Annotated in this window: 46 protein-coding genes and 5 pseudogenes (2 of these 51 cut by a window edge); 31 read left to right on the top strand and 20 right to left on the bottom strand. The window is 63.2% G+C overall.

What is annotated here, in order from left to right; all coding sequences use genetic code 11:
* From B2D37_RS08065 to B2D37_RS08050, 4 genes are all read left to right on the top strand, one after another.
* Window positions 1-155 carry the final stretch of a sigma-54-dependent Fis family transcriptional regulator gene (locus B2D37_RS08065; protein WP_079202215.1) on the top strand. 1,753 nt of this gene lie to the left of the window's left edge, so only the last 155 of its 1,908 coding nucleotides appear in the window; its start codon lies off the left edge, out of view; its stop codon occupies window positions 153-155.
* Between the two features lie 123 nt (window positions 156-278).
* Complete coding sequence (locus B2D37_RS08060; RefSeq protein WP_079204932.1) at window positions 279-1,952, top strand: ABC transporter ATP-binding protein; 1,674 nt, start codon at window positions 279-281, stop codon at window positions 1,950-1,952.
* Complete coding sequence (locus B2D37_RS08055; RefSeq protein WP_079202214.1) at window positions 1,942-2,619, top strand: S8 family serine peptidase; 678 nt, start codon at window positions 1,942-1,944, stop codon at window positions 2,617-2,619. The genes B2D37_RS08060 and B2D37_RS08055 overlap by 11 nt, the downstream gene beginning before the upstream one ends.
* A complete protein-coding gene (locus B2D37_RS08050; RefSeq protein WP_079202213.1) occupies window positions 2,616-3,920 on the top strand; it encodes an NAD(P)/FAD-dependent oxidoreductase in 1,305 nt (434 codons plus the stop codon). The genes B2D37_RS08055 and B2D37_RS08050 overlap by 4 nt, the downstream gene beginning before the upstream one ends.
* Window positions 3,921-3,932: 12 nt before the next feature.
* Here B2D37_RS08050 and B2D37_RS08045 read toward each other — a convergent pair whose 3' ends face one another.
* From B2D37_RS08045 to B2D37_RS08030, 5 genes and pseudogenes are all read right to left on the bottom strand, one after another.
* The gene (locus B2D37_RS08045) at window positions 3,933-5,003 is read right to left on the bottom strand and encodes an extracellular solute-binding protein (RefSeq protein ID WP_079202212.1); all 1,071 of its coding nucleotides are present in this window, start codon (window positions 5,001-5,003) and stop codon (window positions 3,933-3,935) included.
* A gap of 45 nt (window positions 5,004-5,048) precedes the next feature.
* Window positions 5,049-5,804, bottom strand: coding sequence for a methyl-accepting chemotaxis protein (locus B2D37_RS24130; RefSeq protein WP_371915446.1), 756 nt, complete (start codon window positions 5,802-5,804; stop codon window positions 5,049-5,051).
* 102 nt (window positions 5,805-5,906) lie between these two features.
* Window positions 5,907-7,073: pseudogene (locus B2D37_RS24125) on the bottom strand (HAMP domain-containing protein); the annotation flags it as partial.
* A 209-nt stretch (window positions 7,074-7,282) separates the two neighbouring features.
* Complete coding sequence (locus tag B2D37_RS08035) at window positions 7,283-8,626, bottom strand: hypothetical protein (protein ID WP_079202210.1); 1,344 nt, start codon at window positions 8,624-8,626, stop codon at window positions 7,283-7,285.
* A gap of 59 nt (window positions 8,627-8,685) precedes the next feature.
* Window positions 8,686-10,179 carry an aldehyde dehydrogenase gene (locus tag B2D37_RS08030; protein WP_079202209.1) on the bottom strand — a complete coding sequence of 498 codons (1,494 nt, stop codon included), beginning with the start codon at window positions 10,177-10,179 and terminating at the stop codon, window positions 8,686-8,688.
* Between the two features lie 417 nt (window positions 10,180-10,596).
* Here B2D37_RS08030 and peaA point away from each other — a divergent pair, with 417 nt between their 5' ends.
* The 13 genes and pseudogenes from peaA (at window position 10,597) to B2D37_RS07960 (ending at window position 25,284) form a co-directional block, all read left to right on the top strand.
* On the top strand, window positions 10,597-12,174 hold the full coding sequence (peaA, locus tag B2D37_RS08025; protein ID WP_079204931.1) for a quinohemoprotein amine dehydrogenase subunit alpha: 1,578 nt from the start codon (window positions 10,597-10,599) through the stop codon (window positions 12,172-12,174).
* Between the two features lie 73 nt (window positions 12,175-12,247).
* On the top strand, window positions 12,248-13,678 hold the full coding sequence (gene peaB / locus B2D37_RS08020; RefSeq protein WP_079202208.1) for a quinohemoprotein amine dehydrogenase maturation protein: 1,431 nt from the start codon (window positions 12,248-12,250) through the stop codon (window positions 13,676-13,678).
* Window position 13,679: 1 nt separating this feature from the next.
* On the top strand, window positions 13,680-14,003 hold the full coding sequence (qhpC, locus tag B2D37_RS08015) for a quinohemoprotein amine dehydrogenase subunit gamma (protein ID WP_025166165.1): 324 nt from the start codon (window positions 13,680-13,682) through the stop codon (window positions 14,001-14,003).
* A gap of 29 nt (window positions 14,004-14,032) precedes the next feature.
* The gene (gene peaD, locus B2D37_RS08010) at window positions 14,033-15,148 is read left to right on the top strand and encodes a quinohemoprotein amine dehydrogenase subunit beta (RefSeq protein WP_079202207.1); all 1,116 of its coding nucleotides are present in this window, start codon (window positions 14,033-14,035) and stop codon (window positions 15,146-15,148) included.
* Between the two features lie 273 nt (window positions 15,149-15,421).
* Entirely contained in the window at window positions 15,422-17,104 is a 1,683-nt protein-coding gene (locus B2D37_RS08005; RefSeq protein ID WP_079202206.1) for an AMP-binding protein, read from the top strand.
* Between the two features lie 57 nt (window positions 17,105-17,161).
* Window positions 17,162-17,752, top strand: coding sequence for a peroxidase-related enzyme (locus B2D37_RS08000; RefSeq protein WP_371915433.1), 591 nt, complete (start codon window positions 17,162-17,164; stop codon window positions 17,750-17,752).
* A 421-nt stretch (window positions 17,753-18,173) separates the two neighbouring features.
* The gene (locus B2D37_RS07995; RefSeq protein ID WP_079202204.1) at window positions 18,174-18,950 is read left to right on the top strand and encodes an ABC transporter ATP-binding protein; all 777 of its coding nucleotides are present in this window, start codon (window positions 18,174-18,176) and stop codon (window positions 18,948-18,950) included.
* A complete protein-coding gene (locus B2D37_RS07990) occupies window positions 18,947-19,669 on the top strand; it encodes an ABC transporter ATP-binding protein (protein WP_079202203.1) in 723 nt (240 codons plus the stop codon). Before B2D37_RS07995 ends, B2D37_RS07990 begins: the two co-directional genes overlap by 4 nt.
* 104 nt (window positions 19,670-19,773) lie before the next feature.
* Entirely contained in the window at window positions 19,774-20,988 is a 1,215-nt protein-coding gene (locus B2D37_RS07985; protein WP_079202202.1) for an ABC transporter substrate-binding protein, read from the top strand.
* Between the two features lie 61 nt (window positions 20,989-21,049).
* Entirely contained in the window at window positions 21,050-21,937 is an 888-nt protein-coding gene (locus B2D37_RS07980) for a branched-chain amino acid ABC transporter permease (protein WP_079202201.1), read from the top strand.
* Between the two features lie 2 nt (window positions 21,938-21,939).
* A complete protein-coding gene (locus B2D37_RS07975; RefSeq protein WP_079202200.1) occupies window positions 21,940-22,944 on the top strand; it encodes a branched-chain amino acid ABC transporter permease in 1,005 nt (334 codons plus the stop codon).
* Between the two features lie 202 nt (window positions 22,945-23,146).
* Window positions 23,147-24,486 (top strand): annotated as a pseudogene (locus B2D37_RS24120) (DcaP family trimeric outer membrane transporter).
* Between the two features lie 408 nt (window positions 24,487-24,894).
* Window positions 24,895-25,284: a MerR family DNA-binding transcriptional regulator gene (locus B2D37_RS07960; protein WP_079202197.1), complete on the top strand. Its 390-nt coding sequence runs from the start codon at window positions 24,895-24,897 to the stop codon at window positions 25,282-25,284.
* A gap of 68 nt (window positions 25,285-25,352) precedes the next feature.
* Here B2D37_RS07960 and B2D37_RS07955 read toward each other — a convergent pair whose 3' ends face one another.
* From B2D37_RS07955 to B2D37_RS07925, 7 genes and pseudogenes are all read right to left on the bottom strand, one after another.
* Window positions 25,353-25,955, bottom strand: coding sequence for a TetR/AcrR family transcriptional regulator (locus B2D37_RS07955; protein ID WP_079202196.1), 603 nt, complete (start codon window positions 25,953-25,955; stop codon window positions 25,353-25,355).
* 106 nt (window positions 25,956-26,061) lie between these two features.
* Window positions 26,062-27,213 (bottom strand): acyl-CoA dehydrogenase family protein, encoded by a 1,152-nt coding sequence (locus tag B2D37_RS07950; RefSeq protein ID WP_079202195.1) that lies wholly within the window; start codon window positions 27,211-27,213, stop codon window positions 26,062-26,064.
* A gap of 32 nt (window positions 27,214-27,245) precedes the next feature.
* The gene (locus B2D37_RS07945) at window positions 27,246-28,334 is read right to left on the bottom strand and encodes an enoyl-CoA hydratase/isomerase family protein (protein WP_079202194.1); all 1,089 of its coding nucleotides are present in this window, start codon (window positions 28,332-28,334) and stop codon (window positions 27,246-27,248) included.
* Window positions 28,331-29,227 carry a 3-hydroxyisobutyrate dehydrogenase gene (mmsB, locus tag B2D37_RS07940; protein ID WP_079202193.1) on the bottom strand — a complete coding sequence of 299 codons (897 nt, stop codon included), beginning with the start codon at window positions 29,225-29,227 and terminating at the stop codon, window positions 28,331-28,333. Before mmsB ends, B2D37_RS07945 begins: the two co-directional genes overlap by 4 nt.
* Window positions 29,228-29,254: 27 nt before the next feature.
* Window positions 29,255-30,028 (bottom strand): enoyl-CoA hydratase, encoded by a 774-nt coding sequence (locus tag B2D37_RS07935; RefSeq protein ID WP_079202192.1) that lies wholly within the window; start codon window positions 30,026-30,028, stop codon window positions 29,255-29,257.
* Between the two features lie 201 nt (window positions 30,029-30,229).
* Window positions 30,230-31,738: a CoA-acylating methylmalonate-semialdehyde dehydrogenase gene (locus B2D37_RS07930; protein ID WP_079202191.1), complete on the bottom strand. Its 1,509-nt coding sequence runs from the start codon at window positions 31,736-31,738 to the stop codon at window positions 30,230-30,232.
* 99 nt (window positions 31,739-31,837) lie between these two features.
* Window positions 31,838-33,540: pseudogene (locus B2D37_RS07925) on the bottom strand (AMP-binding protein).
* Between the two features lie 248 nt (window positions 33,541-33,788).
* On the opposite strand from B2D37_RS07925, the gene B2D37_RS07920 reads away from it, so the two are divergent.
* From B2D37_RS07920 to B2D37_RS07890, 7 genes are all read left to right on the top strand, one after another.
* Complete coding sequence (locus tag B2D37_RS07920; protein WP_079202190.1) at window positions 33,789-34,739, top strand: LysR family transcriptional regulator; 951 nt, start codon at window positions 33,789-33,791, stop codon at window positions 34,737-34,739.
* A 242-nt stretch (window positions 34,740-34,981) separates the two neighbouring features.
* Entirely contained in the window at window positions 34,982-36,661 is a 1,680-nt protein-coding gene (locus B2D37_RS07915) for an AMP-binding protein (protein WP_079202189.1), read from the top strand.
* Between the two features lie 22 nt (window positions 36,662-36,683).
* Window positions 36,684-37,721: an AraC family transcriptional regulator gene (locus tag B2D37_RS07910; RefSeq protein WP_079202188.1), complete on the top strand. Its 1,038-nt coding sequence runs from the start codon at window positions 36,684-36,686 to the stop codon at window positions 37,719-37,721.
* 163 nt (window positions 37,722-37,884) lie between these two features.
* Window positions 37,885-39,534, top strand: coding sequence for an acyl-CoA synthetase (locus B2D37_RS07905; RefSeq protein ID WP_079202187.1), 1,650 nt, complete (start codon window positions 37,885-37,887; stop codon window positions 39,532-39,534).
* A gap of 16 nt (window positions 39,535-39,550) precedes the next feature.
* Window positions 39,551-40,318 carry a 3-hydroxyacyl-CoA dehydrogenase gene (locus B2D37_RS07900; protein WP_079202186.1) on the top strand — a complete coding sequence of 256 codons (768 nt, stop codon included), beginning with the start codon at window positions 39,551-39,553 and terminating at the stop codon, window positions 40,316-40,318.
* Between the two features lie 240 nt (window positions 40,319-40,558).
* Window positions 40,559-41,752, top strand: a complete 1,194-nt coding sequence (locus tag B2D37_RS07895) for an acetyl-CoA C-acyltransferase (RefSeq protein WP_079202185.1) — start codon at window positions 40,559-40,561, stop codon at window positions 41,750-41,752.
* Window positions 41,753-41,766: 14 nt separating this feature from the next.
* Window positions 41,767-42,894 (top strand): acyl-CoA dehydrogenase family protein, encoded by a 1,128-nt coding sequence (locus tag B2D37_RS07890; RefSeq protein WP_079202184.1) that lies wholly within the window; start codon window positions 41,767-41,769, stop codon window positions 42,892-42,894.
* Window positions 42,895-42,952: 58 nt separating this feature from the next.
* Here B2D37_RS07890 and B2D37_RS07885 read toward each other — a convergent pair whose 3' ends face one another.
* The 3 genes from B2D37_RS07885 to B2D37_RS07875 all read right to left on the bottom strand — a co-directional run bounded on the left by B2D37_RS07885 (window position 42,953) and on the right by B2D37_RS07875 (window position 44,744).
* On the bottom strand, window positions 42,953-43,600 hold the full coding sequence (locus B2D37_RS07885; RefSeq protein WP_079202183.1) for a DUF502 domain-containing protein: 648 nt from the start codon (window positions 43,598-43,600) through the stop codon (window positions 42,953-42,955).
* Window positions 43,601-43,668: 68 nt separating this feature from the next.
* Complete coding sequence (locus B2D37_RS07880; RefSeq protein WP_079202182.1) at window positions 43,669-44,343, bottom strand: RES family NAD+ phosphorylase; 675 nt, start codon at window positions 44,341-44,343, stop codon at window positions 43,669-43,671.
* Window positions 44,340-44,744, bottom strand: a complete 405-nt coding sequence (locus tag B2D37_RS07875) for an MbcA/ParS/Xre antitoxin family protein (RefSeq protein WP_079202181.1) — start codon at window positions 44,742-44,744, stop codon at window positions 44,340-44,342. The genes B2D37_RS07880 and B2D37_RS07875 overlap by 4 nt, the downstream gene beginning before the upstream one ends.
* Window positions 44,745-45,018: 274 nt before the next feature.
* Between B2D37_RS07875 and B2D37_RS07870 the strand changes: the two genes are divergently transcribed.
* The 4 genes from B2D37_RS07870 to B2D37_RS07855 all read left to right on the top strand — a co-directional run bounded on the left by B2D37_RS07870 (window position 45,019) and on the right by B2D37_RS07855 (window position 49,747).
* Window positions 45,019-46,155 (top strand): gluconokinase, GntK/IdnK-type, encoded by a 1,137-nt coding sequence (locus tag B2D37_RS07870; protein WP_079202180.1) that lies wholly within the window; start codon window positions 45,019-45,021, stop codon window positions 46,153-46,155.
* Between the two features lie 63 nt (window positions 46,156-46,218).
* Complete coding sequence (locus tag B2D37_RS07865) at window positions 46,219-47,496, top strand: TRAP transporter large permease (RefSeq protein WP_079202179.1); 1,278 nt, start codon at window positions 46,219-46,221, stop codon at window positions 47,494-47,496.
* A 102-nt stretch (window positions 47,497-47,598) separates the two neighbouring features.
* On the top strand, window positions 47,599-48,612 hold the full coding sequence (locus B2D37_RS07860; protein WP_079202178.1) for a TRAP transporter substrate-binding protein: 1,014 nt from the start codon (window positions 47,599-47,601) through the stop codon (window positions 48,610-48,612).
* 115 nt (window positions 48,613-48,727) lie between these two features.
* A complete protein-coding gene (locus B2D37_RS07855) occupies window positions 48,728-49,747 on the top strand; it encodes a LacI family DNA-binding transcriptional regulator (protein WP_079202177.1) in 1,020 nt (339 codons plus the stop codon).
* A 62-nt stretch (window positions 49,748-49,809) separates the two neighbouring features.
* Here B2D37_RS07855 and B2D37_RS07850 read toward each other — a convergent pair whose 3' ends face one another.
* On the bottom strand, window positions 49,810-50,742 hold the full coding sequence (locus B2D37_RS07850; protein WP_079202176.1) for a LysR family transcriptional regulator: 933 nt from the start codon (window positions 50,740-50,742) through the stop codon (window positions 49,810-49,812).
* 153 nt (window positions 50,743-50,895) lie between these two features.
* Here B2D37_RS07850 and B2D37_RS07845 point away from each other — a divergent pair.
* Window positions 50,896-52,103: pseudogene (locus B2D37_RS07845) on the top strand (acyl-CoA dehydrogenase).
* 123 nt (window positions 52,104-52,226) lie between these two features.
* On the opposite strand, the gene B2D37_RS07840 reads toward B2D37_RS07845, so the two are convergent.
* The 4 genes from B2D37_RS07840 to xthA all read right to left on the bottom strand — a co-directional run bounded on the left by B2D37_RS07840 (window position 52,227) and on the right by xthA (window position 56,292).
* On the bottom strand, window positions 52,227-52,412 hold the full coding sequence (locus B2D37_RS07840; RefSeq protein ID WP_079202175.1) for a hypothetical protein: 186 nt from the start codon (window positions 52,410-52,412) through the stop codon (window positions 52,227-52,229).
* Window positions 52,409-53,407 carry a TerC family protein gene (locus B2D37_RS07835; RefSeq protein ID WP_079202174.1) on the bottom strand — a complete coding sequence of 333 codons (999 nt, stop codon included), beginning with the start codon at window positions 53,405-53,407 and terminating at the stop codon, window positions 52,409-52,411. Before B2D37_RS07835 ends, B2D37_RS07840 begins: the two co-directional genes overlap by 4 nt.
* 253 nt (window positions 53,408-53,660) lie before the next feature.
* Window positions 53,661-55,043, bottom strand: a complete 1,383-nt coding sequence (locus B2D37_RS07830; RefSeq protein ID WP_079202173.1) for a substrate-binding domain-containing protein — start codon at window positions 55,041-55,043, stop codon at window positions 53,661-53,663.
* A 436-nt stretch (window positions 55,044-55,479) separates the two neighbouring features.
* Window positions 55,480-56,292 (bottom strand): exodeoxyribonuclease III, encoded by an 813-nt coding sequence (xthA, locus tag B2D37_RS07825; protein ID WP_079202172.1) that lies wholly within the window; start codon window positions 56,290-56,292, stop codon window positions 55,480-55,482.
* Between the two features lie 144 nt (window positions 56,293-56,436).
* On the opposite strand from xthA, the gene B2D37_RS07820 reads away from it, so the two are divergent.
* Window positions 56,437-57,078 (top strand): GNAT family N-acetyltransferase, encoded by a 642-nt coding sequence (locus tag B2D37_RS07820; RefSeq protein ID WP_079202171.1) that lies wholly within the window; start codon window positions 56,437-56,439, stop codon window positions 57,076-57,078.
* Window positions 57,079-57,247: 169 nt separating this feature from the next.
* Window positions 57,248-57,671 (top strand): annotated as a pseudogene (locus B2D37_RS07815) (autotransporter assembly complex family protein) (it continues 1,303 nt past the right edge of the window).

Raw genomic sequence — 57,671 nt, 5'->3', positions numbered from 1 at the left:
CCAGTTGCCGGCAACCCGGCAGCATTCGTGAGTCGGAGCTGGAGTTGATCCGCAGTTCATTGGAGCGCCATCAGGGCAACGTATCGGCTGCCGCCGACTCGCTGGGTATCAGCCGAGCCACCCTGTACCGCAAGCTCAAACAGTTGCGAGGCTGAGCCCATGCTCTGTGCCCTTCAACCCCAGGTATCGAGCCAGTCCGTGCGGGCTTTGGAGTTTCTTTGATTGCATTTCTGAGCCGCCTGATTGAAACCAGTGATCCGCTGTTGTTCCGCCAGGCCATGGCCTGGCTGTACGGCTTCGTGCGGCCCCATCTGCATGCCATCCTGGCACTGCTTGGGTTGTCGTTCTGCGCCTCCATGCTGGTGCTGGCGCAGCCCTGGCTGACTAAGACGCTCATTGATGACGGCCTGCTGGCCAAGGATTTCGACACGCTTGTGCAGGTGGCGGTGACCATGATCGTGGTCGGTATCTTCAGTACCCTGCTCGGTGGGCTAAACCGCTACCTGCACACGCGTCTCTCCGGGCGCATCCTATTTGCCCTGCGTGACGCGCTATACCGCCATCTGCAAGGCCTGTCGCCGGCCTTCTTCGGCCGGCGGCGGATCGGTGACCTGTTATCCCGGCTGGATGGCGATGTAGCCGAGATCCAGCGCTTTGCCGTCGATGCATTGTTCTCCGCGGTTTCCAGTGTGATCGGTCTGATTGGCGCTATCACCCTGATGTTGGTGCTGTCCTGGCAGCTGTCGCTGCTTATAGCGCTGCTGATCCCGCTGGAGGTGGTCTGGTTGCGCTGGATGCGCCGAAAGGTCGAGCGCGATGTCCGTGGCCTGCGCGAGCGTTCGGCAGACGTGTCTTCTTTTCTGGTGGAAACCCTGCCGGCGATGAAGTTCATCCAGGCCGCTGGTCAGCAGCGGCGCGAGTCGCAGCGCCTGGAACAGCTCGGGCAGGGCTACATGAGCCAGCTGCTGAAACTGCAAGTCACCGAATTTTTTACCCATGCCGTACCCGGCACCTTGACCTCGCTGTCACGCGCCTGTGCCTTCATCATTGGCGGCTATTGGGTGGTCCAAGGCAGCTGGCAGCTGGGCTCGTTGATTGCCTTTTCCACCTACCTGGGCATGGCCGTGGGGCCGGTGCAGAGTCTGCTTGGCCTGTATGTGGCCCTGCAGCGCATGACCGTCAGTCTCGGCCGGGTCATGGAGCTGCAGCGCGAACCGGCCCAGGTGAGCCAGCCCGAGCAGCCGGTTGAGCTTCCGGCAGGCAGTGGTGAGTTGCGTTTTGAGGGCGTCTGGTTCGCCCACGAGCAAGGCAGCAATGCCGTGCTGCGGGGGGTCGATACATTCATTCCGGGTGGGCTCAAGGTTGCCATCAGCGGCGCCTCCGGTGTTGGTAAATCCACGCTGATCGACCTGTTGCAGCGCTTCTACGATCCCGATCGCGGCTGTATCCGTCTGCACGGCTGCGACCTGCGCGAGTTGGACCTGTTCGAACTGCGTAAGCGTATCGTCGTGGTCAGTCAGGACATCGTGCTCTTTCGCGGCACCCTGGCCGAAAATATTGCCTACAGCACACCTGGGGCCAGCCGAGCGGCCATCGCCGCAGTGGCCCGCCAGGCCCGCCTCGACAGTTTGATCGAGGGGCTGCCGCTGGGGCTCGACAGCCCGATCGGCGAGCGCGGTCAGCAGCTATCCGGCGGCCAGAAACAGCGCATCGCGATTGCCCGAGCGCTGCTGCAGGACCCGCTGATTCTGGTGCTGGATGAAGCCACCTCGGCAGTCGATGAGAGCACCGAACGTGAAGTCATTGCGGCCATCGATCAGCTATTCGCCACACGTACGCGCATCGTGATCAGCCATCGTGCGTCCACCCTGGCTCATGCCGATTTGCACCTGCATATGGCGGCCGGGCAGTTGGCGCAGCTGGACAGCGCACCGGTGAATCATGTCGACTGAGCCACGCGTCGGAGTGATCGACAGTGGCCATGGGCCGCAGCAGGCAACGCTGGTCCGCGTCGCGCAGCGCTTCTGGCTGGATGCCGAGCAGCTGCGCCAGGGTACCGTCGAGCCGGATCTGCTTGGCCACGGCACGGCGGTTATCGCCACCCTGACGGAGCAGGCGGGCTCGCTGGAGCTTTGCGTGGCCCAGGTGTTTGCCGGACGCGGGTCCACCAGTGCGCTGCAGATCGCCGCTGCCATCCATTGGCTGATCGAGCAGCGGGTGGTCCTGATCAATCTCAGCCTCGGCCTACGCCAAGATCGCCCGCTGCTGCGCGAGGCCTGCGCCGCCGCAAGCGAGGCCGGCATCCTGCTCTGCGCCTCCAGCCCGGCTCAGGGTGCGCCGGTATTTCCCGCCGGCTATCCCGGCGTGCTGCGAGTCACTGGCGATGCGCGCTGCGCAACCGGACAATGGTCCTGGCTCGACAGCGCCCAAGCCGATTTCGGCGCGCCAGTGCGCGGCGCGAGTGGCTTGGCCGGTGCCAGCGTTGCCTGCGCCGCGCTAAGCGGGCAGATCGCCGCATTCTTGCGGCGCGAGCCTGTGGCAGGTCGCCAGGCGGTGCTCGAACATCTACGCCAGGGGGCTGCCTTTATCGGCCCGGAGCGTCGCGGGGCGCAGTCATGAGCGCACCTCGAATCGTCGTATTGGGGGCTGGACCGGCCGGTGCCGCCGTGGCGCTGGGCCTCAAACGTCTCGGCTATGGTGTGCAGGTGGTTAGTGAGTGGCGGCGTTTCGCTGCAGTCGAGGGTATCTCGCAGCGGGTGCTCGATGGCCTGCGGCAGGCCGGCTTGCTAAAGGCTAAGGCTTGCGTCAATGCCGCCTCACCACGCCGGGTGAACTGGAATGGCATCACCCAGGGGTTCAATCAGGAGTTTCTCGTCGATCGGCCAACTTTCGATGCGGCGATCCGCGAGGATCTGCATGCCGCCGGTATCGAGCTGATCGAGGCACGAGTGCGTTCAACGGAGTCCAGTGCCTACGGGCATCAGCTACAGATCGAGCCGGGCACGCTGCTGCATGCCGACTTTCTGGTTGAAGCCCGCGGCCGCCAGGCTCCGCTGGGCGGTAGGCGCCGGCGCGGACCGGAAACCCTCAGCCTGCTCAACCAGTGGCAGGCTGAAGAGGGCAGTCCGGCCTCGGCAGTGGAAAGCTTGAGCGACGGCTGGGCCTGGATGGCGCGCCTGACCGATGGCCGTTGTTATTGGCAGATCACCCTGGATGCCGGCGCCAACGACTTGCCGAGCAAGGAGCAGCTCGCAGACTGGTGCGCGGTGCGCCGTGGCCAGTCGTCTCTGGTGCGTGAACTGTTTGACGTGCAGGCGCTACACCCGGCCACTGTGCATGCGCGCAGCAGCACCGCCACTCTGTTCCATGAAGTCGCTGGGGTTAATTGGTTGCGCGTGGGCGACGCTGCCATGGCCGTGGACCCGCTTTCCGGCAACGGTATCTTCCAGTCGTTATCCTCGGCCCTGCAGGCCCCAGCGGTGATCAACACCCTTCTGCAACGACCCGAGCGCGCCGAATTAGCCCGGCGCTTCCACCAACAGCGGGTTGAACAGCTGTTTCTGCGTTTTGCCCGCACCGGGCGGGATTTCTATGCCATGGAACAGAGCTGGCCGGAGCAGGCCTTTTGGCAGTCCCGGTGCAGCTGGCCGGATGCCGAACCGATGCACGCAGTGGCCGATTTCAGCCAGATGCGGGTACAGCGTGCTCCGGTGATACGTGGCGACTTGATCGAGGAAGTCGAGGTGGTGGTCACTCCTGATCAGCCCCTGGGCATCTGGCATTTGCAGGGAATCGAGCTAGCGCCGCTGCTGCGCGCCCTGCGGGCCGGCGCGGGAGTGAAGGAGGTGCTGGACAGGGTGGCGCCGGAGCGCCGCGCCATGCTCCGCGCCTGGCTGGGCGCCCAGGGTTGTGCAATCTAAACCTCGCTTAGGTCAAGGATCAATTACGGGCGCATCAGGCTTTCGCTGGTGCGGCGGCCAAGCAGCCTGGAGGGCTTGGCGCTGTCGTTCGTTGAATGAATCGAGCAGATACAGACGTTTGCGCATCTTGTTATCGATGTTCAGTCGGGACGCTGTGCCATCGCCGGCCAGCAGGGATTCGCGGATGCCCGGGATGGCATGGCTGACCCGCACGTTGCGCGCCACATTGACGGGATCGAGCAGGAAGTCGATGAAGGCGTGGGCCAGTTCCGGTTGCTGCGCCTTCGTGGGGATAGCCATGCTGTCAATGAAGATCAGGCCTCCTTCTTTAGGAATGCTGAAGCGCAGGCCGCGTTGTTCCAGATCTGCTCCACGGAGCAACGCATCCCAGGTCATTGCTACGCAAAGCTCGCCATTGGCCATCTGCTCAATGAAGCGGGTGTAGTTGATCGGACTTAGGTGAACTCCTGGATTAAGCAGGCCGGCGATTTCGTGGCCTATCCGTCGCGCACTGCTGTTGCCCAATCGCAGGCCCTTGTAGGTCATCTTCAACGAAACGGCCTCCTGCCCGGCATTGAGGATGGCAACCCCGCAGGCAGACAGTCTGTCGGTGGCCTGGCGGTCGAACAGCAGGCTCCAGCTGTTGGGCAGTGGCCCCCCGTAATATCGCTCGGCCAGCGGCTGGTTGACCATTAGCCCCACCGTACCCCACATGTAGGGCGCGACGTGGTTTTGCGCACCACTCCCCGCCAGTAGTTTGAGCAGATAGGGGTCGAGATTGCTCCGGTTATGCAGGAGGGCAGCGTCCAGTGGCACGATCAAGCCATTCTTCACCAGGTCGTGCAGTTGATGGTTGGTGGGGAACACTAGGTCGAAGGTCTCCCCGCGGCTCAGGGCGTCCGCCAGCTCAGTAGCATCAGTAAAGGTGCGGTAGTCAACCTTAACCCCTCGGGCGCGCTGGAAGTCCTCTATCACCGTAGGATCGATGTAGTCTGCCCAGTTGTAGACCCGTAGAACGTCTTCTGCCCGTGCGAGTGACAGGCCTGCCAGCAGGCACGCGGCGACTCCTAGCCAGCGCTTCATTTACCTATCTCCTTCCTGGCCCGCCGTGGCGGGACCCTCTATTGACTAGGCGCGAAACTGTTCGGCCAGTTGTTGTTGCTGACTCGCCTGGTGATTCAGGTTCTGGCTGACCTGCTGGGCCTCCCTGGCCTGCTCCGAAAGCGATTCGGTGACGTCGCGGATGACCATGACGTTGTAGCTGATCTCAGCGGCCACCGTGCTTTGCTGTTCGGCGGCGCTGGCGATCTGCAGGTTCATGTCGCCGATCACTGTAACCGCAGCGCCGATCCGGGCCAGGCTGGCGGCGGCTTGGCCGACTTGCTGTACGCCTTCTCTGGCCTGCACAGTGCCGCTCTGCATGGCGTCCACCACCTCGCGGGTGCTGTCCTGCAGCTGCTCAATGACCTGGCGGATCTCCTCGATCGAGTCGCGGGTGCTGCGGGCCAGGTTGCGCACCTCGTCGGCGACCACTGCGAAACCGCGCCCGGCGTCCCCGGCCCGGGCGGCCTCGATTGCCGCATTCAAGGCCAGCAGATTGGTCTGTTCGGCGATCGAGCGGATCACCTCCAGCACCGAGCCGATCCTTTCGCTGCTGGCAGCGAGGCCCTCGACCTGCGTCATGGCGGCCGCGATCGCGCGCGCCAGACCATCGATAGTACGGGAGGTATGGTCGATCACTTCAAGCCCTTCGCGGGCGGCTTGATCGGCGCCCTGGGTGGCTTCGGCGGCCTGGGCGGCACTGCGGGCGACGTCCTGGGCTGTCGCGCTCATCTCGTGCGAAGCGGTCGCGACCTGATCAATCTCCCGGTACTGCTGTTGCATGGCAGTGCTGATCCGCTCGGCGATAACCGCCGAGTGGTCGGCACTGCCATGGGCGTCTCGAACCAGGCGCTGGAGATCTGCGATCAGGGGTTGCAGGCGGTCGAGAAAGCGATTGAACCAGCTGCTCAACTCGCCCAGTTCGTCCTTGCGCGCATAGGTCAGACGTCCGGTCAGGTCGCCTCCGCCGCTGGCAATGTCCTTGAGCGTGGCCGCCACGCCGAGTATCGGTCGGGTGACGCCGCGGGCTGTCAACCAGACCAGCAGCAGGCCGGCGAGCGCCGCCAGCAGGCCGAACAGCAGTTCCTGTCGGGTGTCCTGGGTGTTGCGCGCATCGAGATCCCGCTGCAGTGCCAGAACAGGCTGCAGCACCGTTGCCATGGGGATGCTGAGCAGTACACCCCAGGGCTCGGCGTCGGGTATCGGTCGCAACGGGCTGAGAACGCGCAGATGGCCGTCGCTTGCCTCGACCTGCGCCTTACCCTGGCGCAGCCATTGCTGCGATTCGCCGCCATCGTCCAGCCGCTGGCCCAGTATTCCAGGGTCGGCGCTGTGGCCGGCGAGCAGGCCAGAAGGGCTGAGGATGCTGATGCCGCCCGCGCCATCGTAGAGGTTCCGGTTGCCGTCCTGCACCAGACGCTGCAGGTTCTGCAGGCTGATGTCCATACCCGCGACGCCGATGACCTTGCCGTCTTCGAGCAGGGGGAAGGACAGGGTGGTGATCAGGCTGCGTTGTCCCGACGCATCGTCGAAATAGGGCGACAACAGGCAGGGCTTGGCTGTGCTCTTCGGGCAGTCGAACCAGGTGCTGAAGGGGCTGCCGTCGGGCCCCGGGGTGTGGTCGCTGATGAGTGCCTCGCTGACGGCCATCGAGCTCGATTGCCCGTCCCGCTGCGCCCAGTAGGCGGCGAAACGGCCGTTCTCGTTGCTGCCCAGGATGCTCTGCCCGGCGAACTCGGCATCGACGCCATCCAACGCGTCGGGTTCGAAGATCAGGTAGAGGCTGAGCAGTTGCGAATTGGCCTGGAGCCCTTCCTTGACCTGCTCATTGAGGGTGTTCCGGAGTTGCTGCGGTTGCCACTGCTGCTGGTGCGCCAGGTCGCGCAGTTGCAGGGCATGGCGGGTAAAAGCCAGCCCCTCCTGGTAGGCGGCCAGCAGGTAGTGCTGGAAGGTCAGGCCCTGTATCCGGCCCTCGGCCAGCAGGCGCTGGTGCGCCTCGGCTTCGAGTATGCGCGCGTTACTGTCGCGGATCTGGGCACTGTTGTCGCTCATGCGCTGGAGGGACAGGCCAACCAGCCCGACGACTATGGTCAGCAGGCAGAAGCCGACCAACCAGGTGATCCGCCACTGTATCGAAAGGCGATCGAGGATCATTGCGAGGATTCCTTGAGCAGAGGAGATATCGAGGGGCTCCGTCCTGCGCCGAATGGGCAGGGCAGTGGCGGCTCGCGTCGGCTGACGCGGGCCGCACTGTCGCCAACCTAGAAGAACGTCCCAACCACCAGCTGCAGATAGGTGTTGGTGCCGTCGCCGCCTAGTTGCAGGCCGCCCTGGTCGCTGCCGCTATCCGGTTGGTAGAAGCCGAGCAACGGGCTGATCAGCAGGTGGTCGTTGACCATCCACTCCAGGTAGAGGTCCAGCTCGCGGCCGCCGAGGTTGCTTTGTGCCCGGTTCAGCGGGTCGAAATCGAAGTACAGCGCACCCAGCGTCAGGTTCTCCCGCGGCGCGGCCTTGAGGCCGACGTGGTGAACCCGGGAGTTGCTATTGAAGGGGCCAGCGTAGTTGCCCGCCACTTCGCCCTGGTACCAGGTGCCGTAGCCGCGGCTAAGCCCGTAGAACAACGGATCGAAGGCTTCCGAGAAGCGGCTGTAGCGGTAGCTGACGGTGGGCGCCCAGGCCGTGTCGGCGAAGGTCCAGGAGCCTTCCAGGTACCAGGCGCTCTCGCGCCCACTGTCCTTGTCCTGGGTGACGTATTCGCCAGCCAGTTCGAGGTTGTCCACGCCCAGGCCGCTGCGGCCGCGCAGGCTGACGGTGTCCATGCCGTCGCGTTGCTCCAGGCCCAGGATCTGGGCGAAGCGCTGGTTGACGTCCAGGCCCCGGATCCAGGTCAACCCTAGGGTGCCAAACTCGGCCACGTGCTCCAGATTGCCGATGGCCAGTTCGGTTTCCGCCTGGGCTGGGTTGTCGGATTTCAACCAGATCAGATCGCCGCGCCAGCCCTGGTCGCCGCCCAAGCGCAGTACCGCGGTTTGGTCGAAGGCTTTGCGACCGGCCAGGTAGTAGGCGCCTCCACGGTCGAAATCGGCGCCCAGATCGACATCACCGAAACTCACCGCGTCGCCCTGAATGAGGAAGCCATCGCCGAGGTTGATCGCCTGATGACCGCCGGAGATGTCCACGCCATCCTTGCCCATCCAGGGCACAAGATCTGCCGAGCGCCAGCCAAGGTAGGCGTCCTCCACGGCGGTGCGTCGCTCGCTGCCTTGTGTCAGGCCCGCGGCGTCGCCGTCACCCCAGGTGCCGGAACTGACCAGGTTGAGGGCGCCGTACAGAGTGCCGCTGCCAGTCAGGCCCTGGCTGCCGCTCAAACCGTACTTGACGTAGCCCTCTCGCCAACTGGAACTACCTTCGTTGCGGTTGCCGACCAAGTCATAGCTTTCGCTGCTGTGGAGCGCCGCAAAGAGGGCTTCGAGGTCGGCATTGAGGACGCTGTCGCCTTGGTTGTACAGCTCATGGGCCGAGACAGGGCTGCCGTCCAGGGCGCAGCCGATGATCAGGGCAAAGGTGAGAGGCAGGCGGAGTCGATCGCGGGTGCGTGGCTTCATGCTTTTTCCTTATTGTTTTTGTTGTGCAAGGGCGACGGCGGCTGCCGTCGCCCGGGGGGTCAGAGCTTGATCAGTACCGATTTCAGCTCCGTGTAGTGCTCGATGGCTGCAGCGCCCATCTCCCGGCCAACGCCAGACATCTTGTAGCCGCCGAATGGCAGGGCCGGATCGAGGGCGCTGTGACAGTTGACCCAGACTGAGCCGGACTTGATTCGCGGGATCATCCGGTGCACTGCCGCGAGGTTGTTTGACCAGATGCTGGCGCCAAGGCCATATCGGTTGTCGTTGGCCAGGCGGATCGCGTCTTCGATGTCGTCAAAGGGCATCGCCACCAGCACTGGACCGAAGATTTCTTCTTGCACCAGTGGGCCGCGTTGATCGACATCGACCAGCACCGTAGGTTTGACGAAATAGCCGGGGCCGAACTGTTCGCCGCCGCAGGCGATGGTGGCGCCCAGTTCACGGCCGCGCTCGATATAGCCAAACACACGCTCCTGTTGGCGCGCCGAAATCAGCGGGCCCATGGCCACGCTCGGGTCAAGGCCGTTGCCCAGTTTCATGCCATTGGCGATGTTGGCGATGTCGGCGATTACATTGTCGAAGTGCTTGCGTTGTACGTACAGACGCGAGCCGGCGCAGCACACCTGGCCCTGATTGAAGAAAATAGCGCTGGCCGCACCGGCCGCGGCTTGTTGCAGGTCGGCATCCTCCAGCACCAGTGTCGGCGATTTGCCGCCCAGTTCGAGCGTAACGCGGGTCATGGATTCCATGGCCGCCTTGCCAATCTGCTTGCCGACTTCGGTGGAGCCGGTAAAGGTCAGCTTGTCGAGATCCGGGTTGTGGGTGAGCGCGGCACCTGCCTCGATGCCGGTGCCGGTGACGACGTTGAACACGCCCGCCGGGTAGCCAGCTTCGAGTACCAGTTCGGCAAGTTTCAAGGCCGATAACGGGGTTTCGTCGGCGGGTTTGAGCACGACGGTGCAACCGGTCGCCAGTGCCGGACCAAGCTTCCAGCAGGCCAGCAGTAGCGGGAAGTTCCAGGCAACGATGGCGCCGACTACACCGATGGCTTCGCGGCGAATAAAACCATGGAACTGATCATCCGGCATCAGCGGCAGCGACACGTCGACGCAGGAACCTTCGATCTTGGTGGCCCAGCCGGCCATATAGCGCAGGAAGTCGATAGCCAGTTGTACGTCCATCACCCGTGCCACTTGGGCGCTTTTGCCGTTGTTCAGGCATTCGATCTCGGCCAACACCTCGGCGTCACGCTCCATTAGGTCGGCCAGACGCCACAGCAGGTTTTGCCGTTCACGAGGGCGCATACGGCTCCAGGGGGAGTCATCGAACGCCTGGCGAGCGGCTTGCACGGCTTTGTCGACGTCAGCCTTGGTCGCGCGGGGTACCTCACTGAGTATTTCAGCAGTGGCAGGGTTGCGTACGCTCATGGTCGCGCCAGTGGATGCATCGAGCCATTGCTCGCCGATCAACATCTGCTGTCTACGCTGAATGAACTCAAGTGTTTTCGAATTGAGGGGCAGGGAAGAACTCATGGCATCAGCCTCTGTTGTTGCGCTTGGGTAACACCTCCTTCGCAACCGTCATGCCAAACCGATTGAAGTTATTTAACTTTCTGAAATTAAAGGATTATTTTTTTATATTGGCGCTTGAGTGGCAGCCATTCCTGTAACAGTTTGAGACGGCGTGAGACTGCATTGGAGCAGGCCGGGCCGGCCGTTAAACGGGGCTGTGTGGCAATCTGTCGCAGAGTTATACAGCTGTCGCGAAATTAAACGCAGCAGACTTGAATTATGGGCCTTCACAGCAGCATAAAAATCAATTATCTATTTGATTTATAAGTAAATAATAAAGATTGGCACGCAATGTGTACTTTCCATGGCAGTCGCACTCCTAGGTAACGGGACAGTGACGCCAATCATAAGAATAACCGTGGAGGTCTGATTTTGAAGATGACACTACTTCGGCATTACCTGAGCGTCGGAACGTTAGCGCTGGCTGTTGCCGGTGCGTTGCATTCGACCCAGGCTATGGCCGCTAGGGATGGCATAACCATCCTCAAAGAGACCTGCCAGGGATGTCACATCCCGGAAGGCGATAAGGACCTGAGCCGCATCAGTCATCAGCGTAAAACCCCCGAGGGGTGGCTGATGAGCATCGCGCGAATGCAGACCATGCATGGTCTGCAGATATCCGACGATGATCGTCGCGTCCTGGTCAAATACCTCGCCGACAAGCAAGGCCTGGCACCAAGCGAAGCCGATGGTGCGCGTTACGCTTTGGAGCGTCGGCTGAATAATGTCGAACATTTTGACGAGAAATTCACCCAGATGTGCGGGCGCTGCCACTCCGGTGCTCGGGTGGCCTTGCAACGCCGTCCTGCCAAAGAGTGGGAACACCTGGTCAATTTCCACCTGGGGCAGTGGCCATCGCTGGAATACCAAGCGCAGGCGCGAGACCGCGACTGGCTGGATATTGCGCTGAAAGAGATGGTGCCTGAGCTGGCCAAAAGATATCCGCTGGATAGCAAGGCCTGGACCGACTGGCAGCAGCAGCGCCCAGATGCTGCGAAGTTGGCCGGCGAGTGGAGCTTCAGTGGCCATGTGCCGAGCAAGGGCGATGTGCGCGGCGTAATGAGCGCTACGGTCAGCGGCAAGGATACGTTCGACGTTAGCCTCAAAGGCGAGTACGCCGACGGCACTCCCTTCAACGGCAGCGGCTCGGCGATCCTGTTCAATGGCTACGAATGGCGCGGCAATCTTGAGGTTGATGGGGTTGCCATGCGCCAAGTGCTCGCCGCTATCGACGGAGAAATCCGCGGGCGAATGTTTGAGACCGAGCACGATGAACGCGGCCTGGATTTCGTCGCGGCCAAACAAGGCACGCTGCGCTTGCTGGCAGTCCAGCCGGAGTACCTCAAGGCCGGTAGCGAAGCCGAGTTGACGCTGGTCGGCAGTGGTCTGAGCGGTAAGCCGTCGTTCGGTGAGGGGGTCGAGGTACTCGCGATTCTGGAGCAGACCCCCGAGCGTGTTCGCGTCAAGGTCAAAGCGGCCAGCGATGCGCCGGTCGGTATTCGGATGATCAATCTGGGCGCCCTTAAGGGTCCGAGCCTGGCGGTCTATCAGCAGATCAGCGAGGTCAAGGTCGTGCCGGAATATTCGGTGGCGCGGGTCGGTGGTAACGGCGGATCGACGCCCAAGGTGCAGGGCCGGTTCGAGGCCGAAGCGTGGGGCAAGGATCTCGCTGGTGAGGCGTACCGGATAGGTTTTGTCCCGGCGACCTGGTCAGTGGCGCCATTTGACGAGCGCGCTGCAGAAGACCAGGACGTGAAGTTCGCCGGCGTGATGAGCGCCGAAGATGGCGTCTTCACACCGGGTGCAGCCGGGCCGAACCCAGAACGCAAAATGTCCACCAATAACGCTGGCAATCTCAAGGTCATCGCCGCCGTGCAGCAGGACGGGCAGTCCCTCAAGGGTGAAGGCCAGATGATCGTAACCGTTCAACGCTGGAACAACCCGCCAATCCCTTGATTTCGCAACACCTGGGTGAGCGCCGCTGACTCAGGCTTGAACGACTGGATTGAGACGGTTTTTGGAGGTTGTAATGGGCGCAATTTTGAATTTGGTTGAACGCAACTTGCACGAAGTGCACGTCGATGCAGAACGTATGTTGTTCCATATACCCAGCAGTTCGTTGTTTCAGACGGATGAGCTGACAGGCGGCATCATCGATGCCTTACGTGAGCACGCTTGTTCTTCGGTTGAGCTGGTCGAACGACTGGCCGGGCGTTTCGCCGATGACGAGGTAAACGAAACGCTACGTGATCTGATGGCGCTCGAGGTGATCAGCGACGGCTCTCCGTTGACGCCGGATATCACCGCCAAACGTGTCGAACGGATTGCCTTGAATACCGTGGTGCTCAACGTCAACACCGGCTGCAATCTGAGTTGCAGCTACTGCTACAAGGAAGATCTGGACAAGCCTTCTGAAGGCAAAAAAATGCAGCTGGATACCGCCATCGCCTCAGTGGAGATGCTCCTCAAGGAATCGCCAGACGAAGAGCGCTATACCGTGGTGTTCTTCGGTGGCGAACCTCTGAGCAATCGTAAGCTGATCGAAAGCATGGTCGATTACTGCGAGAAGCGCTTTGCCGAACTGGGCAAGTTTGTCGAGTTCGTCATGACTACCAACGCCACCCTGCTCACCGAAGAGATCGCTGACTACCTCAATCGTCACCGGTTTGGTCTGTCCATCAGCATCGATGGACCGAAGACCGTGCATGACCGCAACCGTATCACCGTAGGCGGGCAGGGCACCTATGACGTGGTCAGGAAAAAAGCCGAGATGCTTCTGTCGCGCTACAACAGTCGTCCGGTCGGTGCGCGGGTGACCCTGACGCGGGGCGTCACCGACGTTGAGCACATCTGGGATCACCTGTTCAACGAGTTGGGTTTTGCCGAAGTGGGCTTCGCCCCCGTGACCTCTGGCGACATGAGCGACTTCAACCTCACCTCCGAAGAATTGGTCGAAGTCTTCGCCAACATGAAGGCGCTCGGCCGGCGCTATTTGGAAGCAGCGCTGGAACACCGCAATATCGGTTTTTCCAATCTGCATCAACTGATTACCGACATCCACGAAGGTCACAAGAAGGCGCTGCCGTGCGGTGCGGGGCTGAAGATGCTGGCCGTAGACCATAAAGGCGAGCTGAACCTCTGCCACCGCTTTACCGGCTCGGATTTGCCGACCTTTGGCAACGTGCATGAAGGGGTAAAGCAGGTGGAACTAGGCGACTTCCTCTCGAAGCGCCTCGACCGTACCGAGACTGCTTGCGAAAGCTGTCGCATCCGTAATCTGTGTTCCGGTGGTTGCTATCACGAGAGTTACGCGCGCTATGGCGACCCTACGCATCCGACCTATCACTACTGCGATCTGTTGCGCGACTGGGTGGACTTCGGTATCGAAGTTTACAGCCGCATCATGGCCAGCAATCCGGCCTTCATCAGCAGCTATATCACTCCGCGGAAGGCGAAATGAGATGAAGCACCTGAAGCCGATCAACAACAAAGCACAAATACTGCAACAGGCTGCCCAGGAAGATCGTATCGAGGAAGTGCTGGCGATGAGCTCAGTGGTCGGATGTACATCGACCACCGATCCGGGCTGGGAAGTCGATGCCTTCGGTGGCGTAACTTCTTTGTGCCAGCCGATGGAGTCTGATCTTTATGGTTGCTCCGACCCTTGCTGGTGGCCAGCCCAGGTGCCAGACATGATGAGCACCTATCCGGACTGGAACAAGGATGCGCTCAGCTCTGATGAGGGCTGGCGCAACCTCAATACCGTATTCCCGAAAGACAAGTAGTCGGCCAACAACAATAAGAGGAATTCAGCATGTCATTTAAGCGTTCCGTTGCGCTGCTGGCCGTGCTTGCAAGCGTCTACTCAATGGCCGCACTGGCGGCCAACGACAAGGTATTGGACAAAGACCACGAGTACATGGCGGTCACCAACTACCCAAACAACTTGCACATCATTGATACCCACACCGATACGCTGTTCAAGACCTGCACAATGCCCGATGACTTTGGCCCAGGTATGTTGCTAATCAGTCCGGACAAGAGCCGTGCCTATGTGCTGAACAATCACTACGCCGATATCTATGGTGTCGAGCTGGATAGTTGCAACGTGGTGTTCCATGCCAAGCTGGCGCAACGTAGCAATGAAAGTGCCCGGTCTATGTTCTCGATGGCCGTCAGTCCCGACGGTAAAGAGCTATACAGCGTGGTGAATCCAACCGAGAAAAATCAGGATCACTATGTCGTCGGCTCACCGCGCTTGCAGGTGTACTCCACCGCTGCCGGGCTGGATGCCAAACCGCTGCGTAGCTACCCAGCACCACGGCAGACCTACCTTATGCAGATGGCCGATGACGGTACGTTGTTTATCGTCGGCGCGGATATTTACAAGTTCGATGTAAACACGGGTAAATACGACGTGGCGTTGCCGGTGCGCAACTGGACGCTGCCGAACTACAGTGCTCCAGACGTCTTGTATTTTTGGCCGCACCAGACCAAGAACCGTGACTTCAGCATTCTCTACACCACGGCCAAGTTTCAGGATGATAAGCAGGATATGGCCACTGCCGAGTACAAATACGGCTATTTCAATATCAACCTGAAGACCAACAAGATTGAACAGGCGGACTTCGCCTCACTGACTGAACTGTACTTCTCGGGACTGCGCTCACCCAGGGACCCAAACCTGATGTTCGGCGTACTCAATCGCCTGGCCAAATACGACATTCGCGAGCAGAAGCTGTTGCAAGCGGCCGAACTTGACCACACCTATTACTGTGTGGCCTTCAATACTGACGGCAGCAAGCTTTACCTGGCCGGCACCTTCAATGAAATCGCGATATTCGACCCGGATTCGCTGAAACAAATTGGCAAGATCAAACTGCCAGGGGGCGATATGGCCATCTCGACCACACAGGTATTTATCCGGTGATGGCTGGAGTCAGTCGCTGAGTTGCGTGCTGGAGCCGTCTTCGATCGAAATTTCATCAAGGACGGGCTCTAGCGTGTCGACCTCTGGTCGATCTTGTACGCCAAGGCGATCCCTCGCCGGGAGCAACCGCCATTCGACCAAATGTGTACTGGACACTTGGATATAGACAGTTTACGTTTACGTAAAGGTGATTCGATCTGCGGCCTGATAAAACCATGCAAACGGCCTGCTGTCCTTGCCCATCCCATTACAAATACAACAACGGATAGTCCCATGAGTCATCTCAGCTATACCCGCGGCCCACAAGACAAACCCTTGCTGGCCATGACCATAGGCGCGGCGTTCGATCAGACGGTGGCGCGCTTCGCCGAGCGCGAGGCGCTTGTGGTTCGCCATCAACAGCTACGTTATAGCTGGGGTGAACTGGGTGAGGCGGTGGATCGCTGCGCCCGTGCCTTGTTGGCCATCGGCATGCAGCCCGGCGAGCGCCTCGGCATCTGGGCGCCAAACTGTGCCCAGTGGTGCATCGCCCAGTTCGCCAGCGCCAAGGTCGGCGTGGTGCTGGTCAATATCAACCCGGCCTACCGCCTCAGCGAACTCGAGTACGCGCTCAAGCATTCCGGCTGCCGCTGGCTGATCTGCGCCGATGCGTTCAAGAGCAGCGACTACCACGCGATGCTCGGTGAGCTGTTGCCGGAGCTGGCCAGTTGCGCCGTCGGTGCACTGCAAAGCCGCCTGTTGCCCGAGCTGCGTGGGGTGATCAGCCTCGGCCAGCAACCGAGCACCGGTATGTTCGGTTGGTCGGCGTTCCTCGACCGGGGCGAGCAGGTCAGCCAGGAGCAGTTGCGCGCCTGCAGTGCCCAGCTGCAATTCGACGACCCGATCAATATCCAGTACACCTCGGGCACCACCGGCTTCCCCAAGGGCGCGACCCTCAGCCACTACAACATTCTCAACAACGGCTATATGGTCGGCGAGAGCCTGGGCTTGACCGAACACGATCGCCTGGTGATCCCGGTGCCGTTGTACCACTGCTTCGGCATGGTCATGGGCAACCTCGGCTGTCTGACTCATGGCAGCACCATGATCTACCCGGGTGCAGCCTTCGAACCGCTGGCCACGCTGCAGGCGGTGGCCGAGGAGCGGGCCACGGTGCTCTACGGCGTGCCCACCATGTTCATCGCCGAGCTGGATTTGCCGGAGCGCGCCGGCCTGGATCTGTCCAGCCTGCGCAGCGGGATCATGGCCGGCGCCACCTGCCCGATCGAGGTGATGAAGCGGGTGATCGGCGAGATGCACATGGCCGAGGTGCAGATCGCCTACGGCATGACCGAGACCAGCCCGGTGTCGACCCAGACGGCCGCCGATGACGATCTGCAGTGTCGGGTCAGCAGTGTCGGCCGCACTCAGCCGCATCTGGAGAGCAAGGTGATCGACGAGCAGGGACGTATCGTCCCGCGCGGGCAGGTCGGCGAGTTGTGCACCCGCGGCTACAGCGTGATGCTCGGCTACTGGAACAACCCCGCGGCCACCGCCGAGGCCCTCGACCCGGCGCGCTGGATGCACACCGGCGACCTGGCGGTGATGGACGAGCAGGGCTACCTGAGCATCGTCGGGCGCAACAAGGACATGATCATCCGCGGTGGCGAGAACGTCTATCCGCGTGAAATCGAAGAGTTCCTGTTCAATCACCCGGCGGTGGCCGATGTGCAGGTGGTGGGCATTCCCGACGACAAGTACGGCGAGGAGATCGTCGCCTGGATCAAGTGCCATCCGGGCCACCAGGCAGCTGCTGCGCAACTGAGCGAGTTTTGCAAGGGACGCATCGCCCATTTCAAGGTGCCGCGCCACTTCCTCCTGGTCGACGAGTTCCCCATGACGGTAACCGGCAAGGTGCAGAAATTCCGCATGCGCGAGCTCAGCATCGAGCGCCTGGACCTCACCCCGAAACCCTAGGCGTTGACCCCTGTGGCGTCTGTGAGCCGGGCGCCGCGTCAGATAATGGAGTATCCGATGTCCCCGCAGATCAGCCGCTTTGCGCTTCCCGAAAACCTTGAACAATTACCGGACGACCTGCGCCAGCGAATACTCGCGGTGCAGGAGAAGGCCGGCTTCGTGCCCCATGTGTTCCTCATGCTGGCTCACCGTCCGGACGAGTTCCGCGCCTTCTTCGCCTACCACGACGCCCTGATGGAGCGTGAGTCCGACAGCCTGACGCCGGCGGAAAAGGAGATGATCGTGGTCGCCACCAGCGCCCGCCACGGCTGTCTGTACTGCGTGGTGGCGCATGGCGCGGTGTTGCGCATCTACAGCAAGGATCCGCTGCTCGCCGACCAGGTGGCGGTCAACCACCGCACGGCGCCGATCGGCGAACGCCAGCGCCTGATGCTGGATTTCGCCTTTCACGTCGGCCTCGAGGGTGGCGGCCTGGATGGCGACTGGCAGGCACGTCTGCAGGCAGTCGGCTTCAGCCTCGACGACATCTGGGACATCGGCGCCATCACCGCCTTCTTCAGCCTGTCCAACCGCCTGGTGTCGCTGGCCGGCACGCCACCCAACGCCGAGTTTTACCTGATGGGCCGCGTGCCCAGGGCGCCGTGTTGATACTGCGCCTATAGCCGCAGCGCAATCCCCCTGGTCATGCCGGGGGAGCCGAGCGTGACTTCTTCGTCTTTCCAGTGCGCGTTCAGGAGCGTCGGCAGGGCTGTGCGCGGCGAATGTGGAGGTTCAGGCTGATGAGGTATTTATGCATAACGCACCTGATATTTTGCTCATTATTATTTTATAAATGCCTGCCTATACTCTGACTCGCCGGTCATGGGGCATTGTCCGGCAGGCTCGCCAGCAATGACCGCGGTCGAAATAAGTGGGGTCTGACCGCATCAATAGGTGTTCTCAGTATGAGGCGTCATATCCAGACTTTCTGGTCATAAGTAGACCTTCGTATAGTGTTTTCGTTTACGTAAAGGTAATAGTGTCAGCAGCGCCATAACCAATAAAAACAAGCAAGGTTAGAGGGCTCCACATGTCACCCGAATTCGTTTTGGAAACGCGCGGATTGACCAAGGAATTTCGCGGCTTCACCGCGGTGGACTCGGTCGATCTTCGTGTGCAGAAGGGGCATATCCATGCCTTGATCGGACCCAACGGGGCCGGCAAGACCACGGTATTCAACCTGCTCAGCAAGTTCCTCGCGCCCACTAGCGGCGAGATTATCTATCAGGGCAAGACCATCACCGGCCTGCAGCCGAACCAGATCGCCCGTCTCGGCCTGGTGCGTTCCTTCCAGATTTCCGCGGTATTCGGTCACATGAGCGTGATGGAGAATGTCCGCGTGGCCCTGCAGCGCAAGCTGGGCAACTCCTTTCACTTCTGGAAGTCCGAGCGCAGCCTCGAGGCCCTCAACGAGCGCGCCCTGCAGATGCTCGACGAGGTGGGCCTGCTCGAATTCGCCGACACCCTGACTATCGAATTGCCCTATGGCCGCAAGCGCGCGCTGGAGCTGGCCACTACCCTGGCGCTGGATCCGGCCGTGCTGTTGCTCGACGAGCCGACCCAGGGCATGGGCGGCGAGGACGTGGAAATGGTCATCGGCCTGGTACGCCGCGCGGCAGTGGGGCGCACGGTGGTGATGGTCGAACACAACCTCAGTGTGGTCAGTCAGCTGTGCGATCGCATCACCGTACTGGCCCGCGGCGCGATCCTCGCCGAAGGCGACTACGCCAGCGTGTCCGCCAACCCCCTGGTGCGCGAGGCCTACCTGGGCAGCGAAGCGGCCGTCATCGAGGAGGCCGGCGCATGAGCAGTCTGCATAGCCCGGATTACGAGCAACTGCGGGTCAGCGACCTGCATGCCTTCTACGGCGAGTCGCACATTCTGCATGGCATCGACCTGCTGGTACGCCGCGGCGAACTGGTGACCCTGCTCGGGCGCAACGGCTCGGGCCGCTCCACCACCCTGCGCGCGATCATGAACATGGTGGGCCGGCGCACCGGTTCGATCGTGATCAACGGCAATGAGACCATCGGTATCGCCGCGCACCTGATCCCGCGCCTGGGCGTTGGCTTTTGCCCGGAAGAACGCGGCATCTTCGCCAGCCTCAACGTCGAGGAGAACCTGCTGCTGCCGCCCATGGTGCGCAGCGGCGGCATGAGCCTCGATGACATCTACGAGATGTTCCCCAACCTCTACGAGCGGCGTTTCAGCCAAGGCACGCGGCTGTCCGGCGGCGAGCAGCAGATGCTGGCCATGGCGCGCATCCTGCGCACCGGCGCCAACCTGTTGCTGCTCGACGAGATCACCGAGGGCCTGGCTCCGGTGATCGTGCAGAAACTCGCCGAGGTGCTGATCAAGCTCAAGAACAAGGGCCTGACCATCGTATTGGTGGAGCAGAACTTCCGCTTCGCTGCCCCCTTGGCAGATCGGCATTACCTGATGGATCACGGCCAGATCGTCGAGGAAATCAGCGCCGCCGAACTGTCGTCCAAGCAGGAACTGCTGCACCGCTGCCTGGGCGTCTAAACCCAGTTTTACCCCCTCGAAACATGCAGTACGGCGTGGCCCAGGCCCGCCGTGTCGGGGTTGCTTTGCCCGGTACAACAACAATAACTGTGGAAGGTAACGAGATGAATCTGTTCCAGAAGACTGCAAGCACCATCCTCGCCACTAGCCTGATTGCCAGTGCCGCCCAGGCGCAGCTCAGCGACGACGAAATTCGCATCGGCTACCTGGCCGATATGTCCGGTACCTACCGCGATCTCTCCGGCCCGGGTGGCCTGGAAGCACTGAAGATGGCGGTCGAGGACTTCGGCGGCCAGATCGATGGCAAGAAGATCGTGATTTTCAGCGCCGACGACCTGAACAAGCCGGATGTCGGCGCCAGTACCGTGCGTCAGTGGGTCGATGAGCGCAACGTCGACATGGTCACCGGCCTGGTCGCCTCCTCAGTGGTGCTGGCGGCGAGCCAGGTGGTGGAGCAAGCCGGCAAGCTGGCGCTGATTTCCGGCGCCGCGGCCTCGAGCATTACCAACGAATACTGCTCGCCCAACCACATCCACTGGACCTATGACTCCTACGCGCTGGCCAATGGCACGGCCAAGGCGGTGTTGGCCAATGGCGGCAAGAGCTGGTTCATCCTGACCGCCGACTATGCCTTCGGCCATGCGATGGAGAAGGACATCACCAAGGTGGTCAAGGCCGATGGCGGCTCTGTGCTGGGCACGGTGCGCCATCCATTCCCGAGCAGTGATTTTTCCTCCTACATCCTCCAGGCGCAGGGCTCCGGCGCCGATGTGATCGCCCTGGCCAACGCCGGTGCCGACACGGTCAATTCACTGATGACCGCCAGCCAGTTCGGCGTTACCCAGTCCGGGCAGAAGCTGGCCGGCATGGTGGTATTCCTCAACGACATCCATGCCATGGGCCTGGACGTGACCCAGGGGCTGATGCTGACCACCGGCTGGTACTGGGACCTCAACGAGGAAACCCGCGCCTGGTCCAAGCGCTATGAGGACCGTTTCGGCAGCAAGCCGGGCATGGTACCGGCGGGTATCTACTCGGCGACCCTGCATTACCTGAACGCGGTCAAGGCCGCCGGTAGCGACGAGGCGCAGGCGGTGCGGGCGCAGATGATGGCGACCCCGGTCAACGACATGTTCGCCAAGAACGGCAAGATCCGCGCCGATGGCCGCATGGTCCATGACATGTACCTAGCCCAGGTGAAGACCCCGGCCGAGTCGAAGGGCGACTGGGACCTGTACAAGATCGTGCGCACCATTCCGGGCGACGAGGCCTTCCGCCCGCTGGCCGAGAGCCAATGCAAGCTGCTGTCGCAGAACTGATCGAACTCATCACCCGGCTGCCAGCAGCCGGGTGTCACTGACTTTCAGCGGGTAGTAACTCATGACTATGGTATTCGACATACCGCTGACCGTACTGCTCGGCCAGCTGCTGCTCGGACTGATCAACGGCGCTTTCTATGCCTTGCTCAGCCTGGGCCTGGCGATCATCTTCGGTCTGTTGCGGATCATCAACTTCGCCCATGGCGCCCAGTACATGCTGGGGGCCTTCGCCGCCGTGCTCGGCCTCAACTACCTGGGCATCAACTATTGGATGGCGCTGATTCTGGCGCCGCTGCTGGTCGGCGCCCTCGGCATGCTTATCGAGCGTGGCCTGCTGCGGCGGATCGCCGGCGAGGATCACCTCTACGGCTTGCTGCTGACGTTCGGCCTGGCGCTGATCGTCGAGGGCTGCTTCGTCAAGCTGTTCGGCGTTTCCGGCGCGTCCTACCCGATGCCCGAGCTGCTCAAGGGTGGTTACAACCTCGGCTTCATGTTCCTACCCACTTACCGCGCCTGGGTGGTGGTGGCGGCGCTGGTGGTGTGCCTGGCCACCTGGTACATGATCGAGCGCACCCGACTGGGCTCCTACCTGCGTGCCGGTACCGAAAACCCCAAGCTGATGCAGGCCTTCGGCATCAACGTGCCGCTGCTGATTACCCTGACCTATGGCTATGGCGCGGCGCTGGCGGGGTTGGCCGGGGTGCTGGCCGCACCGATCTATTCGGTCACGCCGACCATGGGCGCCAATCTGCTGATCGTGGTGTTTGCCGTGGTGGTAATCGGTGGCATGGGTTCGATCATGGGCGCGATCGTCACGGGTTTGGCCATGGGCGTGATTGAGGGGCTGACCAAGGTGATCTATCCAGAAGCGGCCAACACCATCGTGTTCCTGGTGATGGTACTGGTGCTGCTGGTTCGTCCCGCGGGACTGTTCGGCAAGGAGACATAAGCATGACCAATCTGCACATCAAACAGGACAGCTTGGTTCTGCCGCCGCAAGTGGTACGCGAGCGCCAGCAGGCGGCGCAGCGGCGCAAGCTGTGGTTCTACCTGGCACTGTTGGGCGTCGCGCTGGTCGCGCCCCTGGCGGTGTACCCGATCTTTCTGATGAAGCTGCTGTGCTTCGCCTTGTTCGCCTGCGCCTTCAACCTGTTGCTTGGTTATGCCGGCTTGTTGTCCTTCGGTCATGCCGCCTTTTTCGCCACCGGCGGCTACATCACCGGCTACTTGCTCAGCGAGTACAGCGGCCTTGGCACGGAGCTGGGAATACTCGCCGGCACCCTGGCGTCCGCGGCGCTCGGCTTGCTGTTCGGCCTGCTGGCGATTCGGCGTCAGGGTATCTACTTCGCCATGATCACCCTGGCGCTGGCGCAACTGGTGTTCTTCATCTTTGTCCAGGCGCCCTTCACCGGCGGCGAGAACGGCCTGCAGGGCGTACCGCGTGGGCAGTTGTTCGGGTTGTTCGACCTGAACGACAACCTGACCCTGTACTACTTCGTCCTCGCGGTGTTCATCGTTGGCTTCGCCATCATCCAGCGCACCATCCACTCGCCCTATGGCCAGGTGCTCAAGGCGATCCGCGAGAACGAGCCGCGGGCCATTTCCCTGGGCTACAACGTCGACGCGCACAAGCTGTTGGCCTTCGTTATTTCCGCCACCTTGACCGGCCTGGCGGGCTCGACCAAGACCGTGGTGTTCCAGCTGGCCTCGCTGACCGACGCGCACTGGCACATGTCCGGAGAGGTGATCCTGATGACCTTGCTCGGCGGCGTCGGCACCGTGCTCGGGCCGCTGGTCGGCGCCAGCGTGGTGGTCACCCTGCAGAGTTACCTGTCCAACGGCCCATTGGGCGAATGGGTGCACGTGATCCTCGGGGTGATCTTCGTCACCTGCGTGCTGCTGTTCCGGGCTGGCATCGTCGGCTGGGTGCTGAAGCTGGCGAAGCGCAACTTCTAAAGCAAGCCTCCTGCTGCCTGTTCAAGGTGCGGACCCTGATCCGCACCGGGGGGCTGTTTGCCTGTTTTTTGCTCTGTCGAGTCGTCGGCAGGGTTGTCTGGACGCCACGGGGAACCCCGTGGGTAACGGGTCGGTTGCATCGGCCGATTGGCAGTTGGCTGCCTGGCGTTGCTGCACTACCCACCTACAAGAAGAGAGACCTATGCACGTTGAAAAATTGATCACCAAGCCCATCAAGGCCAAAGTCCTCTGCGTGGCGATCAGCGCCAGCCTGGCTGGCTTCATGGCGCCCGCCAGCGCCGACACCGCGTCCGACATGCAGGCGTTGAAGGCGCAGGTCGAGGCGCTGCAGAACAGCATTGCGGCGCTCGAGCAGAAGCAGGCCGAAACCGCCAAGGCCGTCGCGCCCGCCAACAGCGTGACCGCCGGCACCACCCCAGGTTCGTTCAAGCTGCCCGGTTCCACTACCTCGGTCAAGTTCGGCGGCTACGTCAAGGCCGACCTGTTGTACAGCGACACCAGCGCGGGCGTGGGCAGCACGCTTGACCAGTTGCTGGTTCCGGGTTCGATTCCCCTGGACGGCGACACTAATACTGAAGACGGTCAGATTACCCTCCACGCGCGCCAGACCCGTCTCAACTTCGCCACCAGTACGCCGACCGCGTGGGGCGAACTCAAGACCTTCGTTGAGGCCGACTTCTTCGGCTCGAATGGCAACGAGGCCGTCAGCAACTCCAATGGCCCGCGCACCCGCCATGCTTCGGCAGCCTCGGCGGCCTGCTTGCCGGCCAGACCTGGTCTACCTTCATGGACGCGGGCTCCCTGCCCGAGACCCTGGACTTCGGCGGCCCGGTCGGCGAACTCTTCATCCGCCAGACCCAGGTGCGCTGGACCGAGGGCTTCGATGGCGGCTCCTGGTCGATTGCGGCGGAAAGCCCCGAGTCCTTCCTGACCACGGCCAATGTCGGCGGCGGTACCAATGCGCTGACCGACGACGACAAGGTGCCCGATCTGGTTGCGCGACTGGACTTCAACACCGCCGTCGGCCGCTTCGCCCTGGCCGCGATGGCGCGCAACATTCGCGTCGATACGGCCGCGGGTGCCGACGACCAATGGGGTGGCGCGCTCGCCGCTTACGGCGTGGTGCCGACCGTCGGCAAGGACACCTTCCAGTTCTCGCTCACCGCCGGTAACGCGCTCGGCCGCTACATGGGCCAGGCGGTATTCTCCGACGGCAGCGTCGATACCGCCGGCGAACTCAGCCTGAACAACCAGTGGGGCGCGATTCTCGCCTACCGCCACTTCTGGATGGATAACCTGCGTTCTACCCTGGCGCTGTCGACCGCCCGCGCGAGCAACCCGAGTGGTGTGACGACTGCGAACATGAACGAAAGCGCCGACACCGCTCACCTGAACCTGCTGTGGAGCCCGGTTGCCAGCACGACGTTCGGCCTGGAACTGATTCACGCCAGGCGTGAAACGGAAGATGGCCGCAATGGCGATTTGAACCGCGTGCAAACCTCGGCGCAGTACAACTTCTGATCGCTCGCGCCGTTTGACGGCGCTGCGGCCGGGCACGATTCATTCTTGTGCGTTGTGGCGGGATGCTCCACCCGTAGCAACCTGGACGAGAACCACTTGATCGTCAGCAAAAGCCGCCGCTCTGGTAAGCCCGGGCTAACCGCTCGATCCGATTGCTCCTTGGTGTGAAGTTTGCCGGGCCCTGGTGGCCCGGTTTTTTTTGTCTTCGATTTGGCATTGCGCAGGTCCGAGCGCCTACCGACAGATCATCGCCATTGCCTGCCTGCGGCTGGTCCGCTTGATTGTGGCGAGCCGCTGCGTTGACGTTAACGTAATGAGTTGTTAGCGTTCCAAGGCTTATAGCCATGAACCCATGTCGCGCGAGCCCCTGTGCGGCATGGCTCGTGGACAATCGACCAAGGATCAAGCATGACCGCCAAGACCTACAGCATTTCCGAACTGGCGCGCGAGCTGGATGTGACCACTCGGACCATTCGTTTCTATGAAGAGCAGGGCATGCTGATACCGACCCGTCGCGGCCAGGAGCGGATCTTTACGGCCAAGGACAGGGTCGCGCTAAAGCTGATTCTGCGCGGCAAGCGCATTGGCTTCTCCCTGGCCGAATGCAAGACCCTGATCGAGCTGTACGACCCGCAGGGCGACAACCGTAACCAGCTCGAGATCATGCTGGGCAAGATCGCCGAACGGCGTCTACAGCTGGAGCAGCAGTTGCTGGACATCCAGCAGATGCAGCTGGAACTGGACACGGCCGAAGAGCGTTGCCACGCCGCCTTGCAGGGCATCCCCGCGACGCAATGAAGACTCGGCTGGCGCCGCAGCGGTCGTTTGGCGGCGGCCGCAGTAGGCGTGAGTTTTATCACCGGCTCTCAGTCCTGGGGCGCGCGCAACGCGCCGCCCAGCGCGCTCAGGACCATGTCACGCAGCAACGCGTGGCGTGCCGTCGGGCTCATCTCGGGCGCCTCGACCCAGGCCGGTAACTGATTGAGCAGGGCCACGATGCCGTTCAACGCGGCGCGGCGGCTGTTGCCGGCCGGCTGGCCGGTAAGTTGCTCCACGCACTCGACCAGCAGCTGTGTGTAGCGCGCGCGAAGCTCGTGGATGTGCGCCTGCTGCTCGCTGGCCAGGCAGTGACTGTCGTATTCGGCAAGACGAAAATGCGCGGCCATGCTGGCGTGCAACCGCAGGTGCGCCTCGAGCAGGCCGTGCAGCTGTTCGGCGGGCGTGGCAGCGCGCCGTTGCATCTGGCGGGCGCCGTGCAGCAGCTGTTCATAGAGCTCCTCGATCAGCTCGAACAGCAGCGCTTCCTTGCTTTCGATGTGGTTGTAGAGGGAGCCCGGCTGGATGCCCAGGTGCTTAGCCAGGTCGCGCATGCTGACAGTGCTGAAACCGCGGCTGGCAAACAGGCTCAATGCCTTGAGGCGGGTGGACTGATAGCGCGAGGAATCGGGGATGGGCTGGGTGGCGGGCATGAAGGTGTTCGGCAGGTGGTGGTCGAGCGCCGAGCATGGCGCCCCGGGCGGGGAAAACCCAGGTCGCCAGCGCTCGGTTTGCCTGAGCGATTTGGCCAGTGGCCGTTTACAGCGGGTAATGCGCCAGTTCGCGGGCGATCAGCAGGCGCTGAATCTCGCTGGAGCCTTCGTAGATCTGGGTGATGCGCGCGTCGCGGTAGTAGCGCTCCACCGGGTAATCCTCCAGGTAGCCGTAGCCGCCATGGATCTGCACTGCCTTGGAACACACCCGCTCGGCCATCTCCGAGGCGAACAGCTTGGCCTGCGAGGCCTCCGACAGGCAGGGATGCCCGGCGCTCTTAAGGCGTGCCGCATGCAGGATCAGCAAACGCGCGGCGTTGAGCTGGGTGTGCATGTCGGCAAGCATGTTGGCGATGCTCTGGTGCTCACCGATCGGTTTGCCGAACTGGATGCGCTCGCGGGCATAACCCAGGGCGGCTTCGAAAGCCGCGCGGGCGATGCCCAGGGCCTGGGCGGCGATGCCGATGCGGCCGCCTTCCAGGTTGGACAGGGCAATGGCCAAGCCCTTGCCGCGCTCGCCGAGCAGGTTGGCCTCGGCGATGGTGCAGTCATTCAGGGTCACCGCGCAGGTGTCGGAGGCCTTGATGCCCATCTTGTGTTCGCTACGCTCGACGACGAAGCCGGGGTTGTCGGTCGGCACCAGGAAGGCCGACAGGCCCTTCTTGCCCAGCTGCGGATCGGTGACGGCGAAGACGATGGCCAGCTTGGCGCGTTTGCCGTTGCTGACGAACTGCTTGGCACCGTTGAGTACCCACTGGCCGTCGCGCAGTTCGGCGCGGGTGCGCAGGTTGTGTGCCTCGGAGCCGGCCTGTGGCTCGGTCAGGCAGAAGCAACCGATCGCCTGGCCGCTGGCCAGAAGCGGCAACCAGCTGTCTTGCTGCGTCGGGCTGCCGTATTTCAGCAGGGGGCCGCAGCCCACCGAATTGTGGATGCTCATCAAGGCGCCGAGGGCACCGTCGCCAGCCGAGATTTCTTCCACGGCCAGGGCGTAGGCCACATAGTCGGTGTAGCTGCCACCCCAGGTGTCGGGCACCACCATGCCGAGCAGGCCCAGTTCACCCATCTGCGCCACCACGGCGTCATCGATCCAGCCGGCCTTCTCCCAGGCTTGGGCATGCGGCGCGACTTCGCTGCGGGCAAAGTCGCGGGCCATGTCGCGGATCATGCGTTGTTCTTCGGTCAATTGGCTGTCGTGCATGGCAGTGCTCTCCTCAGTTCTGGCCGCGCCATTCAGGCGCGGTGCAGGGGGTTGCTGGCAGCGGGGCGCAAGCCGTTGAAGAAGGCCTGCACCCGCTGCGGGTCCAGTTCGGCCAGGGTCGCTGGGTTCCAGCGCGGAGTCTTGTCTTTGTCGATGATCAGCGCGCGGATGCCTTCGATCAGGTCGCCGCGTTCGAACCATTGGTAGTCCAGGTGCAGTTCCTGCGCGAAGCAGTCGGCCAGCGCTAGGTGCTGGCCGCGCTGCAGCAGCTCCAGGGTCACCGCCATGGCGAGCGGCGAGCGGCTGTCCAACACCCGTACGGTGTCTTGCGCCCAGGCCTGCAACTCTGGGCGGTTCTCGCTGAGCAGGGCGGCGCGGATCGCCGGCAAGTCGGGTAGGGCGAAGTAATCGTCGATGGCCTGGCGCAGGACCTTGAGCTCGCCACCGGGCAGATCGCCGCAGGTCATGCTGTCGAGCAACTGCTGCACGTTTTCCATTGGCGCTGCCGACCAGCTCAGAGTGTCCAGCGCCTGGTCGAACTCGGCCAGCCGTTCGCTGGCCAGACAATGGTCGGCCAGCCCGGCGTAGAGCGCGTCCGCGGCGCCGACCTGGAGGCCGGTGATACCCAGGTAAAAGCCCAGTTGGCCGGGCAGCCGGGGCAGGAAGTAACTGCCGCCGACATCCGGGAAGAAGCCGATGCTGACTTCCGGCATGCCCATCTTCACCCGTTCGGTGACTACCCGCAGGGCAGCCGCCTGGGCCAGGCCCATGCCACCGCCGAGAACGAAGCGGTCGAGTAGCGCCAGCACCGGCTTGGGGTAAGCATGCAGGTACTGGTCGAGGGCGTATTCCTCCTCGAGAAACAGCTCGTGCTGATTGCTGCCGCCGGTGTAGCTGTCGTACAGCATGCGAATATCGCCACCGGCGCAGAAGGCCTTTTCACCGTTGCCACGCAGGACCACGGCGAGCACTTCAGGATCCTGCTCCCAGGCATGCAGGTGCTGCAGGAGCAAGCGCACCATGGGCAGGGTCAGGGCGTTGAGGCCGCTCGGGCGGTTGAGGGTCAGGTGGCCGATGCGGTTGCGCACCTCGGCCAAGACCGCCGCTTCGGCGCTGCTCATGCCTCGCTATCCCGACGGTACAGCTTGATGATGGCGGAGAAATCCAGGCCGCCATTACCCTGCTGGCTGAAGCTTTGGTACTGCTGCTGGGCGGCGGCGCCGAGCAGTACTGGCTGGCGCACGTGCTTGGCCGCTTCGGTAGCCAGGCCGAGGTCCTTGAGCATCAGGTCGGTGCCGAAACCGCCGCTGTAGCCACGCGAGGCCGGAGCGTTCTCCAGTACGCCGGGGAACGGGTTGTTGATTTCCGAGCTCCAGCAGCGGCCGCTGGATGTGTTGATGACCCCGGCCAGCACCTTGGCGTCCATGCCCAGGGCCACGCCCAGGGCCATGGCTTCGGCGACGCCGATCATGGATATGCCGAGCAGCATGTTGTTGGCAATCTTGGCCACCTGGCCGTTGCCGCTGTCACCACAGTGGACGAGGTTCTTGCCCATGGCGCAGAGAATAGGCCCGGCCTGGTCGAACGCACTGGCCGGACCGCCGACCATAAAGGTCAGGGTGCCAGCCGCGGCGCCAGCGGTGCCGCCGGAAACCGGCGCATCGAGCATGGGATTGCCTTGGGCGAGAGCCAGGGCGGCTACTTCGCGGGCACTGAGCGGGTCGATGGTCGAGCAGTCGATCAGCAGCACGCCCTGGCCGACGTGCGCCAGCAGGCCATCTTTGCCCTGGTAAACCTGTTTCACCTGAGCCGCCGCCGGCAGCATGGTGACGATCGCCTCGACCTGAGCCTGGGCCACCGCCGCCGGGGAAGTGGCACTCGTGGCGCCGGCCTCGACAAGCGCGGCGACAGCGTGGGCGCTGGGGTCGAAGACGGTGACGCGGTGGCCGGCCTTGAGCAGGTTGCAGGCCATTGGGCCGCCCATGTTGCCGAGACCAAGAAAACCGATATGCATGGTGGATACCTCTGTAATTAGGGGGGCTCAGCGGTGCTTAAACTGCGCTTGGCGTTTTTCCACGAAGGCGCGCATGCCTTCCTTCTGGTCGTGACTGGCGAACAGCGAATGGAACACCCGACGTTCGAAGCGCACACCCTCGTTGAGGCCGAGTTCGAAGGCTCGGTTGACGCATTCCTTGACCAGCATGCTGGCCGGCAGCGATTTGGCGGCGATACCTTGGGCCACCTTGAGGGTCTGCTCGAGCAGCTCGGCGGCGGGGAAGACCTGGGCCACCAGGCCGGCACGCTCGGCTTCTGCGGCGCCCAAATGACGGCCGGTGAGGCACAGTTCCATGGCCTTGGCCTTGCCCAGGGCATGGGTCAAGCGTTGGGTGCCACCGATGCCGGGGGTCACGCCCAGGCTCAGCTCAGGCAAGCCGAAGCGGGCGTTGTCGGCGGCGTAGATGAAGTCGCACATCAGCGCCAGCTCGCAACCACCGCCCAGGGCGTAGCCGGCGACCGCCGCAATCAGCGGTTTGCGCCGGTTGCCGATGCGATCGGCGGCGGCGAAGAAGTCGTCGAGGTAGATCGACGGGTAGTCCTTGTCGACCATCTCCTTGATGTCGGCACCCGCGGCGAACGCCTTGGCCGAACCGGTGATGACCATACAACCGACCTCTGGGTCGGCTTCCAGGCGGTCGAGGACCAGGTTGAGTTCGCTGATCAGCTGGCTGTTCAGCGCATTGAGCGCTTGCGGTCGGTTGAGGGTGATCAGGGCGACCCGTTCGCTTACCTCGACCAGTAGGGTTTGATAGTCCATGGTGATATCTCCCAGGGGGCCGGCCCCAGAGCCTGTTCACGATCTGCTGCGCGTCGGCCCTGCTGCGTTAAAAACAGGCTCGGGTGCGAGCCCAGTCGGAATGCTCATTTACAGCTCGTAAACTCCGCTTCCTCGCCTGCTTTCGCCTTGCATGGCTCTAGCTCGCGAGATCGTGAACAGGCTCTCTTGACCGGCGATTGGTTACTTGAGGGTGATGGTGGTGTTGACCACGGCGCTGCTGTCGTCCTCGTCGAACCAGCGCTGGGTGACCGTCTTGGTCTGGGTGTAGAAGGTCACCACTTGCTTGCCGTAGGGGCCCAGGTCGCCGAGCTTGGAGCCGCGCGAACCGGAGAAGGAGAACAGCGGGACCGGGACCGGGATCGGCACGTTGATGCCCACCTGGCCGACGTCGATTTCTTCTTGGAAGTGCCGGGCAGCAGCGCCGGAGCGGGTGAACAGCGCGGTACCGTTGCCATTCGGGTTGGCGTTGATGATCTCGATCGCCTCGTTGAGGTTGGCAGCATGCATGACGCAGAGCACCGGGCCGAAGATTTCTTCGCGGTACACCGACATGTGCGCAGTGACGCCGGAGAAGATCGTCGGGCCGACGAAGTTGCCGTCCTGATAGCCAGGCACGCTCGGGTTGCGTCCATCCAGTTCGAGCGTGGCGCCTTCTTCGATGCCGCTGGCAATCAGGCCGTTGACGCGCTCCAGGGCCGCGCAGGAGATCACCGGACCGATGTCGGTGCCAGGCTCGGTGCCGCCATTGATCTTGAGGGTCTTGGTTCGTTCGATCAGCTCCGGCAGCCAGGCCTGCGCTTCACCGACCAGGATCACCACCGGCAGGGCCATGCAGCGCTGACCGGCGGCGCCAAAAGAGGCGCCCAGCAGGCTGTTCAAGGTCTGCTGCTGGTTGGCGTCGGGCAGGACGATGGCGTGGTTTTTCGCGCCCATCATGCACTGTGCGCGCTTGCCGTTCTGGGTGGCGCGGTTGTAGACATGGGTGCCGACCTTGGTCGAACCGACGAAGGACACGGCCTTGATGTCCGGGTGGTCACAGATCAGGTTCACCGCGTCGACGCCGCCGTGGATGACGTTGAGCACGCCCTTGGGTACCCCGGCCTGCAGCGCCAGCTCGACCAGGCGCATGGTTACCAGCGGATCCTGCTCGGACGGCTTGAGGACGAAGGTGTTGCCGGTGGCGATGGCCATGGGGAACATCCACAGCGGGATCATTGCCGGGAAGTTGAACGGGGTGATGCCGGCGCACACGCCCAGTGGCTGCATCAGGGTGTAGGTGTCGACGCCACTGGCGACGTTGTTGGCCAGTTCACCCATCTGCAGGTTGCCGATGGAGGCGGCATGCTCGACCACTTCCAGGCCGCGGAACACGTCGCCCTCGGCGTCCGGCAAGGTCTTGCCCTGCTCGGCGGTGAGCAGGGCGGCCAGCTCCTTGATGTTCTCGCGGATCAGTTGCTGGTACTTGAGGAAGATCCGCGCACGGGCGCCGATCGGGGTCTTGCGCCAGGTCTTGAAGGCTTCGGCGGCGCTGGCCACGGCGGCGTTCATTTCCTCGGCAGTGGCGAAGGGCACACGCGCCAGGACTTCCTGGGTGGCCGGGTTGACCACGTCGCGCCATTGGGTGGTCTTGGATTCGACGAATTCGCCGTTGATGAGCAGCTTGACGCTGGGAACTGTGGAAGCGGTCATATTCGGGTCCTGTCTGCTGTCGTAGGTCGAGTGCGCCCCCTCGGCGCCGGTGGCCGAGTGGGCGGGGGGTAGTTGGCTGGGCCGGCGCGCCGGCCCGGTTCAGCCCTTGAGCTGCGGGAAGTCTTCTTCGAAGTGTTCCTGCGGCCCGCGCGTGTCGCCCTGGCGGCGCTCCAGCTCCATCTGGCGCAGGTCCACCCGGCGGATCTTGCCGGAGATGGTCTTGGGCAGTTCGCTGACGAACTCGATGCGCCGCACCCGTTTGTAGGGCGCCAGGTGCTCGCGGGCGAAGGCGAGGATGTTCTCGGCCAGTTCGGCGCTGCCCGGCTGGTCGTGGGCCAGGATCAGAAACGCCTTGGGTACCGCCAGGCGCAGCGGATCGGGGCTGGGCACCACGGCCACTTCCATCACCGCCGGGTGCTCGATCAGCGCGCTCTCCAGCTCGAAGGGGCTGATGCGGTAGTCGGAGGCCTTGAACACGTCATCGGCGCGGCCGATGAAGGTGATGTAGCCGTCGGCGTCGATGGCCGCGGTGTCGCCGGTACGGTAGAAACCGTCACGCATCGCTTCGGCAGTCTTCTCCGCGCTGTCTTCGTATCCGAGCATCAGGCCCAGCGGATGGGGGCCAGGGGCAGGGCGACTTCGCCTTCGTTGCCAGGCTGGCCATCCGGGTCGAGCATGCACACGCTGTAGCCGGGCAACGGCCGGCCCATGGAACCGGGCTTGAGCGGCTGGCCGGGGGTGTTGCCAACCAGCGCGGTGGTTTCCGACTGGCCGAAACCGTCACGCAACGGCAGGCCCCAGGCTTCCTGGATTTGCTCGATGATCTCCGGGTTGAGCGGCTCGCCGGCACCGACCAGTTCGCGCAGGCGCAGACGCTCGCGGCAGCCGGCCAGGTCTTCCTGGATCAGCATGCGCCACACCGTGGGCGGCGCGCACAGGCTGGTGATGCCGTAGCGCTCCAGCACCTCGAGCAGCGCCGGGGCACTGAACCGCGCAGTGTTATGGATGAACACACAGGCGCCGGCGTTCCACGGGGCGAAGAAGCAGCTCCAGGCATGCTTGGCCCAGCCCGGCGAGGAAATGTTCAGGTGCAGGTCGCCCGGCTGCAGGCCAACCCAGTACATGGTGGACAGGTGGCCAACCGGGTAGCTCTGGTGGCTGTGCAGGACCATCTTCGGCTTGCTGGTGGTGCCGGAGGTGAAATACAGCAGCAGCGGGTCGCTGGCCTGGGTGAGGGCGTCGGCGTGGAACTGGCTGGCACAGTCGGCGGCGCTGGCGTGATTGATCCAGCCGCAGACTGCCGCGCCGACGCAGATGCGTGTGCAGCCCAGGGCTTGCTCAGCGAACTTGTCGGTATGGTTGCTGCCCACCACCAGGTGGCGCACGCCGCCGCGCTCGATTCGGTCGCGCAGGTCCTCGGCGGTGAGCAGGGCGGTGGCCGGGATCACCACGGCGCCGAGCTTGAAGGCCGCGAGCATGGTTTCCCACAGGGCGATATGGTTGCCCAGCATCAACAGGATGCGCTCGCCGCGGCGTACGCCCAGCTCGCGCAGGTGGTTGGCCACGCGATTGGAACGCTCGGCCAGCTCGGCGAAGCTGTAGCGCTGCTCGCTGCCGTCCTCCTCGACAATCCACAGTGCCGGGGCCTGGTTGCCCACGGCCATGCTGTCGAAATAGTCCAGCGCCCAGTTGAAGGTGTCGAGTTGTGGCCAGCGGAAATCGCGCACGGCGGTGGCATAGTCGCTGCGGTTGGCCAGCAGGAAGTCGCGGGCAGCGAGAAAGGGGAGGCAGTTGCTATTCATGATTCTGGCCCTGTTTTGTTGTTGTAGGGACTGGCCTGATGCCCAGCTCGATCAGGCTTGTGCATCGAGTATAGATAGGCGTTTGCGCAGTAAGAAGGCGCAAATTAACCGAATGGATATGCAAAAATATAATGACTGTTGGGGCTCAGCCGACCCGGCATCTAGCAGCTTGGCCTCGCCAAGGCAGTTGGCGCGGGGTATATGTGTGCATATTTACGGCGACCACTCTTAGAAATAGACGAGTGCATATGCAAAAAAATATGGTTAGCGACAAGCTCAATTGGGACGACCTGCGGTTCTTCCTCGAAGTGGCGCGTACCCGCACCGCCAGTGCGGCGGCCCGGCGCCTGGGGGTGGACTACACCACGGTATCGCGGCGTATCCGCACCCTGGAGCAGAGCCTCGGGGCCCTGTTGTTCGAGAAATCGCGCTCGACCGGCTTTGCCCTGACCGTGGAGGGCCAGCGCCTGCTGGGCTACGCGGAAACCCTGGAAAGCACCTTGCTGGCTGCCTGCGAACAGGTGTCCGGCACCCGCCTGGGGCTTTCCGGACACCTGCGCATCGCCAGCACCGAAGCGTTCGGCTGCTGGTTTGTCAGCGCGCAGATGAGTGGTTTCCTCGAGCGCTACCCGCACATCTCCCTGGACATCCTGCCGGTGCCGCACTTCGTCAGCCTGTCGCGGCGCGAGGCGGATATCGCCATCACCCTGGAACGCCCGGAGCGCGGGCCCTACGTCTGCTCCAAGCTATGCGACTATCGCCTGCGCATTTACGCCACGCCCGGCTACCTGGCCAGCCATGCGCCGATCCACACGCGCGAGGACCTGGCTGACCACCCCTTCGTCACCTACGTCGACGATCTGGCGTTCAGCTCCAGGTTGCTCTACCTCAACGACCTGCTCCCCGGCGCGACCAGCCACCTGCGTAGCACCAGTGTGATTGCCCAGTACCATGCCACCCTGCAAGGACGGGCCATGGCCATTCTGCCGAGCTTCCTGGCCGGGCCGGATCCGCGCCTGTGCGAAGTGTTGCCGGATCAAGTCGACATCATTCGCCAGTTCTGGCTCTCCTACAGCGAAGACCTGCGCAAGCTCAAGCGCGTGACCCTGGCCGCCGAGTACCTGCGCGCCTGTGCCGACCTCAATCGGCCGTTGCTGATGGGGGAGTCGAGCGAAATGCATTACCTGGCCATGGACTGAGCCTGCGGACAGCGGTTCTGCGGGTTCCGGCTGCGCCAGCGCTGCGATTCCGGTGGTGCTACGCCCTTGCAAGGTGAGCATCCGGCGGCGCTACGGGCGCGTGATCCATACGACCAATGGGTGACTGGACGACCGGCGCGGCCTTGCTATAGCTTGCCGTTAACGTAAGGATAAGGCTGGATTCTCGCAGGGGCTTCTAAGCTCTGTAGGCCACCCCATTACAAGCACAAGAAGGGCAAGCCATGAATCACTCCAGCTATACCCGTGGCGCGCAGGACAAGACGCTGCTGGCCATGACCATCGGCCAGGCGTTCGATGACACTGTGGCGCGTTTCGCCGAGCGCGAGGCCCTGGTGGTGCGCCACCAGAACCTGCGCTACTCCTGGTCCGAGCTGGCCGAACAGGTCGACAGTTGTGCCCGTGCCTTGCTGGCGCTGGGCGTCGAGGTCGGCGAGCGGGTCGGCATCTGGGCGCCGAACTGCGCCGAGTGGTGCATTACTCAGTTCGCCAGCGCCAAGATTGGCGCGATTCTGGTCAACATCAACCCGGCCTATCGCAGTAGCGAGTTGGAGTACGCGCTGAAGCACTCCGGCTGCGGCTGGCTGGTCAGCGCCGATGCCTTCAAGAGCTCCGACTACCACGCCATGCTGGTCGAACTGTTGCCGGAACTGGCCGCCAGTCAGTCGGGCGCGCTGCACAGCCCGCGCCTGCCGGCGTTGCGCGGGGTCATCAGCCTGGCCGCGCAGGCGCCGGGCGGCTTCCTCTGCTGGCATGAACTGGCGGGCCTTTCCCGCAAGGTCTCTGCGGAAAAACTGGCCGAGCGCCAGGCATTGCTGCAGTTCGACGAGCCGATCAATATCCAGTACACCTCGGGCACCACCGGCTCGCCCAAGGGCGCCACCCTCAGCCACCACAATATCCTCAACAACGGTTACCTGGTCGGCGAGAGCCTGGGCCTCACCGAGCACGACCGGCTGGTGATTCCGGTGCCGCTGTACCACTGCTTCGGCATGGTCATGGGCAACCTCGGCTGCCTGACCCATGGCAGCACCATGATCTACCCGGCGCCGAGCTTCGAGCCGCAGGCCACCTTGTTGGCAGTGGCGGAAGAGCAAGCCACGGCGCTGTACGGCGTGCCGACCATGTTCATCGCCGAGCTGGATCACCCGCGCCGCGCCGAGTTCGACCTGTCCAGCCTGCGCACCGGGATCATGGCCGGCGCCACCTGCCCGATCGAGGTGATGAAGCGGGTAATCGGCGAGATGCACATGGCCGAGGTGCAGATCGCCTATGGCATGACCGAGACCAGCCCGGTGTCGACCCAGACGGCCGCCGATGACGATCTGCAGTGTCGGGTCAGCAGTGTCGGCCGCACTCAGTCGCACCTGGAAAGCAAGGTGATCGACGAGCAGGGACGCATCGTCCCACGCGGGCAGGTCGGCGAGCTGTGCACCCGTGGCTACAGCGTGATGCTCGGTTACTGGAACAACCCGCAGGCCACCGCCGAGGCCCTCGACCCGGCACGCTGGATGCATACCGGCGACCTGGCAGTGATGGATGAAGAGGGCTACCTGAGCATCGTCGGGCGCAGCAAGGACATGATCATTCGCGGCGGCGAGAACGTCTATCCGCGGGAGATCGAGGAATTCCTCTTCGGCCACCCGGCGGTGGCCGACGTGCAGGTGATCGGCGTGCCCGACGCCAAGTACGGCGAGGCGATCGCCGCCTGGGTGCAACTGCATCCGGGCCACACCTGCGACGCCGAGGCGCTGCGCGCCTACTGCAAGGCCAACATCGCCCACTTCAAGGTGCCGCGCTACTTCAAGTTCGTTGACCAGTTCCCGATGACCGTGACCGGCAAGGTGCAGAAATTTCGCATACGCGAGCTGATGCAGGCGGAGCTGGAGCAGGGCGCCAGCTGATGGCGGCGAGCATGCAGTGGGCATGACGGCGGCCGCGGTCGAGAAGGGCACCATCTCCGTGCGCCTGGTCGGCGAGGCCTTGCAGCAGTGGCGCGCCCAGGGTCAGGACTGCGCCGCGCTGTTGAGCCAGGCCGGGATCGCCGTGGAATTGCTCAACAAACCCTATGCGCGGGTGCCTGCGCAGGCCTATGCGCGGCTGTGGCTGGCGCTGGCCAAGGCGATGGACGACGAATTCTTCGGCATGAACCCGCGGCGGATGAAGTCCGGTAGCTACGCCTTCATGGCCCGCGCCGCGTCGCGCGAGCCGACCCTGGGCGCGGCGTTGGACAGTGCCCTGGCGTTTCTCGGCCTGGTCTTCGATGGCCTGACCCCGCGCCTGGAGCGTCAGGGCGGGATGGCGGCGATCGTCATCGACGAGCCCGCGGGGCAAGCCTGCCGGGCGTTCGGCTGTTTCACCCTGTGGATGATCGTGCATGGCCTGGCCTGCTGGCTGGCGGGACGACGTATCCCGATCCTGGCGGTCGAGCTGCACTGCCAGGCGCCGGATTATCTCGAGGATTACCGGGTGATGTTCAGCAGCAATTTGCGCTTCGCCCGGCCGCGCAGTCGTCTGCTGTTCAATGCCGAGTGCCTGGAGCAACCGCTACGGCGCAGCGAACGCGAGCTCAAGCGTTTCCTCGCCGGCGCGCCGGCCAACATCCTGGTGCGCTACCGCGACCCGCGCAGCCATGCCGCGCGGATCAAGGTCTACCTGCGCAGCCTCAAGGCCGAGCGCTGGCCGGATTTCGAGGCGCTCTCCAGCCACTTCTTCATGGCGGCCTCGACCCTGCGGCGCAAGCTGGCCCTCGAAGGCCAGTCCTACCAGGGGCTCAAGGACCAGGTGCGGCGCGACCAGGCCATCGCCCGCTTGGACAGCGGCGCGGGCAACTTCACCGAGCTGGCCTTCGAACTGGGGTTTGCCGACAGCAGCGCCTTCTACAAGGCGTTCAAGAAGTGGACCGGCACCACTCCGGGGCAGTATCGCGCGCTGATGCATCCCGAGCAGCAGCCCCCAACCTGAGAGGCTGTGAAAAACTCCCACCTACTGCGACGGCGCTCGATATTTTCACAGCCTCTGAGTCCAGTTGTCCAAATTGCTCAGGCCGATAGACGCCTGTCGACATTGTCGCCGCCAGCCTGCGGCGCGACTATTCCGGGACAACAACAAACTAGGAGTCACCGCCATGCAGGATTACCTGAGCGCTGCCCGCGACTTTGATCTGCCCAGCACGGCCGCCACTACCCTGGCGGGTTCCCTCGACGCCCTCAACGCCTGTGTCGAATGCTGCGACCGGCACGCCTTGCCGGGGCGCGTCGCGCTGTTCTGGGAAGGCCGCGACGGCAGCAGCGCCAGCTACACCTTTTGCGAACTGCAGGAGCAGGCGGCGCGCTTCGCCAACTTCCTCCAGGCCCAGGGCGTGGGCCCCGGCGATTGCGTGGCGGGTATGCTGCCGCGCAACGTCGAGTTGCTGATCTGCATCCTCGGCACCTGGCGCTTGGGCGCGGTGTACCAACCGCTGTTCACCGCGTTCGGTCCCAAGGCCATCGAGCACCGCTTGCAGGGTTCCGGCGCCAAGGTTGTGGTGACCGATGCGGCCAACCGCGGCAAGCTCGACGAGGTCGAGGACGCACCGCTGCAGGTCACCGTAGCAGGCGCCAAGGGCCAGGGCATCCAGCGCGGTGACTTCAGTTTCTGGGCCGAACTGGAGCGCCACTCGGCCGAGTTCGAGCCGGTGCTGCGTTCGGCCGAAGACCCCTTCCTGATGATGTTCACCTCCGGTACCACCGGGCTGGCCAAGCCGCTGTCGGTGCCGCTCAAGGCGATCCTGGCCTTCGTCGGCTATATGCGCGAGGCGGTCGACCTGCGCCCCGAAGACGCATTCTGGAACCTGGCCGATCCGGGCTGGGCCTATGGCCTCTACTATGCGGTGACCGGGCCGTTGGCCATGGGCCACCCGACCACCTTCTACGAAGGGCCGTTTACGGTGGAGAGCACCTGCCGGATCATCCGCAAGTACGCCATCAGCAACCTGGCCGGTTCGCCCACCGCTTACCGCCTGCTGTTGGCCGCCAAGCAACAGGTCGAGCCGTTGCTCCGCGGGCGCCTGCGCGCGGTCAGCAGCGCCGGCGAGCCGCTGACCCCGGAGGTGATCCGCTGGTTCGCCGATGGCCTGGACACCACTATCCACGACCACTACGGCCAGACCGAACTGGGCATGGTGCTGTGCAACCACCATGCCCTGGCGCACCCGGTGCGTCTTGGCGCCGCCGGTTTCGCCATTCCCGGGCATCGCGTGGTGGTGCTGGACGAACAGCAGCGCGAATTGCCGGCCGGCCAACCGGGCATTCTCGCGCTGGACCGGCCGCGCTCGCCGCTGTTCTGGTTTCCCGGTTATCTGGGCATGCCGACCAAGGCCTTCGTCGGTGACTACTACCTCAGCGGTGACACCGTCGAGCTGAACCAAGACGGCAGCATCAGCTTCGTCGGCCGCAGCGACGACGTGATCACCACCTCCGGTTACCGGGTCGGTCCCTTCGACGTGGAGAGCGCGCTGATCGAACATCCGGCGGTGATCGAGGCGGCGGTGATCGGCAAGCCGGACCCGGAGCGCACCGAGCTGGTCAAAGCCTTCGTCGTGCTGCAGCCGCAGTTTCGCGCCGATGCCGCGCTGGCCGAGGAGCTCAAGCAGTACGTGCGCAAGCGCCTGTCGGCACATGCCTACCCGCGCGAGATCGAATTCGTCGACGAGCTGCCAAAGACCCCGAGCGGCAAGATCCAGCGCTTTCTCCTGCGCAATCAGGAAATCGCCAAGGCCCAGGCGGCCGCTAACTGAACAAGGAACCGCAAACATGCGTATCGAAGACCGAGTATTTCTAGTCACTGGCGGTAGCTCCGGGCTGGGCCTGGCCACTGCCCGTGCGCTGGTCGAGCAGGGTGGCAAGGTAGTGCTCGCCGACATCAACGCCGAAGCCGGTACGGCCCGCGCCGAGGAGCTGGGTGCTAACGCGCGTTTCGTGCAGACCGACATCACTCGCGAGGCCGACGGTCGCCACGCGGTGGCCGCTGCGCTGCAGGCCTTCGACGGCCTGCATGGCCTGGTCAACTGTGCCGGCGTGGCGCCAGCCGAGAAGATTCTCGGGCGTAACGGCGCCCATGGCCTGGACAGCTTCAGTCGGGTGATCCAGATCAACCTGGTCGGTAGCTTCAACATGCTGCGCCTGGCTGCCGAGGCCATGGCTCAGGGCGAGCCGAACGAGCAGGGCGAGCGCGGGGTGATCGTCAACACTGCCTCAGTCGCCGCCTTCGACGGGCAGATGGGCCAGGCCGCCTATGCCGCCTCCAAGGGTGGCGTGGCCGCCCTGACCCTGCCGGCGGCGCGCGACTTGGCGCGTTCGGGGATCCGCGTGATGTGCATCGCCCCGGGCATCTTCGAGACGCCGATGATGGCCGGCATGCCGCAGGAGGTGCGCGACTCCCTCGCCGCCAACGTGCCGTTCCCGCCGCGCCTGGGCCGGCCGGATGAGTACGCCGCGCTGGTGCGGCACATCATCGAAAACCCCATGCTCAATGGCGAGGTCATCCGGCTGGATGGCGCCTTGCGCATGGCCGCGAAATAGCGTTTTCAAACCTTTATGGCGCGCGGATGGGCCTCAGGCGCGCCTTTCGTGGAAGGGGCTTCAGCCGCGAATTTCGCCGAGAAATCCGCTCCCACAACAATGCTATCTCCACGGCAGCGCAACCTTTGCACATGGCCAGATAAAACGGTCCAACTATGGTAAGGGCTCGATAGTGAGTGTTATCGGGCCATAGACAGATCGGGTAACGCGCAGCGAAACCCGGCGATGAGGGCAACAAAGATGAGCAAGCAACAGGATCCGGTAGTCATCGTCAGCGCCGCACGCACGCCCATGGGCGGCTTCCTCGGCGACTTCAAGGAGGTCACCGCCGCGCAACTGGGCGCCGCGGCGATCCGCGCCACCCTCGAGCGCGCGGGCCTGGCCTGCGACGCGGTGGACGAGGTGATCATGGGCTGCGTGTTGCAGGCCGGCCAGGGTCAGGCGCCGGCGCGCCAGGCGGCACTGGGCGCGGGCCTGAGCCAGGGCACGGTGTGCTCGACGGTGAACAAGATGTGCGGCTCGGGGATGAAGGCGGCGATGCTCGGCCATGACCTGCTGCTCGCCGGCAGCGCCGAAATGGTGATCGCTGGCGGCATGGAGAGCATGTCCAACGCGCCCTATCTGCTGGAGCGGGCGCGCAGCGGCTACCGCATGGGCCATGGCCGGGTGCTCGATCACATGTTCCTCGACGGCCTCGAGGACGCCTACGACAAGGGCCGGCTGATGGGCAGCTTCGCCGAGGACTGCGCGCAGACTTACGGCTTTACGCGCGAGCAGCAGGACGCCTTCGCCATCACCTCGCTGACCCGCGCACAGCAGGCCATGACCGAGGGCCGCTTCGGCGCAGAGATAGTCGCGGTGGAGGCCAAGTCCGGCCGCGAACTGCGCCTGATCGACAGTGACGAGCAACCGCCCAAGGCCCGCCCGGACAAGATTCCGACCCTCAAACCGGCCTTTCGTGAGGGCGGCACGGTGACCGCGGCCAATGCCAGTTCGATCTCCGATGGCGCTGCCGCGCTGCTGCTGATGCGCTTGTCCGAAGCCGAGAAGCGCGGTCTGACGCCACTGGCGGCGATCCGCGGGCACGCCACCTTCGCCCATGCGCCAGGCCTGTTCGCCAGCGCGCCGGTCGGCGCGCTGCAGCGCTTGATGACGCGCACCGGCTGGGAAATCGGCCAGGTCGACCTGTTCGAGGTCAACGAGGCCTTCGCCGTGGTGCCGATGGCGGCCATGCGCGACCTCGACATCCCGCACGACAAGCTCAACGTGCACGGCGGCGCCTGCGCCCTCGGTCACCCGATCGGCGCGTCCGGCGCGCGGGTGCTGGTGACCCTGCTCAGCGCCTTGCAGCAATACGGCCTCAAGCGCGGCGTCGCCTCGCTGTGCATCGGCGGCGGCGAAGCCACAGCCATGGCCATCGAGTTGCTCAACTGAACCGGGAGAGCCCCATGATTCCTTCTGAACAAGACCTGCAGATCCGCGACATGGCCCGCCAGTTCGCCCAGGAGCGGCTGAAACCCTTTGCCGCCGAGTGGGACCGCGAGCACCGTTTCCCCGCCGAGGCCATCGCCGAGATGGGCCAGTTGGGTTTCATGGGCATGCTGGTGCCGGAAGACTGGGGCGGCGCGCAGACCGGCCACCTGGCCTACGCCATGGCCCTGGAGGAAATCGCCGCTGGCGATGGTGCCTGCTCGACCATCATGAGCGTGCACAACTCGGTGGGTTGCATGCCGATCCTGAAATACGGCAGCGAGGAACAGAAGCAGCGCTTCCTCATGCCGTTGGCCGAAGGCACGATGCTCGGCGCCTTCGCCCTCACCGAACCCCAGGCCGGTTCCGATGCCAGCGACCTGCGCACCCGCGCCCGTCGGGACGGTGAGCACTATGTGCTCAATGGCAGCAAGCAGTTCATCACCTCAGGTAGCCACGCCGGCATGGTGATTGTCTTCGCCGTGACCGATCCGGCGGCCGGCAAGAAGGGCATCAGTGCCTTTATCGTGCCCACCGATACGCCCGGCTACTCGGTGGTGCGGGTCGAGGAAAAACTCGGCCAGCATGCCTCGGACACCTGCCAGATCCAGCTTGATGAGCTGCGCCTCCCGGCCAGCCTGCGCCTGGGCGAGGAGGGTCAGGGCTACCGCATCGCCCTGGGCAATCTGGAGGGCGGGCGCATCGGCATCGCCGCCCAGGCAGTCGGTATGGCCCGCGCGGCGTTCGAGGCGGCGCGCGACTACGCCCATGAGCGGCAGACCTTCGGCAAGCCGATCATCGAACACCAGGCCGTGGCGTTCCGCCTGGCCGACATGGCGACGCAGATCGCCGTGGCGCGGCAGATGGTCCATCACGCTGCCAGCCTGCGCGAAGCCGGGTTGCCGTGCCTGACCGAGGCATCGATGGCCAAGCTGTTCGCCTCGGAGATGGCCGAGCGGGTCTGCTCGGCGGCGCTGCAGACCCTCGGCGGCTACGGCTACCTCAAGGACTTCCCGCTGGAGCGCATCTACCGCGACGTGCGCGTGTGCCAGATCTACGAAGGCACCAGCGACGTGCAGCGGTTGGTGATCGCGCGCAGTCTCTAGCGGGCTGTATCGCCTGTCAGGTCGCCTCGTGCGCCAATGCGTCGCACGGGGCTGCTCGCTAGGCTTTGCGCGGGCTCTGCGGCGGCGGGTTGATACCCATGGACAGATAGATACTGGTGAAGGCGTCGACGCCGATATTGGCTGGCTTGACCCATTCCACCGGCACATAGAGCAGGCCACCGCCGATGGGGATGGGCGCGGTGGGCACCAGGACGGCGTAATAGCTGCGGCCATCGATATCAATGGGTTGTGGGTTGGGCATCAGCGCCAGCACGGCGACCCCATCGCCACCGAACAGGCACCAGACGGGGCTCATGGCGTTGATGTCGGCCCCTTCCTTTTTCTCCAGCAGGTCGACGAAGCGGTCCGCCAGGTTGTACAGCTTGCCGAACAACGGAATACGCCGCAGGGTCAGGTTGGTCAACCATTGCAGCGGGCGGCGTAGCCCGAGTTGTACGCCCAGGCCCAGGGCATAGATGCCCATCAGCAGTGCCGCAGTACCCAGGGTGTACGCCAGGTAGGTGTTGCTGGCGTATGGCTGGCCCATGCTGGAAAACACCTGGCCGATATAGCTGGACGGCCCGATTGCCCGGTTCAACAAACTGACTATCCAGGACAGCAGCGTCAGGCTCAAGGCCAGCGGCAGCAAGACGATCAAGCCGGTTAGCCAGGTAGCGAGGAGGGCGTTGGCGCTTTTCTTGATCATGGGTGAGATCCGGTCGAGTGGCGGTAGCAGGCAGACAGCTGCGCAGGGCATGTGAGTGGACTGCACATTCAGGCGATGGTTTTAAGGGTGAAGACGTCGCTAATCCGCTGCAGCTTGCCATCCCAGACGTAACGCAGATGCACGCCCTGGTGCGGAATGCTCGCCGCCGGCGGGCGGAACAGGGCGGCGCATTCACCTTCAGGGTGGCGCACGCTGCGGTAAAGCAGGCCCCAGGAACCCAGCTTGCGCTGCTCAGCGGCGAAACGCTGGGCGATCGGGTAGGCGGCCGGGTCCGGGTTGTGCAGGTGTTCGTGACCCTGGCGAATGTCATCCAGCGCTTTGACCACCCGGCAGACGTAGGCACGCAGGGTCAGTTCCAGGCTGGGTTCATGGGTCGCGCGCAGGAAACGCTCGCGGTGGTAGCGGGTTTCCGCCACCGCGGTGTGCAGGCTGTCGCCACAGTAGTAGACGCCATACTGGCCGGCGGTGAAGCGGCTGACCGCGCCGATATGGGTGAAGGCGGCCATCAGCGGCGACGAACCGGGGCCGCTGACCCGGTCTGCTGGCTCCACATGGGCGAGCAGGCCGGCTTCTTCGCGCAGGCGGTCGTTGGTCAGGCCCTCGATCAGGAAAGCCTGTTCGAGGTCGGCGGCATCCAGCACATCTTCGAACACCGAGATTGGTGGAAAGGCGCTGGAGACCAGGCGATAGGCCCGCGGCCAGGCGGGCAGGGTCTGCTTCAACCCCTGACCCCGTCGAGGTAGCGGCGCACGTCGGCGAGGTCGACCACGCCGCCGGCGAGCATCAGCTCGAGCGCGCTGTTGCCGTTGAACGGCGCCTCACTGTTGGCTTTTCTCACCCATTCATAGGTCGAGGGTTTGTCGCCGAACAGGATGCGCAGCGACTTGTGAATGCCCATCAGGTAGGAGACTCGCTCCATGGTGTCGCGGGGCAGGCGCACTTCCGGCAGTTGCCGGTATTTGTACAGGGTGCTGCGGCCAATCGAGCCCAACAGGACCATCTGCTCCTCGACCGAGCACTGCCACTTGTTCATCAGGTTGAAGAAGAATTTCAGGGCGACCTGACCCGCCTTGGTCGATTCGAGGTCGAGGGCTGGAGCGTTGCGTTGCGCGGTAGCAGTCATGCTGGCTTCTCCATTTGTAGACTTATTTTCAATACTAGTCTTCATGTGGAGTCGTGGCAACGCCTCGTCAAATACCCGCAGCGCACCTGAGTCCAGCCTGGCCGAGTCCTGGGCGATAAGCCGCAGCCGTTTTTGATGAACCTATATGGTGTGTCAGTGCCGCTCGGCAGCTTTTCAATAATTGTTTTGAACGAGGCTTGTCGAACACTTTGGTTAGCGCTAACATCGGTTCAAGCAATGAGCGGCCCCACGCCGATGGCGCCCTGGAGAACCCATGCAGACAGTCAATCCTGCCACCGCCGTTAATCCGGCACGCCGCACCCTGGTGGTCATGGGTGTGAGTGGCTCCGGCAAAAGCGAAATCAGCCAGGCCGTGGCCAGCGAGCTGACCTGGCGGCATATCGAAGCCGATCATTTCCATCCCGAGGCCAACGTCGAGCTGATGCGCGCCGGTACTGCGCTCACCGATGACGATCGCATTCACTGGCTGGATGCGTTGAGCGCCGAGATGCAGGCCGCGCAGGCTAAGGGTGAAGGCTTTGTGCTCGCCTGTTCGGCGCTCAAACGCATCTACCGCGAGCGCCTGCGCGCCGCCGTGCCGGGTTTGCAGTTCGCCCACCTGGATATTGATCGGACCACCGCCTTGCAGCGGGTTGGTGCCCGCCCCGGGCATTTCATGCCAATCTCGCTGGTCGACAGTCAATTCAGTACCCTTGAGTCGCCCCTCGACGAAGCCCATGTATTCAGCGTCAGCGCCGCGCAGAGCCGCGCCGAAGTGGTTGCGCAGGTGTGTGCCTGGGTACGCCGTGACGCCACGGGTGAGGAGATCGAGGCGCAAGTGGATCTTTCTTCGCAGCCGTTTGATAGCGCTAACCATGCGCCGCAACTAACGGCCGAACCTATCTACGGCGGCGGCTTGGCGCAGTTGTTCGACCGCCTCACCGACGGCCTGATGGCTGCACTGATGGCCTTTATGGTGGCCGCCGTATTCATCAACGTAGTGCTGCGCTATGCCTTCGGCACTGGCTGGGCCGGTGTCGAGGAACTGTCGCGCCTGGCTTTCGTCTGGCTGGTGTTCGTCGGTGTGGCCTCGAGCATGCGCCGCGGCGAACTGATGACCTTCCGCATGATTCGCGACCGTTTCCCCAACGCCATTCGCCGCCTGGTTGACTCGCTCAGCTGGCTGCTGGTGATCGGCGCCAGTCTGCTCTCGGCCATGGGCGCCTGGAGTCAGGTGCAGTACGGCTGGGGCAATCACAGCACGGTGGTCGGCTACCCGGTGGTGCTGGCGATGGTGCCGGTTTTGGCCAGCATGGCGGTGCTGGCGCTGTTGGCGCTGGTGCAACTGGTCAACGTCTGGCGCCGACCGGCCGAGCAGGCTGCGGCGCTGGCCAATGTCACGGCTGATTGAGCGGTTTTTCGCGTTGCATTCATTAGATAACAAGATCGGGCACTGCCCACCGAGGACCCGCTGATGACCGTCGCTGTCTTCCTTGCTTCACTCCTGGGTTTCATGTCCTTCGGCATGCCCATTGCCTTCGCCTTGATTCTTACCGGCGCGGTACTGATGTGGTACTTGCAGTTCTGGGACGTGCAATTGCTGGCGCAGAACCTGCTCGCCGGGGCCGATAGTTTTCCGCTGCTGGCCGTACCCTTCTTTATCCTGGCCGGCGAGCTGATGAATGCCGGCGGTATTTCCCGGCGCATCATCAACATGGCCCAGGCCTACTTCGGCCACCTGCGTGGCGGCCTGGGCTATGTGGCGATCGCCGCGTCCGTATTGCTGGCCAGTATGTCCGGCTCGGCCCTGGCCGATACTGCGGCGTTGGCGACCCTGTTGCTGCCGATGATGCGTCAGCGTGGTTATCCGCTGCACTCCTCGGCAGGGTTGGTCGCCGCTGGCGGCATCATCGCGCCGATCATTCCGCCGTCAATGCCCTTCGTGATCTACGGCGTGGTGACCAATACCTCGATCAGTCAGCTGTTTATGGCCGGCCTGGTGCCGGGCCTGATCATGGGCGGTGGTCTGATCTTCGCCTGGACCCTGATCGCCCGCGGTTTCACCGAGCCGACTCCGCCCAAGGCGAGCAAGGCCGAACGCCGCCACGCACTGGTGGACGGCGCCGCCGCGCTGATGCTGCCGGTAATCATTGTCGGCGGCCTGCGCTTTGGCATCTTCACCCCGACTGAAGCGGCGGTGGTGGCGGCGGTCTACGCCCTGGCGGTGTCGACGCTGCTCTATCGCGAGCTGAGCTGGGCGGCGCTGAGTGAAACCATGACCCGTGCCAGTCGCACCACCGCCTCGGTGATGTTCCTCTGCGCGGCGGCCACGGTGTCGGCCTATATGGTGACCCTGGCCCAGTTGCCCGAGGAAATCGGCGTCATGCTCGGGCCGCTGCTCAACCATCCGCATCTGCTGATGGTGGCGATCATGCTGTTGATGGTCGCGGTCGGCATGGTCCTCGACCTGACCCCGACCATCCTGATTCTGGCACCGGTATTGGCCCCCATCGCGGTCAAGGCCGGTATCGATCCGGTGTACTTCGGCGTGATGTTCGTGCTGATCGGCTCCATCGGCTTGATCACCCCGCCGGTGGGCACCGTGCTCAACGTGGTCGGCGGTATCGGTCGGCTGCGCATGGAAATCCTGGTGCGCGGGGTGATGCCGTTCTTCCTGATTTACCTGGGCATAGTCGCGCTGCTGATCGCCTTCCCGGCCATCGTCACGGTGCCGCTGGCATGGTTGCGCTGACGCCGTGGTTTTCCACGCCCGCTGGCAAGCCGGCGGGCATCGCGTAGTAGGTTGCAGAAAAATAGCCGTTTTACTTCTCACAACAATAAGAGGCACTTGCTGATGAAACGTCCACTGATCACCGTTCTGGCTGCGGCCATGCTGTTGAGCCCGCTGGCCACGCTGACCGCGCAGGCCGATGAAGTCCGCTCGCGAATGATTCGCTTCGGCTACGGCCTCAACGAACAGAGCAACCAGGGCCGGGCGGCCAAGCTGTTCGCCGAGGAAGTCGGCAAGGCCTCCGCAGGCAAATTGAAGATGCGCACCTACGCCGCGGCCAGCCTGGGTTCGGACGACCAGATGCAAAGCGCGCTGATCGGCGGCGCCCAGGAAATGATGGTTGGTTCCACCGCCACCCTGGTCGGCATCACCAAGGAAATGGCGGTGTGGGATACGCCGTTCCTGTTCACCCGCGAGCAGCAGGCCGATGCAGTGCTGGACGGCCCGGTCGGACGCCAGGTGATGGACAAGCTGGAAGAGAAGGGCCTGGTCGGCCTGGTCTACTGGGAGAACGGCTTTCGCAATATGACCAACAACACCCGGCCGATCACCAAACTGGAGGATTTCTCCGGGATCAAGCTGCGCGTGATGCCTAATCCGGTGTTCCTCGAGACCTTCAACCTGATGGGCGCCAACGCCGTGCCGTTGCCGTTCTCCGAGCTGTTCACCGCGCTGGAGACCAAGGCGGTGGATGGTCAGGAAAACCCCTTCAACACCATCCTCTCGTCGAAGTTCTTCGAGGTGCAGAAGTACCTGACCGTGACCAACCACGTCTACAGCCCGTGGATCGTCACGGCGTCCAAGCGCTGGTGGGATGGCCTGTCGCAGACCGAGCAGGGCATCATCATGGACGCGGCGATCAAGGCTCGCGGCTTCGAGCGTCAGGACACCCGCGCAGAAGCGGCCAAGGCGCTGGCGCAACTCAAGGAAAACGGCATGCAGGTCAACCAGATCAGCGATGACGAGGTGCAGCGCATGCGCGAGCGGGCCAAGCCGGCGATCCAGCAGGTGATCGACACCGTCGGCCAACCGCTGTTCGACCAGGTGCAGGCCGAGTTGGCCAAGACCGAAAACTGAACCGTGCGGCGCGCATCTGGCATGCTTTGCCGGGTGCGCGCGGCCTCGGCGGCCCCGCACACCCTACAACAGCTAGTCGCTGCTAGAATCGCCTGCCTTTTCCAGGGAAGTAGTCATGAGCCCACGTCGTCGTCGCTCCGCCGAACGCGTCACCCTGTCCGATGTGGCCAAAGCCGCTGGCTGCTCGCTGATGTCCGCCTCGCGCGCCTTGTCGCAACCGGAGCGGGTTTCCGATGCGCTGCGCGCGCAGGTCATGCAGGCGGCCAAGGAGCTCGGCTATGTGGCGAACCCAGCCGCGCGGGCGTTGGCCAGCTCCAAATCGAACCTGGTGGCGGTGCTGATTCCATCGCTGTCCAACTCGGTATTCGTCGACACCGTCGAGGCGATCCAGCGGGTGCTGATGCCTGCCGGCTTCGAGATGATGATCGGGGTCAGCCACTATCGGCCCGAAGAAGACGAGCGTTTGCTCCGTTCCTATCTGGCGCATCAGCCGGCCGGTCTGCTACTCACCGGTTTCGAGCGCAGCGACACGGCGCGCGAAATTCTTGGCGGTTGCCGCGGCCCGATCGTCACCATGATGGGGCTGAGCGATGCCGAGGACGAATACTGCGTCGGCTTCTCGCAACTGGATGCCGGCGCGGCCATGACCGGCGCGTTGATCGAGCGTGGTTACCGGCATATTGCCTTCGCCGCCGCCCAGCTCGACCCGCGCACCCTGCAGCGTGCCGAGGGCTATAGGCAGTGCATGCAGGCGCACGGGCGCTATAACCCGAGCCTGGAACTGCTCACCCCGGAACTGTCGTCCATCGGCCTGGGCGCCAATCTGTTGGACCGCCTACTGGCTCAACACCCAGAGATAGACGCGGTGTTCTTCAACAATGACGACCTGGCCCTGGGTGCCTTGTTTCGCGCGCGTCAGCTCGATCTGGCGGTGCCGCAACGCCTGGCGATCGCCGGTTTCAACGACCTGCCGGCCGCCGCCTGGGTGCATCCGGCGCTGACCACCGTGCGGACCATCCGTGGTCGTATCGGTCAGTTGGCCGGGGAAATGCTGCTGACCCTGATGCGCGGCGAGCAGCCGGCCACGCACTGCATCGATGTAGGCTTCGAACTGGTGCTGCGCGATAGCGCCTGAGATGGTTCACTGCTGATAAAAAAGCCCCGAATTCGGGGCTTTTTTATCAATGGCTTACAGCGTTAACTTGAAGCTTTCTCGAGTTTCTTTTCCTGGGCGATGACATGCTGGCAGATCTCGATGATCTGTTCGCGCATCCAGCGGTTGGCCGGGTCCTGGTCGGTGCTCTCGTGCCAGTACAGGTGGGTTTCCAGGGCCGGCACGTCGTTGACCGGCAGCTCCATGTAATGCAGGTCGTTACGCCGGGCGAAGCGTTCCGGCACGGTGATCACCATGTCGGTGCTATGCAGCACGGTGGAGGCCATCAGGTAATGCTGCGAGCGCAGGGCGACCCGCCGTTTCAAGCCGATCTTGCCCAGCGACAGGTCGATATAGCCGAGGCCGCTGCGGCGGCTGGAAATCTGGATGTGGGTCAGTGACAGGTATTCGTCCAGGCTGATCTTGTCCTTGGCCAGGGGGTGGCCCCTGCGCATGGCGCAGACGTAGCGGTCTTCCATCATCTTGACGTGACGTACCTGGGGATCGGTGTTGAGCGGCGCATCGACGGCAAAGTCGAGGCGGCCCGCGGCCAGTTCCTTGGTGGTGTCGCGGCGGCGGGCGAGCATGCTCTCGAGGCTGACATTCGGCGCCAGGCGGCGCAGGCGCTGGAACAAGGAGGGCAGCACCACCGCCTCGGTAAGGTCGGTCATGCTGATGCGGTAAGTCTTGTTGGCCTCGGCCGGATTGAAGATGCGGCTTTCCTGCACCGAGATGCGCAGCTGCTGCAAGGCACTGCGCACCGGGGCGATGATGTTCTGCGCCATCGGCGTGGGCACCATGCCCTGGGCGGTGCGCACGAACAAAGGGTCGTTGAAGGTCTCGCGCAGGCGGGCGAGGGCATTGGACACGGCCGGCTGGGTGATGCCGACAATCTGCCCGGCACGGGTCAGATTGGCCTCGGTGTAGATGGCATCGAAGACGATAAAGAGGTTGAGGTCGACCTTGTTCAGATTCATTCCGCGCTCGCTTAGAGTTGTCGGGATCCGTGGATCATATATCGGTGATGAATGTTTATACACGCTGAGAATAGGTTAGATAAATCTTAGTCCCTGTTCTAGCATCATTTCAGATCGAACACCTCACCAAATTAGCCGCAGAAGGTAGCTCCCATGGATTTCGCCTACTCCCCCAAGGTTCAGGAACTGCGTGAGCGCGTCACCGCGTTTATGCAAACCCACGTCTATCCGGCCGAGGCCGTTTTCGAACAGCAGGTCAATCAAGGCGACCGCTGGCAGCCGACCGCGATCATGGAAGAGCTGAAAACCAAGGCCAAGGCCGAAGGCTTGTGGAACCTGTTCCTGCCGGAGTCGGAACTGGGCGCCGGCCTGACTAACACCGAATACGCGCCGCTGGCGGAAATCATGGGTAGCTCGCTGATCGGCCCCGAGCCGTTCAACTGCGCCGCACCGGACACCGGCAATATGGAAGTGCTGGTGCGCTACGCCAACGAAGCGCAGAAGGAACAATGGCTCAAGCCGCTGCTGGCCGGCGAGATTCGCTCGGCCTTCGCCATGACCGAGCCTGGCGTGGCTTCATCCGACGCCACCAATATGGAAGCCCGCGCCGTACGCGAGGGTGACGAGTGGGTGATCAACGGGCGCAAGTGGTGGACTTCCGGCGCCTGCGACCCGCGCTGCAAGATCATGATCTTCATGGGCCTGACTAATCCCGACGCGCCGCGCCACCAGCAGCATTCGATGATCCTGGTGCCGATGGACGCGCCCGGGTGAAGATGTTGCGTCCGCTACCGGTGTTCGGCTACGACGATGCGCCCCATGGCCATGCCGAAATGTTATTCGAGAACGTCCGGGTACCTTACGAGAGCGTGTTGCTTGGTGAGGGCCGCGGCTTCGAGATCGCCCAGGGTCGCCTCGGTCCAGGCCGTATCCACCACTGCATGCGCTCGATCGGCATGGCTGAGCGCGCACTGAAATTGATGTGTGAGCGCTCGGTCAACCGCACCGCGTTTGGCCGGCCGCTGGCACGCCTGGGTGGCAACATCGACCTCATCGCCGACTCGCGCATGGAGATCAACATGGCGCGCCTGTTGACCCTGAATGCGGCTTACATGATGGACACCGTCGGCAACAAGATCGCCGCCAGCGAAATCGCCCAGATCAAGGTGGTGGCGCCGAATGTCGCGCTCAAGGTGATCGACCGCGCCATCCAGATGCATGGCGGCGCCGGGGTCTCCAATGACTTCCCGCTGGCCTACTGGTACGCCATGCAGCGCACCCTGCGCCTGGCCGACGGCCCGGATGAGGTGCACCGGGCAGCGATCGGTAAGTTCGAGATCGGCAAGTACATGCCGCGTTAAACGCCCAAGGCCAGCCGCTAAAGACGCTGGAGCTGGGTGGTAGTGATGCCACCCTGGCGCCTCAAATGACCAGGCCCGCATTTATGCGGGCCTGGTCATTTGAGGCGCCAGCTCTCTAGGCGCTCAGTTGTCCTGGTTGTCCTGGACAACCTGCTCCTTTAGCCAGGCAAGGCGTACATGCAACTGGGCGGCAAAGCTGCGCGCAGCCAGTTCTTCGTGAAAGGTCAGCGCACGCCGGCCCATGCGTACCTGCCAGAGTTGGCGGCCACGTTGTTGCAGGGCTTCGATCCGTATATCGCAGTGAATCAATGGGTTGGCCGATCCTTTGCAGGTTGATTGCGGGTTTTCAGCAACGACAACATCACGCCGCCCGCCAGTAAACCAAAGGTTACGCTAAGCGACACCAGTGCTGGAATCTTACCGATAAAGCCGTGCAGGAAAATCTTCCCGCCGATAAAGATCAGCACCAACGCCAACGCGTATTTCAGGTAGATAAAGCGGTGCATCAGCGCGGCCAGGGCGAAGTACAGGGCGCGCAAGCCAAGGATCGCGAAGATGTTCGAGGTGTAGACGATAAACGGATCCTGGGTGATGGCGAATACCGCCGGCACGCTGTCCACCGCGAATACCAAGTCAGCCAGTTCGATCAGCACCAGTGCCAGCAGCAGCGGGGTGGCGTAACGCAGCAGCTGGCCGCTGACCGGGTCACGCAGGCGTACGAGAAAGCGCCCGTCATGCAGTTCATCGGTGACCCGGATGTGCCGGCGCAAAAATTTCAGCACGGGGTTTTGCGCCAGGTCCGGGTGCTCTACTTCGCGGCTGAACAGCATCTTTATCCCGGTCAGCAGGAGAAAGGCGCCGAAGACATAGAGAACCCAGTCGAACCGTTGCACCAGTGCCGTACCCAGGCCGATCATGATCGCGCGCAGCACGATGACCCCGAGGATGCCCCAGAACAATACCCGGTGCTGGTAGCGTCGAGGAATGCCGAAGAAACCGAGAATCATCGCCATGACGAACACGTTGTCCATCGACAGCGATTGCTCGATCAGAAAGCCGGTGTAGAACTCCAGTGCCTTGCTCGCCCCGAGTTGCCCCCAGATCCAGCCGCCGAACAGCAAACCCGCGGCGAAATAGCCGCTGTACAGCAGCAGGCTCTCGCGCATTTCAATTGCATGCTGGTCGCGGTGGAGCACGCCGAGGTCGAATACCAACAGCGCCAGAACGATGACCATAAAGGCCAGCCAGAACCAGGTAGGTGTGCCAAGAAAGGGGGCGGTAAACAAAGCCTGCAGAGTGTTCATGAGCCCTCCCTGTTATCAGCCTAAGTTGAGAAGCAACTTAGTGACTCCGACATCACGGTGAGGGATTCACCGCCAGAGGGGCCCGGTGTCACATGCCTAAAGGCTAGGGGTGAAATGCGCACTCGACAACTCCGTGATGGTGTTCCCAGGCGGGGATGCAATGGCACTGAGAACATGAAAACGGGGCGCCGTGCATAACGCTGATTGCGTTGGTGCGCAACCTGGCGACCCCACTGCATCGGGCAGGCAGAACTCAATACACCCAGACCTCGACGCGGCGGTTCTTGATCCGTCCCTCATCGGCGTTGTTGGCAGCCACCGGCAGCTCGTCGCCGAGCCCGATAATCTGGTGAAATATCACCCCGCGCTTAGCCAGTTCGCGGCGCACCGCCATGGCCCGCAGTTTTGACAGCAACTCGGCCCTGGCCGGATCGGCCTTGGGGTCGCCGAAGCCTACCAGCACCACCTTGTGCTGCAGTTTGTCCTGGGCACTCAGATAGGCGAGTAGCCGTTCCAGGTCGCGCTGGGCCTTGTTGTCCAGCGCGGCGCTACCTTGCTGGAAGCGGAAGTTCACCGACAGGCGTTGCGCCTCACGGGCCAGGGTCTGATAGGCCTCGGGCATGGCGCTGTCAGGGGCGACCTTTATCGCTCGCACGGTCTGCGCGATAAACCCGCTTTGCGCGACTATGGCCTGCCCGCGCGGGCTATGGGCAAAACTAATCAGCGCCTTGGCCCAGGGATTGGACACGTCCGGTTGGTTATAGAGAAACAGTCGCCGCGACAGCGGGTAGTCCTCGGTGGCGATCAGGGTCGTGCTGGGCAGCATGGCTTGCGACTCGCCGGCGGCGATGGCCACGGCCTTGGCCTGGCGAATATAAGGCAGGCCGATAAAGCCGATGCCGTTCGGATCTTGGCTGACCGCGTCGGACAGTGCTTCGCTGGACTCGAAGCGCGGTGCGCTGGCCGCCAGGGTTGCGCCGTTGGCACTCAGCACCAGTTCCTTGAAGGTGTCGTAGGTGCCCGAGTTGTCATCGCGCGCATACAGCTTGATCGGCCCACTGTTACCGCCAAGCTGCGCCCAGTCCTGCAGCTCGCCAGAGAATATCCGCGCCAACTGATCGATGCGCAAAGCCTCGAGCGGGTTGCTCGGGTGGAGGATGATCGCCAGGCCATCGATGGCGATGATCTGTTCGGCATCGCGGCTTTGCAGGTCGCCCAAGGCCACCAGGGCGCTGGCCTCGCTGTCTTTGATCGGGCGCGAGGAGGCGGCCAGGTCGGCGCTGCCATTTTGCAAGGCGGCGAAACCGGTGCTGGAGCCATGGGCGGCGACTTCGATGGTCACGCGGCGACCGTCGCTGCTGGTGCCGATGATCTTCTGTTCGTTGTCGACGCTGCCGGCCTCGATGCGGATCGCGTTCAGCCCCTGTGCTTCGAGCAGGCCTCTGACCAGCGCCGGGCCAAGGGTCGCGCCGATGGTGTTGGAGCCCTGGATACGCAGGGCGCTGCTGTTGTCAGCGGGGATCGGCAGGGCGGCGAATACAGACCAGGGCAGGGCATAGCAGATAAAACCGAGCAGCAGGACGGTGCAGGTACTGCTCCAGGTTGGCTGATTACAAGCAGGCAGGGCGCGCGGCATGCGGTAGACACCTTGTAGAGGCAATTGAAGGTGTCGCGACGATAAGACAAAAAGATGACTGGAACATGACAGCGGGGTGTTGACCTGGCCGCTCTAGCGCGGCTGCGTAGGGCGGCACAGGCGGCGATCCGTTTGGAGCGAAGCGACAGCCCGCCGGCTTTTGTGTCGCGCCGATGAACCATGGTGCACTGCCTGCGGCGAGTGACACCCTAGGGTTGTGGATTGCCCCGGATCTGGTGATCCCCTCGGGCCGTAGGGCGGCTTAGGCGCGCAGCGACAACCCGCCAGCTTTGTGCCACGCCGGTGAACCAAGGGTGCACTGCTTGCGGCGAGTAACACCCTGATATGGTTTGCGGATTACTCGAGGTAATTGGTCGCAGTGTTGGGCGTTTGGCGGCAGCCCTCGCAGGCGAGAGCTATTTCACCGCCTCTCAGTTCAACTCAGTTCCAGCCAGATCGGCGCATGATCCGAGGGTTTTTCCATGCTGCGCAATTCGTAGTCGATTCCTGCATCCTTGAAGCGCGATTGCAGGGGCAGCGAGGCCAGGATCACATCGATGCGCAGGCCGCGTTTGGGCTCATCCTCGAAACCGCGACTGCGGTAGTCGAACCAGCTGAATCGATCATTCACCGTGGGGTTGAGATGGCGGAAGCTGTCGACCAGGCCCCAGTCCTTCAGGCTGGCCAGCCACTCGCGCTCTTCTGGCAGAAAGCTGCATTTGCCGCTTCTGAGCCAGCGTTTGCGGTTTTCTTCGCCAATGCCGATGTCGCAGTCTTGCGGTGAAATATTGATATCACCCATTACCACCAGCGCTTGTTCTGGCTGGAACTGGCTGAGCAAGAGCTGCTGCAGGTCGGCGTAGAAGCGTTGTTTGGCGGGGAACTTGGTCGGGTGGGCGCGACTTTCGCCTTGCGGGAAATATCCGTTCATCACGGTTACCGGATTGCCTTGGGCATCGGCGAAGGTGCCATAGATAAAGCGCCGCTGGCTGTCCTCGTCATCGTCGGGGAAGCCCTTGTGTAGCGCCAGGGGTTCCTGGCGCGAAAGCAAGGCGACGCCGTAATGGCCTTTCTGGCCGTGGTAGTGCACGTGGTAGCCGAGTTGGCGAATTTCCGCCTCGGGGAATTGCTCGTCGGATACTTTGATTTCCTGCAAGCCGATCACGTCAGGCTGGTGTTTCTCGATCAAGGCCGCCAATTGATGGGGGCGTGCGCGCAGGCCGTTGATATTGAAGGAGACGATCTTCATGGGCGGCAAGTCCTGGGGTCGTTGTAGCAAAGCGGTGATGCTAGTCGATCCGGTGACCCCGCGGCCAGTTCTGGCTGTCGCCGGGTTGCGGTGCTAGGGTGGCTACAGGCCAAGTAGATCAAGAAAAGTCAGAGGTCGCACCCTATGCCGAACAGCCCTGCTGAAGTCCGTATGCTTGATAGCGGCTATGCCCGCGAAGCGCGTTCGCTGCTGTACCACGCCTATCGCCATGAGCCGACCTTTTCGTACCTGTTCGAAGCCGAACGCCCTGGCTATGACCAGCGTGTGCGCGCCACCGTGCGCGAGTTGGTGCAGCAGCACTTCAGCGAGGATCTGCCGGCGATTGGCCTACTGATCGATGACCGCCTGATCGGCATGGCGCTGATCGCACCACCCCAGCGCCGGCTGGATATCACCGAGAGCTGGAACTGGCGTATGCGCATGCTGCTGACCACCGGTTTTCGCTGTACCAAACGATATTTGGCCTATCACGATGCCATTCTGGCCTGCCTGCCGCCTGGTCCTTACCACGTGCTGCCATTGATTGGCGTACACCCCGAGTTCCAGGGCAAGCACCTCGGCGAGCAGTTGCTCGAAGCGTTGCACAACTGGTGTGCCGAGGATGCAGGTTCACTCGGTGTGGTGCTGGACACCGGTAATCCGCACTACCTGGACTTCTACAAGCGCCATGGCTATGAAGAAATCGGTGAAGTGGCGATTGGGCCGATCATCGAACACGTGTTCTTCCATCCCAATCCGAAGCAGGCCGTCAAAGCCAGCGCTTGATGGCGTGCTGGCCAACAGAGGGGCGTCGCGCAGACTGGCGCTTCCTCGCTGGGCTGAAACGGATCGGCGCCCGCCCCACCCTGGGGCTGGCGTGCAGTAATAAAGAGTAACTGCGAGAACACTGCCATGCGCTCTGGCATGCCGCTTGGCACGTGCTAGCATCGCGTTCATGAGAACGTTTCCCACATTTTTCGCCGGATTGGCGTTGATCCTGCTGAGCGCGTCGGTGCTGGCCGAGGCGCGCCTGGTGGTCAGGGTGCAGCCGGCCAATAGCGCGCTCAAGACGAACGTGGAAGGCTATATCGGCCCCTGGGCGATCGCGACCTCGATGACTTGCAGCGTTTTCGCCGGGTAGCCGAGGCGCAGGCGGAGAAAGCCGTGCAGGCGCTGGGTTACTACCAGGCGCAGATCGTCAGCGAGGTTAGCGAAGGCGATCCGTTGCGCCTGACCATCCGCATCATCCCCGGTGAACCGGTCAGGTTGCGCGAGGTGACCCTGCGCATCGACGGGCCGGCCAGTCAGTTGCGCGAATTTCGCCTACCCAGCTCCCCGCGGCTCAAAGCCGGCGCGGTACTCAATCATGGCCGGTACGA

It is taken from the genome of Pseudomonas sp. CC6-YY-74 (genome assembly GCF_002025205.1).
Taxonomy (GTDB): domain Bacteria; phylum Pseudomonadota; class Gammaproteobacteria; order Pseudomonadales; family Pseudomonadaceae; genus Aquipseudomonas; species Aquipseudomonas paeninsulae.
Note: the sequence above shows the minus strand (reverse complement) of the source record. Positions and strands in the feature narration are given on the sequence as shown.

Bases quoted from the DNA above. Each gene is read 5' to 3' on its own strand.
- B2D37_RS07935 (WP_079202192.1), bottom strand. From the start codon at position 30,028: ATGGACTATCAAACCCTACTGGTCGAGGTAAGCGAACGGGTCGCCCTG.
- peaA (WP_079204931.1), top strand. From the start codon at position 10,597: ATGACACTACTTCGGCATTACCTGAGCGTCGGAACGTTAGCGCTGGCT.
- B2D37_RS07910 (WP_079202188.1), top strand. From the start codon at position 36,684: ATGACGGCGGCCGCGGTCGAGAAGGGCACCATCTCCGTGCGCCTGGTC.
- B2D37_RS07995 (WP_079202204.1), top strand. From the start codon at position 18,174: ATGTCACCCGAATTCGTTTTGGAAACGCGCGGATTGACCAAGGAATTT.
- B2D37_RS07830 (WP_079202173.1), bottom strand. From the start codon at position 55,043: ATGCCGCGCGCCCTGCCTGCTTGTAATCAGCCAACCTGGAGCAGTACC.
- B2D37_RS07890 (WP_079202184.1), top strand. From the start codon at position 41,767: ATGATTCCTTCTGAACAAGACCTGCAGATCCGCGACATGGCCCGCCAG.
- B2D37_RS07920 (WP_079202190.1), top strand. From the start codon at position 33,789: ATGCAAAAAAATATGGTTAGCGACAAGCTCAATTGGGACGACCTGCGG.
- B2D37_RS07915 (WP_079202189.1), top strand. From the start codon at position 34,982: ATGAATCACTCCAGCTATACCCGTGGCGCGCAGGACAAGACGCTGCTG.
- B2D37_RS07980 (WP_079202201.1), top strand. From the start codon at position 21,050: ATGACTATGGTATTCGACATACCGCTGACCGTACTGCTCGGCCAGCTG.
- B2D37_RS07875 (WP_079202181.1), bottom strand. From the start codon at position 44,744: ATGACTGCTACCGCGCAACGCAACGCTCCAGCCCTCGACCTCGAATCG.
- B2D37_RS08050 (WP_079202213.1), top strand. From the start codon at position 2,616: ATGAGCGCACCTCGAATCGTCGTATTGGGGGCTGGACCGGCCGGTGCC.
- xthA (WP_079202172.1), bottom strand. From the start codon at position 56,292: ATGAAGATCGTCTCCTTCAATATCAACGGCCTGCGCGCACGCCCCCAT.
- B2D37_RS07870 (WP_079202180.1), top strand. From the start codon at position 45,019: ATGCAGACAGTCAATCCTGCCACCGCCGTTAATCCGGCACGCCGCACC.
- B2D37_RS07985 (WP_079202202.1), top strand. From the start codon at position 19,774: ATGAATCTGTTCCAGAAGACTGCAAGCACCATCCTCGCCACTAGCCTG.
- B2D37_RS07945 (WP_079202194.1), bottom strand. From the start codon at position 28,334: ATGAGCAGCGCCGAAGCGGCGGTCTTGGCCGAGGTGCGCAACCGCATC.
- B2D37_RS07865 (WP_079202179.1), top strand. From the start codon at position 46,219: ATGACCGTCGCTGTCTTCCTTGCTTCACTCCTGGGTTTCATGTCCTTC.
- B2D37_RS08030 (WP_079202209.1), bottom strand. From the start codon at position 10,179: ATGAGTTCTTCCCTGCCCCTCAATTCGAAAACACTTGAGTTCATTCAG.
- B2D37_RS07860 (WP_079202178.1), top strand. From the start codon at position 47,599: ATGAAACGTCCACTGATCACCGTTCTGGCTGCGGCCATGCTGTTGAGC.
- mmsB (WP_079202193.1), bottom strand. From the start codon at position 29,227: ATGCATATCGGTTTTCTTGGTCTCGGCAACATGGGCGGCCCAATGGCC.
- B2D37_RS07850 (WP_079202176.1), bottom strand. From the start codon at position 50,742: ATGAATCTGAACAAGGTCGACCTCAACCTCTTTATCGTCTTCGATGCC.
- B2D37_RS07820 (WP_079202171.1), top strand. From the start codon at position 56,437: ATGCCGAACAGCCCTGCTGAAGTCCGTATGCTTGATAGCGGCTATGCC.
- B2D37_RS07900 (WP_079202186.1), top strand. From the start codon at position 39,551: ATGCGTATCGAAGACCGAGTATTTCTAGTCACTGGCGGTAGCTCCGGG.
- peaB (WP_079202208.1), top strand. From the start codon at position 12,248: ATGGGCGCAATTTTGAATTTGGTTGAACGCAACTTGCACGAAGTGCAC.
- B2D37_RS08045 (WP_079202212.1), bottom strand. From the start codon at position 5,003: ATGAAGCGCTGGCTAGGAGTCGCCGCGTGCCTGCTGGCAGGCCTGTCA.
- qhpC (WP_025166165.1), top strand. From the start codon at position 13,680: ATGAAGCACCTGAAGCCGATCAACAACAAAGCACAAATACTGCAACAG.
- B2D37_RS07835 (WP_079202174.1), bottom strand. From the start codon at position 53,407: ATGAACACTCTGCAGGCTTTGTTTACCGCCCCCTTTCTTGGCACACCT.
- B2D37_RS07955 (WP_079202196.1), bottom strand. From the start codon at position 25,955: ATGCCCGCCACCCAGCCCATCCCCGATTCCTCGCGCTATCAGTCCACC.
- B2D37_RS07975 (WP_079202200.1), top strand. From the start codon at position 21,940: ATGACCAATCTGCACATCAAACAGGACAGCTTGGTTCTGCCGCCGCAA.
- B2D37_RS07885 (WP_079202183.1), bottom strand. From the start codon at position 43,600: ATGATCAAGAAAAGCGCCAACGCCCTCCTCGCTACCTGGCTAACCGGC.
- B2D37_RS07990 (WP_079202203.1), top strand. From the start codon at position 18,947: ATGAGCAGTCTGCATAGCCCGGATTACGAGCAACTGCGGGTCAGCGAC.
- B2D37_RS24130 (WP_371915446.1), bottom strand. From the start codon at position 5,804: ATGCAACAGCAGTACCGGGAGATTGATCAGGTCGCGACCGCTTCGCAC.
- B2D37_RS08000 (WP_371915433.1), top strand. From the start codon at position 17,162: ATGTCCCCGCAGATCAGCCGCTTTGCGCTTCCCGAAAACCTTGAACAA.
- peaD (WP_079202207.1), top strand. From the start codon at position 14,033: ATGTCATTTAAGCGTTCCGTTGCGCTGCTGGCCGTGCTTGCAAGCGTC.
- B2D37_RS07895 (WP_079202185.1), top strand. From the start codon at position 40,559: ATGAGCAAGCAACAGGATCCGGTAGTCATCGTCAGCGCCGCACGCACG.
- B2D37_RS07905 (WP_079202187.1), top strand. From the start codon at position 37,885: ATGCAGGATTACCTGAGCGCTGCCCGCGACTTTGATCTGCCCAGCACG.
- B2D37_RS07950 (WP_079202195.1), bottom strand. From the start codon at position 27,213: ATGCACGACAGCCAATTGACCGAAGAACAACGCATGATCCGCGACATG.
- B2D37_RS07960 (WP_079202197.1), top strand. From the start codon at position 24,895: ATGACCGCCAAGACCTACAGCATTTCCGAACTGGCGCGCGAGCTGGAT.
- B2D37_RS08055 (WP_079202214.1), top strand. From the start codon at position 1,942: ATGTCGACTGAGCCACGCGTCGGAGTGATCGACAGTGGCCATGGGCCG.
- B2D37_RS08060 (WP_079204932.1), top strand. From the start codon at position 279: ATGGCCTGGCTGTACGGCTTCGTGCGGCCCCATCTGCATGCCATCCTG.
- B2D37_RS07930 (WP_079202191.1), bottom strand. From the start codon at position 31,738: ATGACCGCTTCCACAGTTCCCAGCGTCAAGCTGCTCATCAACGGCGAA.
- B2D37_RS08005 (WP_079202206.1), top strand. From the start codon at position 15,422: ATGAGTCATCTCAGCTATACCCGCGGCCCACAAGACAAACCCTTGCTG.
- B2D37_RS08035 (WP_079202210.1), bottom strand. From the start codon at position 8,626: ATGAAGCCACGCACCCGCGATCGACTCCGCCTGCCTCTCACCTTTGCC.
- B2D37_RS07855 (WP_079202177.1), top strand. From the start codon at position 48,728: ATGAGCCCACGTCGTCGTCGCTCCGCCGAACGCGTCACCCTGTCCGAT.